Here is a 54,494-nt window from a genome sequence, read left to right as displayed (position 1 = left end):
ACCTAAAATACCGTCAAATAACAGACAGATATCGAGTTTTTTCTTACTGACGTCAATGCCAATCTGATACATGAGCATTCTCCTTTCACGAAAACCATCACGCCTATTTCTCTTGTACATGCAGAGTCAGAGCTCTTGGTAACCGTCCAATTTGAATGCTGGCGTGAAAGGTGAAACAGAGGGCCTTTACTTAAAAACAAGGTTGTCCCATGAGAGGCGCGGCAGGCTCACTCTGTTTCATGTGGGAGTCGCTAACCACCACGTAGATCAAGATACAAGAGGCGCGGCGATAGGCGCCTCTTTAGGCCAGTTTGGGTGGCAACCCAAGGTTTTGAACTTGACCTTGAAGCCAGTTTGGGTGGCAACCCAAGGTTGACAGTAAAAGCCGCCATTGCAGCGGCCTCTGCAAATTAACGCCGTAATTCCCCGGCTGCCTCCGGCTGATACAACAACTCCAGCACATTCACCACACTTTCACCGCCGCCGGGCATTTCCCACGTAATGCTGCCGCCGACGCGCAGGCCTAAAAGGGCAGCGCCGAGCGGGGCCATCACGGAAAGCTGTTCGTTGCTGTCTTTCAGCGCCGCCGGATAGACCAGCGTACGAATGTGCTCTTCGCCTTCTTTACCTTCCGTAAAGCGAACCTTGCTGTTCATCGTTACCACGTCGGCCGGGATTTGTTCGGGTGGCAAAATCTCTGCGCGATCTAACTCTTCATTCAGTGCGTCGGCCACCGGGCTGCTGGCAAAAGCCGGTTGTGCCAGCAGTGTATCCAGGCGTTCTGCGTCAAGTTCGCTGATGATCAGTGTCGGTTTACTCATAACATTCTCCATGGTTCCTTTTGCATCACCCGCTTCATGCGAGTGGGGTGCCGGTCGGCAAAAAACAACACCCCCGCGGGTGAGCGCGGGGGTGTCAGTGTTCTGCATGTGTTCTTTGATACTAGGCATTCTTTTCGATAAATGAAAGCGTTGTGAGGGAATTAATCCGCATTGCGAAAAATCCGATTACCAGTGAAATACGCTGCTACAGACGGTAATACTCAGTGATATGACGACTTAACTTTTCGTTTTGCGAATTAGATCTGCTCAGCTCACCGTATTTCCACTTCGAACTGGAAAAAGACCCACTACACAGGAAATCTCTCCAGGGTTAGGGTAAAGACAGACGAAATAAACGACTGAAAATAGAAAGTCAGGCAAGGAGAGAGGTAACCGCGAGTGAATAACGGAACCGCATCTGTGAAGGGTAACGGGCAGACAGAATTGGAAGATGCTCCTGCAATAACAGAGAAAGTATTAAAAGATATTCAGGCGATGCAAAGTGCGAAGAATATCTACACCACAGATGTTCAGTTGCAGATGTTAACGTCACACGTTAAAGCCATGGTATTACGCTCAATCACCGGCGAACCATTGCCTGAAGTCGAAAAAGATTTATTTGACGAAATTTCTGATGAGTCCATGAAAATGGCAGAAGAAGTGGTCAGCTGGTTCGGAAATTTACCGATTGAGGAAGCGTATTTGCTCTCGGTGCATTTTGAAGTCGCAAGAGACAACGAACCGAAATAATCCTGATTTTTGTTTTAATGAATTAACCAAACTGGAGAAGTAAATTATGGGACAAGTATTAGTTGTGATCGGCGACCGTTTAGGTAAAGGCCAGAAAGTGGCAGCAGGCGTGGAAGCGGCTGGCGGAAGAGCCATTGTTGTCCCAGGCATGGCAGCCGATATGAAACTCGGCGACGTGATGAAAGCAGAAGGCGCAACCTTTGGTATTTCCTTCTGCGGCAGCGGCGGCGCCGGTGCGATTACCGCACAAAACAAATACGGATATAAAGCCAAGTACGGAATGCGTTCAGTGGATGAAGGTGTGACGGCAATTAACGAAGGCTGTCTGGTATTAGGGTTCGGATTTATGGATAAAGAAGAACTGGGTCAGCGTCTGGTTGAAGCTTATAACAAGAAGTATGGTCAGGCGTAATGAAGCAACAATTAACCACGACAGTTCGGGTTGAAGGAAAGGGCGAAAATAAGGCTGCCGCCTTTTCTTCCGCACTGAGTCAGGTTCAGAGGACGGTTCTCAAATCTTCGGCCAATAATGTCTTACTGCGCATCGAACCGCAGGACGTCAAGGTTATTACGGCCGAGGAATCAGTAAAAAGAGAAAAGTTTCTGTTCTTTTTTCTGGCCAGGGAAAGAAAGAGTTATTACGTGGCGTTAGACATTACCGTCAACCTGACTGTTATTAATACGGAACAGGTAGTTTTTGTCACGAAATAAAAACGTTAGCTATAAATGACAAGGATATACTGATGTTTTTAATTATTTTATTTAAGTCGCTTATTATCGGCGGACTGGTTGGCGTGGGGGTAGGTGCAGGTGCTGCACGTATGTTCCACGCGCCTACCGTGCAAGGGATGGGGGCTTTTCGTACTCTTGGGGAATTAAATTCCTGTGAAGGCGATCCGGCTTCGCATTTCTCATTTGGTCTGGGCTTCTTCTTTAACGCCTGGGCTTCTTCCGTTGCGGCGGGTTCTTTCACACAGGACGTCGACCACCGCATCATCCCTCACTGGGCGACCGCTGCCCTGATGTTCAAAAACCGCAATGTGGCTGAAACCATGCATGACCCGCGCAAGATGGCGATTGCGGGCGGCATCATCGGCATGATTGTGGTGGCTTTCCTGAATACCACCGCGTCTGCGGTACCGGCGGCGTTGCAGGTGACGGCGATTAAAGTGCTGGTGCCTGCGGCCAACCTGCTGGTGAACACCGTGATGCCCGTAATTTTCTGGCTGGCGGCAATCGATGCAGGACGTCGTTCCGGTTTCTGGGCCACTATTTTCGGCGGTCTGGCGCAGATGATCATGGGTAACGCCGTGCCGGGTCTGGTGCTGGGTATTCTGATCGGGAAAGGCGTTGAAGAAAGCGGCTGGAACCGCGTCACCAAAGTGATGATGGCGGCGATTATCGCGCTGTTCGCACTCAGCGGCTTCTTCCGCGGTTTCGACGTCAAACTGTTGCAGTCTTTCATGCTGGATGTTCCCGCGTGGCTGAACGGCATTCACAACTCACTCAGCGGCAAGTAAGGGAGCATGACAATGGAAGAACAAGCCAAACGTGGTTTCTGGTACGCCGAGTGGTCGTTCCCGATCTTCGTCGGTCTGCTGTCCTCAGGCGTTTTCGCCGGGACGCACATGTATTACCTGTACGGCATTGGTGCTTTTAACGAAGTGGCGTTTGTTTCGATGCTGCGTTCAGGCATGGATACCGGCGTGTATGGCGCGGTTGCGGCCTTCGGTGCCAGTTTCCTGTTTGCCCGCATTATCGAAGGTTCGCTGGTCGGTATTCTGGATATCGGCGGCGCGATCCAGACCGGTATTGGTCTGGGCGTTCCGGCACTGTTGCTCGGCGCGGGGATTATCTTCCCGGTGGCGAACTTCGCCGCTTCGCTGGTGACTGGCCTGATCCTCGGTTTAGCCGTGGGATACATCATCATTCTGGCGCGTAAATTCACCATCAATCAGAGCAATTCCACCTACGGTGCGGATGTGATGATGGGTGCGGGTAACGCCTCCGGTCGTTTCCTCGGGCCGTTGATTATCCTCTCCGCGATGGCCGCGTCGATTCCAATCGGCCTGGGCTCGCTGCTTGGCGCGCTGGGCTTCTACCTGTGGCAGAAACCTATCACCGGCGGTGCCATTCTCGGTGCGATGGTGCTGGGCGCTATCTTCCCGGTATCACTGTAAGTACTTCAATAAGAAAGCAGTAATCAGGCGTCAGGTTTTCTCTGGCGCCTGAGATTATGGAGAACGTCGTATGTATGACTTAATCATCCGACAGGCAAAAAGCACAGACGGCAGCCTGACTGATATTGCAATTCAGGGCGGCAAGTTCGCCGCCATCGGCACGCTGGCACCCGACGCCACCGCCCGCCAGACACTCGACCTCCAAGGCAAGGTTTACGCCAGCGCCGGTTGGATCGACTCCCACGTTCACTGTTACCCAAAATCGCCGATTTATCATGACGACGCTGACCTGATCGGCGTGGCCTGCGGGGTCACCACCGTGGCCGATGCCGGAAGCACCGGCGCAAATGACGTCGACGATTTTTATAAGATTACCCGCGAGGCGAAAACCAACGTCTTTGCGTTTCTGAATATCGCCCGCACCGGCATTGTCACGCAGAACGAACTGGCCGATATGGCGCAGATCGACAAAGTGGGCGTGCGTGACGCCATTGCGCGCAACCCCGGTTTTATCATCGGGATCAAAGCGCGCATGAGCAGTAGCGTCGTCGGCCAGAACGGGATTAAGCCGCTGGTTCGCGCGAAAGAAATTCAGCAGGAAAATAATGATTTACCGCTGATGGTTCATATCGGGAACAACCCGCCGAACCTTGATGAAATCGCAGATTTGCTGACGTCCGGCGACATCATTACGCACTGCTATAACGGCAAACCGAACCGGATCCTGTCACCTGAAGGCGTGCTGCGCGATTCGATTAAACGCGCGCTGAGCCGTGGTGTGCTGCTCGACGTCGGGCACGGCACCGCCAGTTTCAGTTTTGAAGTGGCGGAACTCGCCATCAGACAGGGCATTTTGCCCCACACCATCAGCTCCGATATTTACTGCCGCAACCGCATGAACGGGCCGGTTCACCGCCTGGCGACGGTGATGTCCAAATTCTTTAGCGTGGGTATGACGCTGACGCAGGTGATTGATTGTGTCACCTCTCACGCCGCCGATGCTTTACGCCTGCCTGCAAAAGGGCGTCTCGAAGTGGGCGCTGACGCCGACCTGACGCTGTTTGAACAGCGTTTTGTGCCACAGGTATTTGTCGATTCCGAAGGTCAGTCCGCGAAGGGCGAAAGTTTGCTGGTACCTCTGGCCGCCGTGGTCGCGGGTGTCACTCTGTTAACCGAAGAAGGGAAATCTGCTCATGTCTTCTGAACAATCTCTGTATGAAAAATATCAGCTGAAACAGGTTATTAACGCGTCCGGTCGCATGACGGCGCTCGGGGTTTCCACGCCGCGCGAAGAAGTGGCGGCGGTGGTGAATACCGGCCTGAACCATTATTTCGAGATGAAGGATCTGGTGAACAAAACCGGTGCCTACATCGCTAAATTGCTGAATGTCGAAAACGCGGTGGTGGTGTCCTGTGCGTCTGCCGGGATTGCGCAGTCGGTCGCGGCGGTGATTGTGAAAGATGACGCCTGGCTGCTGGAAAACCTGCACGCGGCGCCGCTGGAAATCCCTCACGACATCGTGCTGCCAAAAGGCCACAACGTGAATTTCGGTGCCCCGGTAGGCACGATGGTGACGATGGGCGGCGGTAAAGTAGTGGAAGCCGGTTATGCCAACGAATGCTCTGCGGCGCAACTTGCAGCCTGCATTACGCCACGCACGGCGGCCATTCTGTACATCAAATCCCACCACTCTGTGCAGAAAAGCATTCTGTCCGTGGAAGAGGCGGCGCAGGTTGCCCGCGAACATAATCTGCCGCTGATTGTGGATGCGGCGGCGGAAGAAGACCTGACCTGTTATTACGAAATGGGCGCTGATCTGGTGATTTACAGCGGCGCGAAAGCCATCGAGGGCCCGACCAGCGGCCTGGTGCTGGGCAAAAAACAGGTTGTCGAATGGGTGAAACTGCAATCCGGCGGCATCGGCCGTGCGATGAAAGTCGGTAAAGAAGGCATTCTTGGCCTGACGCAGGCGATTGAAAGTTACATCACGCTGCCGAAAACCACCGGGCAGGAAATGGTCGACAAAATGACGCCATTTATCGCCAGCCTGAATGAAATCAATGGCGTGACCGGCCGCGTAGTCTGGGACAGCGCGGGGCGCGATATCGCCCGTACCGAAATTACCTTCGATGAAGCGGTTCTGGGCTGGAAAACCAAAGCCATCGTGGATGCCATGAAAAACGGCGATATCGCCATTTACTTCCGTGGCTACCGCGCCAACGAAGGCAAGATTGAAGTCGACGTGCGCAGCGTTACGCCGCAGCAGCTCGCCATTGTCTCCGACCGTTTCAAACAACTTTTCAGTGGAGAGAAAGCATGAAGCTGACCCCAAATTTCTTCCGTGACCGCGTCTGCCTGAACGTGCTGGCAGGGTCAAAAGACAACGCCCGGGATATCTACGAAGCCGCAGAAGGGCATGTGCTGGTCGGTGTGCTTTCCAAAAACTACGCGGATGTCGCAAGCGCCGTCGCCGACATGAAGGAATATGCCGCGCTTATCGAAAACGCGCTGTCCGTAGGCCTGGGCGCGGGCGATCCGCGTCAGTCGCTGATGGTCAGCCAGATTTCACAACACGTTCAGCCGCAGCATGTGAATCAGGTTTTCACCGGCGTCGGCACCAGCCGTGCGCTGCTTGGTCAAAACGACAGCGTGGTCAACGGCCTGATTTCGCCGACCGGCAAAGTCGGTTTCGTCAAAATTAACACCGGGCCGCTGAGCTCCGCGGCCAGTGACGCGATTGTGCCGGTGGAAACAGCGATTGCGCTGCTCAAAGACATGGGCGGCAGCTCGGTGAAATATTTCCCGATGGGCGGCCTGAAAACCCGTGAGGAATTTGCTGCCGTGGCGCGTGCCTGTGCTGAACAGGATTTCTGGCTTGAACCGACCGGCGGTATCGATCTGGAAAACTTCGAGCCGATTATGGAAATCGCATTGGCCGCTGGCGTGACCAAAATCATCCCGCATATCTACAGCTCTATTATCGACAGCGCGACCGGCAATACCCGTCCGGACGATGTGAAAACCCTGCTGGCCAGCGTCAAAAAGCTGATTGGCTGAATAATCTGACCTTTCCTGTGCGGTAAGCCGTCTGCGCGGTTAAACACTCAGCGCCCTTCATCCACTGAACGGGCGCTGAGCCTCTCGTTTGTCTGACAACCCAGGTTTGAGGAAATGTATGAGAAACTGGTTTCTGATTTCAGGTTTAACCTCCGCGATGCTGGCCGTTTCGGCCATGCCGCTCTACGCAGCAGAAAAAACAATGACTTCCACAACGCCACATTTCGCGTATGTCGGCACTTACAACCCCAACGGGGAAGGTGTCTACCGCTTTAAGTTCGATCCTAAAACCGGCGCGCTGAGCGATAAAACGCTCGCCAGCCAGCTGCCAAATCAGGCACAGATGGTGCTCAGCCATGACGGTAAAACGCTGTTTATTGGCAGTGAAATTGATAATTACAACGGCGGCAAACACGGCGCGGTAGCGGCTTACCGGATTTCGCCAGAAGACGGCAGCCTGACGCTGATCAATCAGGTGGATTCGCAGGGCGCGGGGCCGGTGCATTTGTCCCTGACGCCGAAAGGCGACCATCTGCTGGTGGCTAATTACATCAGCGGTTTGGTCGCGGTTTTCCCCGTGGATGCCAGCGGCAAGCTGAGCGATGCCAGCAACAGCCAGCAGGATTCCGGCCCGGCAGGTGCGGGTAAACCTGCGGCCGCGGCGGAAGGCAGTTTTGCCATCAGCGATCATAACGGCCCGCATGCGCACATGATCGCCACCGATCCTTCCGGCAAATTCGTGTTCTCCACCGATCTGGGGCTGGACCGGATTTATCAGTGGAAGCTCAACGGCGAAACGGGCGTGCTCGAAGCCAACGATCCGCCGTTCATTAAGGCCTCTTCGGAAGGCGCCGGACCGCGTCATTTCGTGTTTCATCCGAGCGGCAAAGTCGTTTTCCTGATTAACGAAGAAGCGTCGACGCTGACCAGCTATCGTTTTGACGCCGTAAAAGGCACGCTCAGCGAGCTGCACAGCTTGTCCACGCTGCCGGCCGGTTTCAAAGGCACGAACTTCGCCGCGGGCATTGTGCTGAGCAAAGACGGCAAACATCTGTACGTTGCCAATCGTCTGCACAACAGCATTGCGCAAATCAACGTGACCGATGAAGGCGCGATGACCTGGGGCGGGGAAACCTGGACCCGTGGCGATTATCCGCGCACGCTCACTTTGTCACCGGACGGCAAATATATTTACGCAATGAATCAACGAAGCGATAACATCACTACATTCAAGGTATCAGCGGAAAGCGGCAAGCTGACGTTTGTTGATGGCTATGTGGCCGTCGGCAGTCCGTCGCAGATGGTGATCGCGCCCTGAAAGGCCCGTGTAAAAGAACTAAACCCCGTTTCTATCTTTTCCTTATAAAGGCCGGAACGGGGCTACGTTGCAACGATATGGAAGAATAATGGTGAGATTTCCCAATCAACGGCTGGCGCAATTGTTCGATGCGCTCCAGACCGAAACCCTGCCTCAGGATGAGCTGGCAAAACGTCTGGCGGTATCGACAAGAACGGTGCGCGCTGACATCACGGCACTGAATGAAATCATTGCCGGTTACGGCGCGACGTTTGTCCACAGCCGGGGCAGCGGATACCAGCTGCGCATCGATGATGCGGCGCTGTTTTCGTCGTTACAGCAATCAACGCAACGCAAACCGAACCCGACGCCGCGCACCGCCGCCGGACGGGTGAATACGTTGCTGATCCGCTTTTTGACCTCAGCTTTTTCATTAAAGCTGGAAGATCTGGCCGATGAATGGTTTGTCAGCCGGGGAACCCTGCAAAATGATATGGCTGAGGTGAGGGAGCATCTGGCGCGCTATCACCTGAATATCGAAACCAAACCGCGATACGGTATGAAACTGTTCGGCGCCGAGCTGGCGATCCGCGCCTGTCTGACCGATTTGTTGTTTCAGCTGGATGCCGAGGAACAGACCAATCCGCTGCTGAAGGCCGAAAGCCTCGAGCCGGAAGCGTTAGTTCCGCTGACGCGTTTTATGCATCAGTTGCTGACGCAGTCTTCCATTCAGCTGACGGATGAAGGCGAGCAGTATCTGATCCTCTATTGCGCCGTGGCGATCAAACGCATTACCGGCGGTTATCCGCTGACGGATTTTGATGCCGAAGACGGTGATCCGGCGGTGAAGCAGGTTTCTGTGCGGCTGGCGGCGGAGCTGAAAAATCTGGTCGGTAAGGAAATCCCCGCTTCGGAAGAGGCGTATCTGCGGGTGAATATCGCCGCCCGCCGCGTCCAGCAGATTTTACCGACGGACATTAACGCCGACGACGATGAGTCGCTGGTCGATTACATTCTTTCGTACATCAACTCGCACTATAACTATGATTTGCAGGGCGATAAGCAGCTGCGAGCGGATCTGCTGACGCACATCAAAACCATGATTACGCGGGTGAAATACCAGATTAATATCCCCAATCCGCTGCTGAGCAATATCAAACAGCATTATCCGATGGCGTATGACGTCACGCTGGCGGCGGTCTCAAGCTGGGGGAAATACACGCCGTACACGCTGAGCGAGAATGAAATCGGCTTTCTGGTGCTGCATATTGGCGTCGGGCTGGAACGGCATTACAACATCGGCTACCAGCGTCATCCGCAGGTCATGCTGGTCTGCGATACCGGTAATTCGACCATCCGCATGATTCAGGCGCAGATTAGCCGCAAATATCCGCAACTGGTGATGAAGCAGATTGTGTCGCTGCGCGATTACGAGAAGCTGGAACACATCGACGAAGATTTTATTATCTCCAACGCCCGCATTACTGAGAAGAATAAACCGGTAGTGGTGCTGTCGCCGTTCCCGACGGAATACCAGATGGAGCAGCTCGGCAAGCTGGTGCTGGTCGACCGCACCCGGCCTTATATGCTGGAAAAATTCTTCGACGAAAAACACTTCATGATCGTCAATGAGCCGATGACGCAGGCGGAGCTTTTCCGACATGTCTGCTCGCAGCTTGAAGCAGAAGGATATGTCGATCAGGCGTTTTACCCGTCCGTGTGTGAGCGCGAGGAGATTGTCTCGACCATGCTGGGCGAAGGTATTGCGTTGCCGCACTCGCTGGGTTTGCTGGCGAAGAAAACCGTGGTGATCACGCTGCTATCACCGCAGGGCATTGCCTGGGGCGAAGGAGAAACGGCGCACGTGATTTTCCTGCTGGCGATCAGCAAGGCAGATTACGAAGAGGCGATGGCGATTTACGATTTGTTCGTGACGTTTGTGCGGGAGCGTTCGATGAGCCGGCTGCTGAGCAGTGAGAATTTTGAAAGCTTCAAGGCCATTGCGATCGACTGTCTTTCACGAATTTAGCCTGCGTCCTTGGCGCCGCAGCGGCGTTAGCGGCGTTCGCTCACCCGAATCACTGACTGATGTCAGCTCATCGGGACTCTCTCGCTTGCTGCCTTGCTGCAACGCCAATGACTTTGGCTAAGAGTGGGGAGTCTTAATCCTCGTCGAAACCGGAATTAATCAGGTTGACGACGGCGGTCAGCGCCTGTTCTTCGTCGGGGCCGGTGGCTTCGATTTCAATCTGCTGGCCTTTCGGGGAATCCAGCATCAGCAATGCAATCACGCTGCTGGCTTCCGCCTCAATGCCTGTGCCGTTGCGCAGCATCACTTCTGACTCGAAGCTCTGTACCAGTTCAAATAACTTCATCGCCGGACGGGCGTGCATCCCTAACCGGTTTTTGATTTCTACCGTTTGTTTAACCGTCATGATTTGCGTTTTTCCAGCGTGCGATGGCGGGACTGGACGTTCTTCCCACGGGAACGGAAATAGTCAGCCAGCTGTTCTGCGATATACACCGAACGGTGCTTACCGCCGGTACAGCCAATGGCGACGGTCAGATAACTGCGGTTGTTGGTTTCCAGCGCGGGCAGCCATTGTTCAAGGTAGCTGCGCGTCTGGTAGATAAAGTTATGGACTTCGGTATGACGGTCGAGGAACGCAGCGACCGGTTTGTCGAGACCGGTCATCGGACGCAGTTTCGGGTCCCAGTGCGGGTTTGGCAGGAAACGCACGTCGAAAACGTAATCCGCATCAATTGGAATACCGTGTTTGAAACCAAAGGATTCAAAGACCATGGTCAGTTCACGTTCGCGTTTGCCCAGCAGGCGCGTACGCAGCATTTCAGCCAGTTCGTGAACGGACATCTCGGAGGTGTCGATGATCAGATCCGCGGAAGAGCGCAAAGGCTCCAGCAAATCGGCTTCTTCATCGATTGCACTTTCAAGGGACAGGTTTTTGCTGGAAAGCGGGTGCAGACGACGGGTGTCGCTGTAACGGCGGATCAGGGTATTACGGTCAGCGTCGAGGAACAGCAGCTGTGGTGAAAAGCTTTCCGGCAGCTGTGACATCGCATGCTCATAAACTTCCGGTGTTTCTGGCATGTTGCGAACGTCAATGCTGACGGCCGCTGACGTATTGCGTTCAACAAGGGTCTGGGCGAGCTGCGGCAATAACACTACCGGCAGGTTATCCACACAGTAAAAACCCATGTCTTCCAATGCCCTTAGGGCAACCGACTTCCCGGAACCGGAACGGCCGCTGACAATCATCAGCACCATGGTGTCACTCCCCTGGCATTCAGTGTTCAGAATTCATTTTCCCGGCGCGCAACCGGGAATCAGTAATTTATTCGTTTTCAGTCATTATCTGGAACAGTTCTTCGTCACTTTGCGCTCCGCGCAGACGACGACACACCCCTTTATCCGCCAGTTTTTTGGCGACTAAAGACAAGGTATGTAAATGGGTTTTACATTGATCTGCCGGAACCAGCAAGGCAAAAAGCAAATCCACAGGCTGATTATCGATAGCGTCAAAAGCGATCGGTTGTTCAAGCTGAATGAACACCCCGACGGCACGTAAAGTGTCTTCTTCCAGCTTTCCGTGCGGAATGGCGATCCCGGCACCGATCCCGGTGCTGCCCATGCGTTCACGGGTCAAAATGGCGTCAAAAATCACCTGCGGCGATAAATTTAGCTGTTTGGCCGCCAGCTCACTGATGATTTCCAGTGCGCGTTTTTTGCTGGCGCAATGAACGCCGCTTTTGGTGCATTCGGCATTAAGCACCGACGTTAATTGCATTGCAGTATCGTTAATCATGTCATCTTCACTTTGGCGCTGTTTCACCCTTGAAGCTATATCGGCTCGTTTCCCGAAGGTCACAAGCCGATGCCCGAAGGTTTGTAGCACAGGGTTGGCTACATGAATGTCAGTGCTGTTTCAGTTTGTCTTTGTGCTTGTTCAGCTGGCGGGCCAGTTTATCAACCAGGCCGTCAATTGCCGCGTACATATCCTGATGCTCCGAGGTGGCATGCAACTCGCCTCCGTTCACATGCAAAGTGGCTTCCGCTACTTTTTGCACCTTTTCAACGCTCAACACCACATACACCTGATTTATCCGGTCGAAATACTGCTCAAGCTTGGCCAGCTTCGACGTGATGAATTCTCTCAGGGGATCCGTGATCTCAATGTGATGTCCGGTAATGTTGAGCTGCATAATGTCTTCCTTCTCTGTTGAGGTCAAACTAACTGTTTACGCTGGTTTGAGGGCGGGATGGACAAAGACTCTCGGTATTTGGCGACAGTCCGGCGCGCCACCATAATTCCCTGATCGGAAAGCAGGGTGGCTAACTTACTGTCACTGAGCGGTTTTACAGGATTCTCCGCTGCGATTAATTTCTTCACCAGCGCCCGGATCGCGGTTGACGATGCCTCGCCGCCGCTGTCTGTACTGACATGGCTGGAGAAAAAATACTTCAGTTCGAAAATGCCACGCGGGCTGTGCAGAAACTTCTGCGTCGTCACACGTGAAATCGTCGATTCATGCATTTCCACGGCGCTGGCGATATCTGCCAACACCATGGGTTTCATAAATTCTTCACCTAACTCAAAGAACGCCTGCTGCTGCTCAACGATGCAGCGCGTCACTTTCAGCAGCGTATCGTTGCGGCTTTCCAGGCTTTTGATCAGCCATTTGGCTTCCTGCAAATTGCTGCGGATGAACTGTCCGTCGCTGTCGCTGCGCGCGGAATTGCCCATCGCGGCGTATTGCTGGTTGATCTTCAAACGCGGAATGCTGTCGGAGTTCAGTTCTACCGTCCAGACACCGGACACTTTTCGCACCAGCACATCGGGGATCACATATTCGGATTCACCGGTGTTAATCGACTGGCCCGGACGCGGATCAAGAGACTGAATCAGAAGCATCGCTCCTTTCAGTGTATCTTCTTTTAGCCGGGTTGAACGCATAAGTGCGCGGAAATCATGGTTCGCCAGCAAATCCAGATGTTCGCTGATAATCAGGCGTGCTTCGGTGATGAAAGGCGTGTCTGTGGCGTACTGCGAAAGCTGGATCAGCAGGCAGTCACGCAGGTCACGCGCCGCCACACCGACCGGATCAAAACGCTGTACGCGTTTCAAAACGGCCTCGACTTCGTCCATGCTGACGTTGTCGTCACCGATGCTTTCGAGGATGTCGTCAAGGGAAACGGTCAGATAGCCGGTATCGTCTACCGCGTCGACAATGGACGTGGCAATCGCGGCATCGGTGTCGGAAAACGGCGTCAGCTCCACCTGCCACATCAGGTAATCCTGAAGCGTCTGCGTGGTTTCACCCTGATAAATTGGCAGCTCGTCGTCGCTGTAATCGTTGCCGGTGCCGGAAGGCGTGCCCGCGGTATAAATCTCGTCCCAGGTGGCATCCAGCGGCAGCTCTTCGGGCATGTCTTTCTGTTCGAGCGCTTCGCGTGTATCTAACGCTTCGTTGTCGGTGGCTTCTACCGAATCGATTTCATCATGAAGGTCGGTTTGTTCCAGCAGAGGGTTGCTCTCCAGCGCGAGTTGGATCTCCTGTTGGAGCTCAAGCGTGGACAGTTGCAACAGGCGGATTGCCTGTTGTAACTGAGGAGTCATTGCCAGTTGTTGGCTGAGTCTGAGTTGCAAACCTTGCTTCATATCTTGGTTTTATTTCCGTTGATTACAAACTGAGTAACTTCTGTCAGAGACCTCCCGTCAGACTTTACGTCGAAACGGGCACGGTTCCGGCGGCACAGATCACAGACGGAATTCTTCACCAAGATAAACGCGTTTAACCTGTTCATCAGCAAGAATGTCGGCTGGCGTGCCGTGGGCGATCAATTTCCCCTGACTGACGATATAGGCACGCTCACAAACGTCGAGAGTTTCGCGAACGTTGTGGTCAGTGATCAGCACGCCGAGGCCGCTGTCACGCAAATGCTCAATGATTTTTTTGATGTCGATGACGGAAATCGGGTCAACCCCGGCGAAAGGTTCATCCAGCAGGATAAACTTAGGATTCGCTGCCAGCGCGCGGGCAATCTCAACACGGCGACGTTCACCACCGGACAATGACTGACCGAGGTTATCGCGCAAATGGGAAATATGGAACTCTTCCATTAACTCATTGGCGCGGTCGTTACGCTGCTCTTTGGTCAGGTCGTCACGAATTTGCAACACGGCCATCAGGTTATCAAACACGCTGAGACGACGGAAGATGGAGGCTTCCTGCGGAAGATACCCAATGCCGCGACGGGCGCGGGTATGCAATGGCAAAAGGCTGATGTCTTCATCGTCAACGATAATACGGCCCGCATCACGTTGCACAATCCCGACGACCATGTAGAAGGTGGTGGTTTTACCCGCACCGTTTGGCCCCAGCAAGCCGACGATTTCTCCCGAATTGACATTCAGGCTGACATCTTCAACGACCTTGCGGCCTTTGTATGCCTTGGCCAGATTCTCTGCGATTAATTTTGCCATAAAATATCAGTTACTCTTTTTGGTCGGCTGGCCGCCCGCGGCAGGCGTTTTTTGTTGCAGCTGCGAAGGAACCAGAACGGTCGTCACACGGTTGCCTTTATCACTGAAGGCTTCCATTTGCTGTTTCTGCACCAGATAGGTAATACGGTCGCCTTTCACGTTGCTGTCGAGCTGTTCGAGGTACGCGTTACCGGTCAGGGTCACGAGATCGTTTTCCACTTCATAGCGGACTTTCTGCGCATGGCCTTTCACTGGCTTGCCGTTGTCCTGCATCTGGTAAAATGTCACCGGATTACCGTAACCTTCCACCACTTCTTTGCCGGAAACGCCCTGAGGACGGATAACGACCACTTTATCGGCTTTAACCTGAATGGTGCCCTGATTGACCACAACGTTACCGGTGAAGGTGGCCGTGTTGGTGTTCACATCCAGCGCCTGATTGGCGGAATCAATGGTGATCGGTTTCGTCGTGTCATCTTTTAAGGCGAAGGCCGGAATGCTCACGGCTAACAACGAGCTGACGATCAGGAGATCACGGATTTTATTTTTTGCTTTGAATTTCATAAGAGGTCGTTACCTTTTCGATCAGCTGTGCTGTCTTATCACGCAGATTACCGCGCATTTTCATGCCGTTAGATGTAAAACCTGTGCCATAAAGCGTTACTTCATCGTCTGAGGCAACGTCCTGTGTCGTCAGGTTAACCCGGGCATTATCCGTTTTGATTCTTTGAAGCTGTGACGTCTCAGGCGTCAGGCTATCGCCCTGCACATGCCCGTAAAGATAGAGCATCTTATCCTGAGTCAACTTGGCTTTATCAGAACGCAGCACCCAGGTTGGTGTTTTATTCTTGTCATACATTGTCGCGACCGGGTTGGTAAACCACGTCACCTGATCGGCGGCGTAGTATTTTACCTGGTCTGAAACCAGTTTATACGTCAGGCTGCCCGTCGGGTCATAGACCATCGTGACCGTGTGGGCGCTCTGATAAGTGGGATCCTGATCGTTAACCGCCTGCGGAGCGTCATCGCTGCTGTCAGACAATGACCAGCCCACCAGAATCAGAACGATGGCCGTCAGAACAAGGATAATCCAAAGTTTTGTTTTACTCATATCGACAGCCCTTTGGCGTCCTCCAGCTTGCCCTGCGCCAGCAGAATCAGGTCACACAATTCGCGTACGGCACCACGTCCGCCGGCGATACGGGTAACGTAATCGGCCTTCGGCAACAGGATCGGATGTGCATCCTGAACCGCTACGGAAAGACCGACTTCGGCCATAACCGGCCAGTCAATCAGGTCATCCCCGATATACGCTACTTCTTCAGCCCGCAGGGACAGTGTATCTAACAGTTCGCGGAAGGCCAAAAGCTTATCCGATTGCCCCTGATACAAGTGGCGGATACCGAGGGTTTTAGCGCGATCTTCCAGTAATTTCGCATTGCGGCCTGTAATAATCGCGACCTCAATGTCAGATGTCAGCAGGCAACGGATGCCATAACCGTCGCGAACGTTAAAACTTTTCAGCTCTTCGCCCTGATTTCCCATGTAGATCAGGCCGTCGGACATGACGCCGTCCACATCGCAAATCAGCAGGCGAACGGCTTTGGCGCGTTCCAGCACGTGGGCGCTGACCGGACCGTAGAAGGTCTCCACCAGGGCTGCGCTATTACTCATTCGGGCTATTCCTCAATTAAACTACGCCAGCGCGCAGCATATCGTGCATATGTAACACACCTAACAACTGGTCACTATCAGCAACCATTACGCAGGTAATGTGTTTTTCCTGCATCAGATTCAGTGCATCAACCGCCAGAAGCGAAGGGCGAACGCGGATCCCGCCGGTCGTCATCACATCGGCAATCGCCGCATTATTAATGTTCACGCCCATATCAAAGATGCGGCGTAAATCACCATCGGTAAAGATCCCTTCGATTTTCATCAAATCGTTGCAGATGACCGTCATGCCCAGATTTTTGCGGGTGATTTCCAGAAGAGCATCGCGCAAAGAAGCATCACGGCTGACGTGCGGGATTTCATCGCCGGTGTGCATGATATCGCTGACGCGCAATAAGAGCTTGCGACCCAGTGCTCCGCCGGGGTGTGACAGGGCGAAATCTTCAGGGGTAAATCCGCGGGCTTCAAGCAGCGCTACGGCGAGCGCGTCGCCCATGACCAAAACAGCGGTGGTGCTGCTGGTCGGCGCCAGCCCCAGCGGGCAGGCCTCTTTCGGCACACGGACGCAAAGATGCACATCGGCGGCTTTACCCATCGTGCTTTCCGGATTGGACGTCATGCAGATAAGCGTAATGCTCAGCCGTTTCAGGACCGGGATCAGCCCCAGAATTTCATGCGCCTCGCCGGAGTTGGAAATCAGGATAACGATGTCCTGCTTTGATACCATGCCCAGATCGCCGTGACTGGCTTCACCCGGGTGGACAAAAAATGCCGGAGTCCCGGTACTGGCGAATGTGGCGGCCATCTTGCGGCCAATATGACCGGATTTGCCCATACCCATCACGACGACTTTTCCGGTGCAACCGAAGATTTTTTCGCACGCACGGGTAAAGTCACCGTTAATGTATTGATCTAACTGCTCAAGTCCTTCACGTTCTGTTTTCAGCACATCACGCCCGACGGCCTGGAAATCAAAGTCGGAGGCGAAGGTAAAGTTAGCCATAGTCAATTCCTGACAGAGTTCAGAAGGCAATGCTGTCCGGTAACAGGAACAGCACCGCCATGTAGGCGATAAATCCGCACAGCAATAATGCGCCGGCCATATGCCCGATCCGGTGTTTGCGCATCAGGCACAAACCGGAAAGCACCACGCTGACCGCCAGCATCACCCAGTAGTCGCGGTGAAACGCATCCGGGTTGAACGAACCCGGTGCCACCAGTGCAGGTAATCCCAGCACCAGGCAGGTGTTAAAAATATTGGCGCCGATGATATTGCCCAGCGCGATATCATCTTCACCTTTAATTGCACCGGCGATAAACGTCGCCAGTTCCGGCAGGCTGGTGCCGATAGCGATGACCGTCAGCCCAATCACCAGTTCGCTCACGCCTAAATATCGTGCAATCACTGTACTGTTGTCGACAATCATGCCCGACGCCAGTGGCATGATGATAAAGCCCAATGCCAGCCACAGAAATGCCACGGTGTTGCTGCTGTCTTGCGGAAGTTCAGACATTTGCTCGTACGTCAGCGTGTCCAGCCCCTCTTTTTCAGCCGCGCGGGCGATTTTTATCACCAGCATCATAAACGCGGCGGCACTGGCCAGCAGTAAAACGCCATCGAACCGGCTGAGTTCGCCGTCGCTCAGCAGAAAACCGCACAGCGCTGTGACCAGTAACAATAGAGGGAGTTCGCGGCGTAATATATCAGAACGAACGGAAAGTGGATGAATCAGGGCGGCGCCGCCCAAAATCAGAAGAATATTAATGATATTCGAACCAATTGCGTTTCCAACGGCCAAATCCATTTGATCGTTGATGGCGGCGGTGGTGGAAACCACCAGTTCAGGCAGTGATATGCCCACGCCGACGACGGTCATGCCAATCACCAGTGGCGGCATGCCCAGCGAGCGTGCCAGCACAGCGGCTCCGTACACCAGACGATCGGCGGCGTAAACAAGCAGTAACAGGCCGACAATCATCAGTACGATAGCGAGAAGCATGAAACATCCTTTATTGGGTATAATGCGAGGTTCGTTGCCTTGAAAGGCAGGCGATTCCTTCGTCAACATGAGCTAAGGCAACATTTTGTCTGAAAACGTGGCCAGCAGGTTCCTGTATGTTAGACGATGAAGGCTTTTAATTTAAAATGGTAATTCGTTGATTTTGACCGTCTGTGACGGAAAAGTAAATCGATGGCAACTTTGGTAACGAAAGCGGGGTAAGTTTTTGTAAAAATACCAAAGTTATACGACGCCCCACCCGGGTCAGACGTATTCTTAGCGAAAGCATTCCGAAGGGATAAACTGAATGAGTCAAAGCGAATCGAATCTGGTTGAGATCAAAGGCATGAGTTTCGTGCGCGGCGATCGTCCCATTTTCGAAGAGATAAACATGACCGTGCCGAAAGGCAAAGTCACCGCCATTATGGGGCCTTCGGGGATCGGTAAAACGACGCTCCTGCGTCTTATCGGCGGCCAGCTTACGCCGGATAAAGGTGAAATCTGGTTTGACGGAGATAACATTCCTGCGCTGTCACGCCGAAAGCTTTACGAATCACGCAAAAAAATGAGCATGCTGTTTCAGTCCGGTGCATTGTTTACTGACCTCAATGTGTTCGAAAATGTCGCGTTCCCGCTGCGCGAGCACAGTAAATTGCCTGAGGCATTACTGCGCAGTACCGTGACCATGAAGCTTGAAGCCGTCGGGCTGCGCGGTGCCGGTGAACTGATGCCGGCGGAATTATCCGGCGGCATGGCGCGTCGTGTCGCGCTGGCGCGTGCCATTGCGCTTGATCCTGAACTCATCATGTTCGATGAGCCTTTCGTGGGGCAAGACCCGATCACGATGGGTGTGCTGGTCAAACTGATCGACGAGCTGAACCATGCGCTGGGCGTGACCTGTATTGTGGTTTCCCATGACGTTCCTGAAGTGCTGAGCATTGCGGATTACGCGTATATTGTTGCAGCACAACATGTTATTGCTGAAGGAACGCCTGAGGAGCTGCAAAATAATCCTGATCCGCGGGTTCGCCAGTTCCTTGATGGTATTGCCGATGGACCGGTTCCTTTCCGTTTCCCTGCCGGTGATTACAAAACCGAGCTGCTCGGATGATGGAGTACCCATGTTAATTAAGGCATTAGCCTCAGTCGGGCGCAGCGGGATAAACACCTGTGCGTCCTTTGGCCGTGCCGGTTTAATGCTCTTCCGGGCATTAGTCGGTAAGCCGCAATTTGCCAAACAATGGCCGCTGCTGATAAAGCAGCTCTACAGCGTTGGCGTGCTTTCTCTGTTAATCATTCTGGTTTCCGGGCTGTTCATCGGCATGGTTCTGGGGTTGCAGGGATACCTCATTTTGACCACGTACAGTGCCGAAGCCAGTCTGGGCATGATGGTGGCGTTGTCGCTGTTGCGTGAACTGGGCCCGGTCGTGACCGCGCTGCTGTTTGCCGGACGCGCGGGTTCTGCGTTAACCGCTGAACTGGGTCTGATGAAAGCCACTGAGCAAATCTCCAGCCTGGAAATGATGGCGATTGATCCGCTGCGCCGCGTTGTGGCGCCGCGCTTCTGGGCCGGTCTGATTTCCATGCCCCTGCTGACGGCGATTTTCGTTGCTGTCGGGATTTGGGGCGGTTCACTGGTTGGTGTGGACTGGAAGGGTATCGACAGCGGTTTCTTCTGGTCTGCGATGCAAACTGCCGTAGACTGGCGGACAGATCTGCTTAACTGCCTGATTAAAAGCCTTGTTTTCGCTATCACCGTGACCTGGATTGCGTTGTTCAATGGCTATGATGCGATCCCGACATCCGAAGGGATCAGCCGGGCAACGACACGTACTGTGGTGCATTCGTCACTGGCGGTGCTGGGATTGGATTTTGTGCTGACAGCACTGATGTTTGGAAATTAAACCATGCAAACGAAAAAGAGTGAGATTTGGGTTGGCGCATTTTTAATCATCGCATTGATCGCGGTGGTCTTTTTGTGCCTGAAAGTGGCTGACATCCGTTCTATCGGTTCGGATCCGACTTACCGTATTTCTGCGGACTTCGACAATATCGGCGGCCTGAAAAGCGGCTCTCCGGTGAAAGTTGGCGGCGTGGTGATCGGCCGCGTCAGCAGCATTACGCTGGATAAAAATTATTCTCCGCGTGTGGAAATGGATATCGACCAGAAATACAACCAGATCCCAAGCACCAGTACACTGGCTATCCGTACCTCGGGTTTACTGGGTGAACAATTCCTGGCACTGAACATTGGATTTGAGGACCCGGAGATGGGAACGACTATCCTTAAAAATGGTGGCGTCATTCAGGACACGAAATCCGCACTGGTTCTCGAAGACCTGATTGGCCAGTTCCTTTATAAGAGCGGCGACGGCAAGGCTGATCCTGATGCAACGGCTGCTCCGGCAGCACCTGAAGGGAATGCCGCACCTGCACCTGACGCTAATACGGCGCCACAGCCGGCTGCCCATTAAGAATTGCCATCACGGATTCTCCATAAAAGAGGAAAATAAGTATGTTTAAACGTTTAGTGATCGCTGCACTGCTGGTGGTTATGGCTCCGCTGGCCAACGCCGCTGTGGACAAAACCAACCCTTACAGCGTGATGAATGAAGCGGCGAACAAAACCTTCACCCGCCTGAAAACCGAACAGCCGAAAATCAAGCAGGATCCTAACTACCTGCGCCAGATTGTTCGTGATGAACTGCTGCCGTACGTGCAGATTAAATATGCCGGTGCGCTGGTATTAGGCCGCTATTACCAACAGGCAACGCCTGCACAACGTGACGCATACTTTGCAGCGTTCTCTGAATATTTGCAGCAGGCCTATGGTCAGGCGCTGGCGATGTACAACGGCCAGAGCTACACCGTGCAGCCAGAACAGTCTTATGCGGACAAAGATATCATCGCTATCCGCGTCACCATCACCGATCCCAATGGCCGTCCGCCAGTACGTCTGGATTTCCAGTGGCGTAAAAACAGCCGCACCGGTGAATGGCAGGCATATGACATGATCGCAGAAGGCGTGAGCATGATTTCGACCAAGCAGAACGAGTGGGCGGATATCCTGCGTCAGAAAGGTATTGATGGCCTGACTGCCCGTCTGAAACAAGCCGCTGCTCAGCCGATCACTCTGGATAAGCAATAATGAGTGAAGCTCTGCGCTGGGAATCGCAGCCGCCGCGACTGACCTTGCAGGGTGAGTTGGATCGCGAAACGCTGGTGGCTTTTTGGGATGCGCGTAAAAAACTGATGTCCGGCGTGACCACTCTGGATGTGTCGGGGCTGGAACGCGTGGATTCTTCGGGTCTGGCGCTGTTAGTACATCTTCGTGAAGAAGCTAGCCAGCAGGGTAGTTCGCTGACCATCGCGGGCATTACCGACCGGCTGCATACGCTGATTGCTTTGTATAATCTTCAGGACATTATCCCGACTGATTCACTGGCAAATAAGTGAACAGTTACGGGAGGTTAGGCGGCGTGATGTAAATCGTTGCCTTAATGTCCATAAAGCCCCTGTGCGAAACTCTTCCTCAGGGGCTTTTTCGTGGTTTAAGATTTGGTCCGATCCCTATAAGATATCGGGCTGTTATGATTCTTCAGAAGAATAGATCCCTATGGAAACGAGTGAAATTAAAGAAGTGCTGATGAACGCGTTGGCACTGGATGAAGCCCACATTACTGGCGATGGCAGTCATTTTCAGGCCATTGTCGTTGGTGCGATGTTTGATGGCATGAGCCGCGTGAAAAAACAGCAGACCGTTTACGCCCCGCTGATGGAATACATCGCCGACAATAGAATTCATGCGCTGTCTATTAAGGCTTATACCCCGGAAGAATGGGCGCGTGACCGTAAACTGAGCGGTTTATAAGACTGCCGGAGCGCCGGCAGCTTCCTCGTATTTAATCAGAGTTGAAATTTAAGAGAGCAGTCATAATGGATAAATTTCGTGTACAGGGTGGGACTCGTCTGAGTGGCGAAGTTACTATCTCTGGTGCAAAAAATGCCGCACTTCCTATTTTGTTTGCCGCACTGCTTGCTGAGGAACCTGTTGAACTCCAGAACGTTCCTCACCTGAAAGACATCGATACCACCATCAAATTACTGAGCCAGTTAGGCACCAAAATCGAACGCAACGGTTCTGTGTTCGTGGATGCCAGCGCGGTAAACGAGTTTTGCGCGCCTTATGATCTGGTGAAAACCATGCGTGCCTCCATCTGGGCTCTCGGTCCTCTGGTGGCGCGTTTTGGTCGTGGTGAAGTTTCCCTGCCGGGCGGCTGTGCGATTGGCGCGCGTCCTGTTGACCTGCACATTACCGGCCTGGAACAGCTCGGTGCGACTATCGTGCTGGAAGAAGGTTATGTAAAAGCGTCCGTTGATGGCCGTCTGAAAGGCGCGCATATCGTAATGGACAAAGTCAGCGTGGGCGCGACCGTGACCATCATGAGCGCAGCGACCCTGGCGGAAGGCACGACCATTATTGAAAACGCCGCGCGTGAGCCGGAAATTGTCGATACCGCTAATTTCCTTAACACGCTGGGTGCAAAAATCACCGGCGCGGGCACCGATAAGATCACCATCGAAGGCGTCGCACGTCTGGGTGGCGGTGTTTACCGTGTTGTTCCTGACCGCATCGAAACCGGGACTTTCCTGGTTGCAGCGGCCATTTCCGGTGGCAAAATTACCTGCCGTGAAGCCCGTCCTGACACGCTGGATGCCGTACTGGCAAAACTGCGTGAAGCCGGTGCCGATATCGAAGTGGGCGAAGACTGGATCAGTCTCGACATGCATGGCAAACGCGCTAAAGCAGTCAACTTCCGCACTGCGCCGCATCCGGGCTTCCCGACTGATATGCAGGCACAATTCAGCCTGCTGAATCTGGTGGCGGAAGGTACCGGTGTGATTACCGAAACTATCTTCGAAAACCGCTTCATGCACATCCCTGAGCTTATCCGTATGGGCGCGCATGCTGAAATCGAAGGCAGCACCCTGATTTGCCACGGCGTTGAGAAACTGTCTGGCGCGCAGGTAATGGCGACGGATTTACGCGCGTCTGCCAGCCTGGTCCTGGCCGGTTGTATCGCAGAAGGCGTGACCGTCGTTGACCGTATTTATCACATCGATCGTGGTTACGAGCGCATCGAAGATAAACTGCGTCAGCTCGGCGCTAAAATTGAGCGTTTTAAAGGCGAGTAAACTTTACGCCGCACACATTAAAAAAAGCCGGAAGGGGAAACCTTTCCGGCTTTTTCGTTATTTTTCAGCGGTTACGTCAATCAGTGTTCAGGATATTCCTGCACAGTGACCTGCAACGTCAGCTTCTGCCCGTTACGCATAATCTCAACCGGGATCACTGTGCCAGGACGGACTTCGGCCACCTGATCCATGGTTTCGATGGCGGAAATCGCAGGCTTATTATTCACGTTAACAATTACATCGCTGACCTGCATTCCCGCATTCGCCGCCGGGCCGTTGGCGGTTACTTCGTTCACCACAATTCCCTGAATATGATCCAGCCCGCTGTTCGGTCCGTGCAGTGGCGAAACTTCACGCCCGCTGATGCCGATATACCCGCGAATGACGCGACCATCGCGGATGAGCTTGCCCATCACCTTGGTCGCCAGCGCCGTCGGGATGGCAAAGCCAATGCCTTCCGGCGTCGCGCCGTCGTTGCTCTGGTCAAAGGACAGGGTATTGATGCCCATCAGCTCACCCAGTGAGTTGACCAGCGCACCGCCGGAGTTCCCCTGGTTGATTGAAGCATCGGTTTGAAGAAAATTCTGACGGCCTGAAGGGCTGAGACCGATACGACCGGTGGCACTGATAATGCCCTGTGTCACGGTCTGGCCGAGGTTGTAGGGGTTGCCGATCGCCATGACCACATCGCCAACGTGCGGCGTTCTGCGCGGGTTAATCGGAATTACCGGCAAGTTGCCGGCGTTGATTTTCAGAACGGCCAGATCGGTCAGGCTGTCTGAACCCACCAGCAGGGCTTCAAAAACGCGGCCATCCTGCAAGGCAACAATAATCTGGTCGGCATTATTCACCACATGTTTGTTGGTGAGGATATAGCCGTTGTCATTCATGATCACGCCGGAACCCAGCGTGCGGATCGCCAGCTCGTTTTGCGAACTGTTTCCCATATTGCGGTTGTAGACATTCACAACCGCAGGCGCCGCATGACGGACACCGCCGTTAAAGCTGACAGGCTGTTCGCTGTCCTGATTGAAATTACGGTTAAATATCGGTTCTGAGATGTTTTTACGCAACATAGGGACCGCCGCCAGCAAAATGCCAGCAACAATCAGGCCGATAACAGCAGATCTCAATAGCTTAACAAACATGGATATATGGGATGCGAGAGGAAAAGTGACTGAAGGATAGCATGAGTTAATCGGACGCAGCAGCATCTGCGTCCGATTTTCAGCGCATTACGGCATGAATAAATAGATATTTTGACCTTTACGCAAAATACTCAGCGCGATCAGATCGGGTTTGCTTTCGAGGATTTTGCGGAATGCCGCCAGATTCTCGAGAGGCTCACGGTTTACGCCGATAATGACATCGTCTTTCTCAAGGCCGATCTGATCCGCTGGCGTGCCTTTTTTCACGTCATCGACATGAACGCCTTTGGTGTTCTTATCGGTCGGGTCACTCAGCGTGACACCCTGAAGTGCCGGATTGAGTTTCTCAATGCTGACTTCCACCGCCGGGCTTTTATCCAGCGTGACGCTGACGGTCATTGGTTTGCCGTCGCGCAATAAACCGATTTGCATGGTGACGCCCGGCCCCGCGGTTCCGACTTTCGCCCGCAATTCAGCGAAACTGCTCAGGGTTTTTCCTTGTAACGTCACCAGCACGTCACCGGATTTAATACCCGCTTTCGACGCAGCAGAATCAGGCAGAACTTCGTTGACGAAAGCCCCGCGCTGGCTGTCCAGCTTAAATGCCTGAGCCAGTTCTGGTGTCATTTCGCTGCCACGGATACCCAGCAGACCGCGCTTCACTTCGCCGAATTCGATCAACTGATGGCTGAGATTTTTGGCCATGTTAACCGGAATGGCAAAACCGATACCGACGCTGCCGCCCTGCGAGGAAATAATGGCGGTGTTGATACCAATCAGTTCACCTTTTAGGTCAAGCAATGCGCCGCCCGAGTTACCGCGGTTAATCGAAGCATCGGTCTGGATAAAGTTTTCCAGCCCTTCAAGATTCAGACCACTGCGGCCCAGCGCCGAAACAATGCCGGATGTGACGGTCTGGCCGAGGCCAAACGGGTTACCCACGGCAATCGCAAAATCGCCGACGCGGAGGTTATCGGAATCTGCCATCGCTATTTGGGTCAGATTTTTGGCATCAATCAGCTGGATTACGGCAATGTCTGACTGATCGTCTTTGCCGATCAGTTTGGCTTTGTATTCGCGACCATCATTGAGCTGAACGCTGATTTTATCGGCGTTATTGACCACATGGTTGTTGGTGAGCACGTAGCCTTTTGCCGCATCAATAATCACGCCGGAACCCAGCCCTTCGAAAGGCTGCGGCCCGTTATTCGGCTCAGGATCTTGCTGGCCGAAGAAGAATTTATATTCCGGAGGAACGTCCGCACTCGGCGGTTGCGTGCCGGAAACCTGAACGCCAACCACCGCGGGCAGCACTTTTTCAAGCACCGGAGCCAGGCTGGGCAGGGGGTGTCCCTGAACTTCCGTAGGTAAAGCAGCATTCGCCATAGGCGCAGAAGCGAAAGTTAATCCAAGGCTAACAGCTAACACACTGAGCAAAAATGACTTTTTCTTCATCACGATAACTCTCTCGCTTTCTGTAATGGACGTCAGTTATGGACAATAGAACAGTGATTCACAGCACGGGAAGGATCAGGTCAGGAGAACGGCACATGCAGGAGACATGCGCCGTTATAAGCACCGGTGCAGTGGACCGCACCGGTTATTGACGTCTGTTATTTACGAACAGGACGTTCGCCGCGCAACAGACCTGATGCGCCGTCAGAATAATCGCGTGGCATCTGAACCGGAACCTGATCGTTATCGGCTTCAGACCCTGTCAGACGGTAGTTGAACGGATTATCCTGCTCAGGCATATCCGGCAGCAGGTTGTTAGAGCTTTTGGCCATATGCTGATAAAGCTGGCGGTAATCAGTCGCCATGTTATCCAGCAACTCGGCGCTGCGGGCAAAGTGGCCCACCAGTTCCTGACGATATTCATCGAGTTCTGCTTTGCTTTTCTCCAGCTCGTTTTTCATGACTTGTTGATCACGTAATTTACGATTACCAAAGCGCATCGCCACCGCACCAATCGCGATACCGACCACTAATCCAATGAGTGCATACTCCCAGGTCATAATGACTCCTATTTTGACTTCGTTGTCCCGCAGGGCTTTTTCACGTAACTTTTATGACTTAACTTTTTTGGACAATGGTTTTAACGTAATTGTCACACGAATTCGTCATGCAATAGCTCCACTATAACCGTTAACCTTGTCAGAGTGGAATCCTGCGGGGAAAATCACTGTCACCTGTCGTTTTTTTCATACACAGACAGCAGGGAAATGCGGCGAACCCACGGCAAAAAAGCGGCTAAACAACGTGAAAAACTTAAAATTTTTTTCTCAGGGACGTTAACTACGATGCAACCCAAATCACCCCTTACCCTTTATCAGAGTGCAGTTGATGCCGGTGAGTTCCAGCCGGATGCCGTTCAGAAGCAGGCCGTCGCGCAGCTGGATGTTATTTATCAGGCACTTTCCGCTCTGCCAGCGGCGGCGCCTGCCACGGCAGCACGCAGTAGCTTGCTGGGGCGCTTGTTCGGCAAAGCGCCGGTTAAAACGACCCAACGCCCGGTTCAGGGCCTTTATATGTGGGGCGGCGTCGGGCGCGGTAAAACCTGGCTGATGGATTTGTTTTTCCACAGTCTGCCCGGCGAACGCAAACTGCGCCTGCACTTCCACCGCTTTATGCTGCGTGTGCATGAAGAACTGACGCAGCTTCAGGGGCAGGAAGATCCGCTGGAAGTGATCGCGGATAAATTCAAAGCCGAAACTGATGTTCTGTGTTTCGACGAGTTTTTTGTTTCGGATATTACCGATGCGATGCTGCTGGCGACGCTGTTACAGGCGCTATTTGCGCGCGGTATCACGCTGATTGCGACGTCTAACATTCCCCCAGATCAGCTGTACCGAAACGGGTTGCAGCGCGCGCGTTTCCTGCCCGCCATCGATCTGATTAAAGAATACTGTGACGTGCTGAATGTGGATGCGGGCATTGATTATCGTCTGCGCACATTAACGCAGGCGAATTTGTGGCTGTCTCCGGCGGGCACGGAAGCGACGGTGGCGATGCAAAGCATGCTGGGGAAACTGACCGGCAATCACAGCGGAGATTCCGGTGCTAAACCGGTCATGCTGGAAGTGAATCACCGGCCGTTGCAGGCGCTCGCGGCGGTAGACGGCGTACTGGCGGTAGAATTCCATACATTATGTGAAGAGGCGCGCAGCCAGCTCGACTATATTGCGCTGTCGAAAATCTATCACAGCGTATTGCTGCATAACGTTCCGGTAATGGCTGCTGACAGCGAGAATGCGGCTAGGCGTTTTCTGGCGCTGGTCGATGAGTTCTATGAACGTCATGTGAAACTGGTGATTTCAGCGGCAGTGCCGATGTTTGAGATTTATCAGGGCGAACGCCTGAAGTTTGAATATCAGCGCTGTCTCTCGCGTCTTCAGGAGATGCAAAGCGAGGAATACCTCAAACGCCCACATCTGCCGTGATTTTAGGTTGATTATTATTTGTTCGATTTATGATATAAAAGCGTTTGTCATTTTTGCAAAGCGAACCCTTCGGGCGACTTGAGGGAAATCTTTCTTTTTGTCGAAAAAGGGTTCGATCTTTGCAGTGGACTTCTCTATAATCTTGCGACCCCACGTTACTACAAAGTTTTTTTCCCGAAACTTTATAAGTGCCAGCATTGGCTATTCGAAGGGGTAGGTTTGCTGGACGATGGTCGTGTGAACCTCAAATACTTATTTTATAAACAAGTAAGCGTTCGGGTGTTCGCCAACGTGTAACTTTAATTGGGTAAGCTTTTAATGAAAACTTTTACAGCTAAACCGGAAACCGTACAACGTGACTGGTTCGTAGTTGACGCTACCGGCAAGACCTTAGGTCGCCTGGCCACTGAACTGGCCCGCCGTCTGCGTGGCAAACATAAAGCGGAATACACTCCGCACGTTGATACTGGTGATTACATCATCGTTCTGAACGCAGAAAAAGTTGCTGTAACCGGCAACAAGCGTAACGACAAGATTTATTACCATCACACCGGCCACATCGGTGGTATCAAGCAAGCGACCTTTGAAGAGATGATCGCTCGCCGTCCTGAACGCGTGATCGAGCTCGCGGTTAAAGGCATGTTGCCAAAGGGCCCGTTGGGTCGTGCAATGTACCGTAAAATGAAAGTTTACGCGGGTAACGAGCACACTCATGCGGCGCAACAACCGCAAGTTCTTGACATTTAATTCGGGATTATAGGCAATGGCTGAAAATCAATACTACGGCACTGGTCGCCGCAAAAGCTCCGCCGCTCGTGTTTTCATCAAACCGGGTAGTGGTAACATCGTAATTAACCAGCGTAGCCTGGAACAGTACTTTGGTCGTGAAACTGCCCGCATGGTAGTTCGTCAACCACTGGAACTGGTCGACATGGTTGAGAAATTCGACCTGTACATCACCGTTAAAGGTGGTGGTATCTCCGGTCAAGCTGGTGCTATCCGTCACGGTATCACCCGTGCACTGATGGAATATGACGAAAATCTGCGTGGCGAACTGCGTAAAGCAGGCTTCGTAACTCGCGATGCTCGTCAGGTTGAACGTAAGAAAGTCGGTCTGCGTAAAGCACGTCGTCGTCCTCAGTTCTCCAAACGTTAATTTTCTGCTGCTTATGCAGCTCAGTGCTTCGGCACGAAAATCAGCGTCAAAAACCCGGTGTTTCACCGGGTTTTTTTATGCCCGCTATTCCGGTTTTTCGGAAGAAAAGATCTCCTGACACACAATTCACCATGAAATCGTCTCAGCGTCCCCCACAGCGTGCGTAAAATCTGGTAAACTATCACACACTTTTGTGCCTATTCGCCGAGCAGTTGACGTTGCCGCGCTTCCTGGCTGGGTTCGCCTTGCCAATGGTTGTCTATGAAACTACGGGACAAAAACTGCAGGCTGGCGATAACTCGCTGTAATATTCTAGATAAACTTGGAGGTTTTCATGGCTGTCGCTGCCAACAAACGTTCGGTAATGACGCTGTTTTCCGGCCCGACCGACATTTTTAGCCATCAAGTACGTATCGTACTGGCGGAGAAAGGTGTCAGTGTCGAGATCGAGCAGGTTGAGATGGATCACCTGCCGCAGGATCTTATTGACCTCAACCCTTATCGCACCGTGCCAACGCTGGTCGATCGTGAGCTGACGCTGTTCGAATCCCGCATCATCATGGAATATCTTGATGAGCGTTTCCCGCATCCACCACTGATGCCGGTTTACCCGGTTGCCCGTGGTGAGAGCCGTCTGATGATGCATCGCATCGAAAACGACTGGTATTCTCTGATGCGTCAAATCGAGCAAGGTTCTGCGACCGAAGCGGATGCCGCGCGTAAACAACTTCGCGAAGAGTTGCTGGCGATTGCGCCAATCTTCTCCTACATGCCTTACTTCAAAAGCGAAGAGTTCAGCCTGGTCGATTGTTACCTGGCTCCGCTGCTGTGGCGTTTGCCAGAACTGGGCATCGAGCTGTCAGGTGCCGGTTCTAAAGAGCTGAAAGGTTATATGACTCGCGTCTTTGAGCGTGATGCATTCCTGGCTTCCCTGACCGAACCCGAGCGCGAAATGCGTTTGCATACCCGAGGTTAAGGTATGGAGATGACCGACATGTCTCCGCGTCGCCCTTATCTGCTGCGGGCTTTTTATGACTGGTTGCTCGACAACCAGTTAACCCCGCATCTGGTGGTTGACGTGACAATGCCTGGCGTGATGGTGCCGATGGAGTTTGCGCGTGACGGACAAATTGTTCTGAACGTTGCGCCGCGCGCTGTCGGCAATCTCGAACTGGGCAACGACGATGTACGCTTCAATGCACGTTTTGGTGGCGTACCGCGTAACGTTTTTGTACCGATTGCCGCCGTTCTGGCAATTTATGCCCGTGAGAACGGAGCCGGTACCATGTTCGAGCCTGAACCTGCTTACGAAGCCGAAGGCGCCTTTGATGGCGATCTGAGTGTGGAAGAGCCCTCAGAGCCGACCATGTCAGTCATTGATGGCGATTTGCCCGATGTGGCTGAAGAAGATCCGGATGATGAACCGCCGGCTCCGCCACGCGGTGGTCGCCCGGCACTGCGCGTTGTGAAATAACACTGCGCTTGTCATGTTAGTCCGGCTAAAACCCTGCGTTGCAACGCGGGGTTTTTTATTGCCTGAATTTAGCGACGGGCATCACCGTACCCCATAAAAAAGGCCGCTTTCGCGGCCTTCGTGAAGGGCAAAATGAAATTACACTTCGAGGTAATTCATGATGCCTTCTGCGGCCTTACGGCCTTCGGCAATCGCCGTTACCACCAGATCAGATCCGCGAACCGCATCGCCACCGGCGAAGATTTTCGGGTTGCTGGTCTGGAAAGCGTTGTCGCTGCCTTCCGGTGCCACAATGCGTCCGGATGAATCGAGTTCTACGTCGTGCGACGCGAGCCATTCCATTTTGTGAGGGCGGAAACCAAACGCCATCACCACGGCATCAGCCTCCATCACATGCTCGGAACCGGCCACGATTTCTGCACGGCGACGGCCGGCAGCATCTGGCGCACCGAGTTCAGTGCGGGCCATCCGCACGCCACACACGCGGCCAGAATCGTTCAGTTCGATGCTCAGCGGTTGCAGGTTGAATTTGAAATCAACGCCTTCTTCGCGGGCATTCTTCACTTCACGGCGTGAGCCAGGCATGTTTTCTTCGTCACGGCGATACGCACAGGTCACATGCGTTGCACCTTGACGGATTGAAGTACGCACACAGTCCATCGCTGTGTCACCACCGCCCAGAACCACAACGCGTTTCTTATCCATCGTGACGTAAGGCTCTTCCTGGCTGTCGTCGTAGCCCATCAGCTGTTTGGTGTTAGCGATGAGGAATGGAAGGGCGTCGTAAACACCCGGCGCATCTTCGTTCTGTAAGCCACCGCGCATGGACTGATAAGTTCCGACGCCGAGGAAGACAGAATCATATTCTGCCAGCAGGGCTTCCATCGTGATGTCTTTGCCGACTTCCGTATTGAGCTGGAACTCGATACCCATCTCGGTGAAGATTTCACGACGCTTGGTCATCACTGATTTTTCCAGCTTGAAGGCCGGAATACCGAATGTCAGCAAGCCACCGATTTCCGGATGACGATCGTAAACCACCGCTTTCACGCCGTTACGGGTCAGCACGTCAGCACAGGCTAAGCCTGCCGGACCTGCGCCGATAATTGCCACGCGTTTACCGGTCGGGTGTACGTGAGACATATCCGGACGCCAGCCCATCTCGATCGCTTTATCGTTGATGTAGCGCTCGATGTTACCGATAGTCACCGCGCCGAATTCATCATTCAGCGTGCAGGAACCTTCGCAGAGCCGGTCCTGCGGACAAACGCGTCCGCAAACTTCCGGCAGGCTGTTGGTCTGATGCGCGAGATCTGCCGCTTCCATGATGCGGCCTTCGTTTGCCAGCTTCAGCCAGTTCGGAATGTAGTTATGTACCGGACATTTCCATTCGCAGTAAGGGTTGCCACAAGACAGGCAGCGGTCTGCCTGCGATGCAGCCTGAGTTGCTGAGAACGGCTCGTAAATTTCCACAAACTCAATTTTACGGATCTTCAGCGCTTTTTTAGGCGGATCAACACGCTGTAAGTCGACAAATTGATAAACGTTTTGACTCATCTTAACCTCTTACTGCGCTTGTACCCGCAGCTCAGCTGCGGAACGACTACGGTGACCCAACAATGCTTTGACATCACTGGACTTCGGTTTTACCAGGGCAAATTTAGGCGCCCATTCCGGCCAGTTCGCCAAAATCTCTTCACCACGGGTCGATGCGGTCAACTGTACGTGTTCGATGATCAAACCGCGCAGATGCTCTTCATGGATAGCCAGATCGGCCACTTCCAGGACTTCAACCAGTTCCGGGTTAACGCGTTTGCGGAATTCGCCATCTTCATCAAGAACGTAAGCGAAACCACCGGTCATACCTGCACCAAAGTTAACGCCGGTACGACCCAGAACACACACGATACCGCCGGTCATGTATTCACAACCGTTATCGCCGATGCCTTCAACCACGGTGATAGCACCGGAGTTACGCACGGCGAAACGCTCGCCTGCACGGCCAGCCGCGAACATCTTGCCGCCGGTTGCACCGTAAAGGCAGGTGTTACCGATGATGCTGGCTTCGTGGCTGCGGAACGCTGAACCGATTGGCGGACGAATCGCAATACGGCCACCGGCCATGCCTTTGCCCACGTAGTCGTTCGCGTCGCCGGTCAGCATTAAATCTACGCCGCCTGCGTTCCAGACGCCGAAGCTCTGACCTGCGGTGCCGTTGAAGTTAATACGCATCGGATCTGCCGCCATACCCTGATCGCCATGCTTTTCAGCAATCGCGCCGGACAATGTCGCACCGACGGAACGGTCAGTGTTGCGGATATCGAAGTAGAACGCTTTGCTCTGCTTAGAATCGATATGTGGCGCAGCCTGCTCCAGAATGTCTTTGTTCAGCTGGCCTTTGTCGAACGCCGGGTTGCCTTCAGTGCAGTACACCGCTTTGCCTTCGTGCGGCGTCGCGGTAGCCAGCATTGCAGACAGATCCAGATTGTTTTGTTTCGCCGTGAAGCCATCGAGTTCAGTGAGCAGATCGGTACGACCAATCAGATCCACCAACTGGCTGACACCCAGCTCGGCCATGATTTCACGAGTTTCCTGCGTGATGAACTTGAAGTAGTTCGTCACGCGCTCTGGCAGGCCGTGATAATGGTTACGACGCAGTTTGTCGTCCTGAGTTGCCACGCCCGTTGCGCAGTTATTCAGGTGACAAATACGCAGGTATTTACAACCCAGCGCGACCATCGGGCCGGTACCGAAACCGAAGCTTTCAGCGCCCAGGATTGCCGCTTTGATGATGTCCAGACCGGTTTTCAGGCCGCCATCCACTTGTAAACGAATCTTGTGACGCAGGCCGTTAGCCACCAGCGCCTGTTGTGTTTCCACCAGACCCAGTTCCCACGGACAGCCCGCGTATTTGACCGATGACAGCGGGCTTGCGCCGGTGCCGCCGTCGTAACCTGCGATGGTGATCAGGTCTGCATACGCTTTTGCCACGCCGACCGCGATGGTGCCCACGCCCGGTTCTGAAACCAGTTTCACCGAAATCATTGCTTTCGGGTTGACCTGTTTCAGGTCGAAAATCAGCTGTGCCAGATCTTCGATAGAATAAATATCGTGGTGCGGCGGTGGAGAAATCAGGGTCACGCCCGGCACGGAATAACGCAGCTTCGCGATGTACGGCGTCACTTTATCCCCCGGCAACTGGCCGCCTTCGCCTGGTTTTGCACCCTGCGCCACTTTGATCTGAATTACGTCAGCATTCACCAGATAGGCTGGCGTTACACCGAAACGACCCGATGCGACCTGCTTGATGCGTGACACTTTATTGGTGCCGTAACGCGCAGGATCTTCGCCGCCTTCGCCGGAGTTAGAACGTCCGCCGATGCTGTTCATCGCTTCGGCCAGAGACTCATGCGCTTCAGGGCTTAACGCACCGATAGACATTGCCGCGGTATCGAAACGGGTAAACAGACCTTCTGCCGGTTCTACCTGATCAACCGGAATCGGCTGGCCTTTCGGCGTGACTTTCAGCAAGTCGCGCAAGGTTGCTACCGGACGTTCGTTCACCAGTTTTGCATAGACTTTATAGTCGTCGTAATCGCCGCTATTCACTGCGGTTTGCAGCGTGGTGACGACGTCAGGGTTGTACGCGTGATATTCGCCGCCGTGGACAAATTTCAGCAGACCGCCCTGATCCAATGTTTTGCGTTTCAGCCAGGCGCGTTTGGACAGGTTCAGCAGATCCTGTTCAAAGTCGCTGTAACCGGCACCGCCGATGCGGCTGACCACGCCGTTGAAGCAGGTGTTGCACAAATCTTTCGCCAGGCCGACAGCTTCAAACAGTTTCGAACAACGGTAAGAGGCGACGGTGGAAATGCCCATTTTGGACATGATTTTGTACAGACCTTTGTTGATGCCGTTACGGTAGTTCAGCATCACTTCACGGTATTTTTTCTCAATGACCTGCGAATCCACCAGCTTGGCCAGCGTTTCGTAAGCCAGATATGGATAAACCGCGGTCGCACCGAAGCCGATCAGCACGGCAAAGTGGTGCGGGTCGCGTGCGCTGGCGGTTTCAACAATGATGTTGGCGTCGCAGCGCAGGCTTTTTTCAACCAGACGCAACTGCAACGCGCCGACGGCCATTGGCGCAGGCAGCGGCAAGCGGTTTGGTGCAATGTTGCGGTCAGACAGCACCAGCAGAACCGCGCCGTTACGCACTTTCTGTTCGCCTTCGTCACAGAGCTTCCGGACGAACTGCTCCATATTCTGCTCGGTCGGATCGTAAGTCAGATCCAGCGTTTCCGCGCGATAGTGTTTGCTGTCGAGCGTGGTGAGCTGTTTGAAATCAGACCACAGCAGGATTGGCGATTTGAAGCTCAGACGGTGCGCCTGACCTTCAGCTTCGCAAAATACGTTCATCTCGCGGCCAATGCTGGTCGCCAGAGACATCACGTGCGCTTCACGCAGCGGGTCGATTGGCGGGTTGGTCACCTGCGCAAACTGCTGGCGGAAGTAGTCATACACGATGCGCGGACGGCTGGAGAGCACGGCAAATGGCGTATCGTCGCCCATTGAACCGACGGCTTCCTGACCGTTCTCACCCAACACGCGGATGATCTGATCTAATTCTTCGCTGCTGTAGCCAAACTGTTTCTGGAAGGTTTCCAGCGTGCTGTCATCGAGCTCGCGGCTGCCGACCTGATCTTCTGCCAGATCTTCAAACGGCACCAGACGCTGAACGTTTTTCTCCATCCATTGCTTATAGGGGTGGCGGCCTTTCAGGTCGTTATCGGTTTCTGCCGAGTGGTGGATTTTACCGCTGCGGGTATCGATCACCATCAGTTCGCCCGGACCAACGCGGCCTTTCTCAACGACTTCATCAGGCTGGTAATCCCAGATCCCGACTTCTGACGCGCAGGTGATCAGCTTGTCTTTGGTGATGACATAACGCGCCGGACGCAAACCGTTACGGTCGAGGTTACAGGCGGCGTAGCGGCCATCTGACATCACGATACCGGCCGGGCCATCCCACGGCTCCATGTGCATGGAGTTAAAGTCAAAGAACGCGCGTAAATCGTCGTCCATATCCGGGTTTTGCTGCCAGGCTGGCGGAACCAGCAAGCGCATGGCGCGCAGCAAATCCATACCGCCGGCCAGGAACAGTTCCAGCATGTTGTCCAGCGAACTGGAGTCCGAGCCGGTTTCATTCACGAACGGTGAGGCATCTTGCAGATCGGGGATCAGCGGCGTTTTGAATTTATACGCACGGGCGCGGGCCCACTGGCGGTTACCGGTGATGGTGTTGATTTCGCCGTTGTGCGCCAGATAGCGGAAAGGCTGAGCCAGTTGCCAGCGCGGTACGGTGTTGGTCGAGAAACGCTGGTGGAACAGGCAAATTGCTGATTCCAGGCGCAGGTCGGCCAGATCTAAGTAGAAGCGTGGCAGATCCGCAGGCATACACAGGCCTTTGTAGATCGTAACCACGTTGGAGAAACTGCACACATAGAAGTCTTTATCCTGAATGCGTTTCTCAATACGGCGGCGCGCCATATACAGACGGCGTTCCATGTCACGCGGACGCCAGCCGGCGGGCGCGTTGACAAAAATTTGTTCGATGCGGGGCAGGGAGGAAAGCGCGATTTCACCGAGTACGTCCGGGTTAGTCGGAACGTCACGCCAGCCCACCACGGACAGCGTCTCGTTTTGCAACTCTTCTTCAACAATGCGGCGGCTCGCCTCAGCTTCTTTTTCATCTTTGCTGAGGAACAGCATGCCGACGGCATAGTTTTTCGCCAGGCGCCAGCCGCGCTCTTCGGCAATCATGCGGAAGAAGCGGTCAGGTTTTTGTAAATGCAGGCCGCAACCGTCGCCGGTCTTGCCGTCAGCAAGGATCGCGCCACGGTGTTGCATACGGGCCAGTGCGTGGATCGCGGTACGCACGACCTTATGGCTAGGTTCGCCTTCTATATGGGCGATCAGGCCGAAACCACAGTTGTCCCTCTCTTGGGATTTATCGTACAACATAACGTGAACCTCCCCAGGCTCTGCGAGACTCTCACACCAACCGCGAGCGGACTTATTCACAGAGCGGACCCGCAATTTCGCGCACTCTTGCGGTGCGTTAATTGCCCGGGCATCTCCGTCAAAGGCCTCTCGTGATGGTTCTCACAAGTGGTGGTTGACTTGTTTTAATGAGGGAGTCTTCAATTACTGCATAAATATGACGAGTTGCTCACCCGTCGAGATTGCTTCCAGCGGACTCCCAACTTAGCGAGAAAGCACAAGGAGGTCAAATGGCGAATTAACTTATATTAAAAGTGATATAAAGACATTTAATTATTTGAAATATAAATGATTTATGGTGTTTTTAATGGCGTAATGTCGGTGGGGTAATGCGTGTAAAGTGTGAGCTGACTCACTATGGGAAAAGCTTCATATCTCCGAACCGTGCTGGCAGGCCCGTAATTCCCAGTATTTTATACTGGAAAACACTGCGGGCATGCGGTTTGTCACTGTTTTTAACCTGACAGTAATAATGTACTAATCGGCTCTTCGTAATAAGAATTATTTATACTGGCGTGAATGATTTTATTTGCAGTAATAATGAATATTTATGCCTGCGCGGAGTGCGCCGACTGAGAGTGAATTCGGAGAGTATAAGGAAAAGATGTTTGCTGCGCGGCAGTTGGCAAAGCCTGTGACGAAATTAAGCCGGCCGATATTAATAATATCACGGCGTGAATTAGTCAATAACTCTGCCCTTATTTCCTGCATTGCACCATGCCAAGCCCCCGCAAGGTGCATCTCACAAACTTCACGCTCAATCTTGCCCGCAGACTCACCACAGCGAGGTTTTGCGGTATGATTCAGGCGACTTCGTTTTAAGGGAACCGTTATGAAGCAAATCCGGGTTTTAGCGCAGTATTATGTCGATCTGATGGTCAAGCTGGGGCTGGTGAGATTCTCGCTGCTGCTGGCGTCCGCGCTGGTGGTGCTGGCGATGATTGTCCAGATGGCGGTGACCATGCTCCTGCGCGGGCAGGTTGAAAGTATCGACGTGGTTCGCTCCATCTTCTTTGGTTTGCTGATTACGCCCTGGGCGGTGTATTTCCTGTCGGTGGTCGTGGAGCAGCTTGAGGAATCGCGCCAGCGTTTAGCGCGTCTGGTGGATAAGCTCGAAGAAATGCGCCACCGCGATCTCGAACTGAACCAGCAGCTTAAGGACAATATCACGCAGCTGAATCAGGAAATCGCCGACCGCGTGAAAGCTGAAGAGGCGCGTCTTGCGGTGGTCGACAAGCTGAAGCTTGAAATGCATCACCGCGAACAGGCGCAAATCGAACTCAGCCAGCAATCGGCGCTGTTGCGCTCATTCCTCGATGCTTCGCCGGATCTGGTTTACTACCGCAATGAAGATAAAGAATTTTCGGGCTGTAACCGTGCGATGGAATTACTGACCGGTAAAAGCGAAAAACAGCTGATCGGCCTCACGCCAAATGATGTGTATACCCCGGACATCGCCGAAAAAGTGGTGGAAACCGATGAGAAAGTCTTCCGCCACAACGTTTCCCTGACTTACGAACAATGGCTGGTCTATCCGGACGGGCGTAAAGCCTGCTTCGAACTGCGCAAAGTGCCGTTCTACGATCGCATTGGCAAACGGCATGGTCTGATGGGCTTTGGCCGCGATATCACCGAGCGTAAGCGTTATCAGGACGCGTTAGAGAACGCCAGCAGGGAAAAGACCACTTTCATCTCTACGATCAGCCACGAGCTGCGTACGCCGCTTAACGGCATCGTCGGGCTGAGCCGCATTCTGCTGGACACCGAACTCGACAAAGAACAGCACAGTTATCTGAAAACCATTCACGTCAGCGCGATCACGCTCGGGAATATCTTCAACGACATTATCGAAATGGACAAAATCGAGCGCCGCAAAGTGCAGCTCGACAATCAGCCGGTGGATTTCACCGAGTTCCTGTCCGATCTCGAAAACCTCTCCGGCCTTCTGGCACAACCGAAAGGCCTGAAATTCGTCATGGATCCGGATTTACCGCTGCCGCGCAGTATTACGACGGACGGCACGCGTTTACGCCAAATCCTGTGGAACCTGATTGGTAACGCCGTCAAATTCACCCGCGAAGGTGAGATTGTGCTGAGCGTCCATTACGAAGCCAACGACATGCTGCGTTTTGTCGTCCGCGATTCCGGCATGGGCATCCCGCAGGACGAGCAGGACAAAATTTTCGCCATGTATTATCAGGTGAAAGATCAGAACGGCGGCAAACCGGCGACAGGAACCGGTATCGGGCTGGCCGTTTCAAAACGTCTGGCGCAAACCATGGGCGGCGATATCACCGTCAGCAGCGAACCGGGTAAGGGTTCCTGCTTCACGCTGACCGTACGCGCGCCAACGCTCGATGCGCCGGTCGCCGAAGTGGATGAAGAAGAGGATATGCCGCTGCCCGCGCTGCACGTGCTGCTGGTGGAAGATATCGAGCTGAACGTGATTGTGGCGCGTTCGGTGCTGGAGAAACTCGGGAACAGCGTGGAAGTGGCGATGAACGGTCACGACGCGCTGGAGATGTTCGACCCGGACGAATTTGACCTTGTCCTGCTCGATATCCAGCTGCCGGACATGACCGGGCTGGATATCGCCCGCAAACTGCGTACCGACTACACCGGCAAACATCTGCCGCCGCTGATTGCGCTGACCGCTAACGTTCTCAAAGATAAGAAAGAGTATCTCGATGCCGGAATGGACGATGTGCTGAGTAAGCCGCTGTCCGTCTCTGCGCTGACCGCCATGATCCAGCAGTTCTGGGATCACCAGCCTGAAGTTTCAGTAATGGAAAAGGAACCTATCGAAATGAAAAACAGCGAAACGTTGCTTGATACCGCCATGCTTGAACAGTACATCGATCTGGTCGGGCCGAAACTGATTTATCAGAGCGCTGATATGTTCGAAAAAATGATGCCGGGATATCTCGCGGTGCTGGATTCCAACATGACCGCGCGCGATCAGAAAGGGATTGCGGAAGAAGGCCACAAAATCAAAGGCGCGGCGGGTTCCGTAGGGCTTAAGCACCTGCAACAACTGGCGCAACAAATTCAGACGCCGACGTTGCCTGCGTGGTGGGATAACGTTCAGGAATGGATTGATGAGCTGAAAGCGGAATGGCGCCATGACATACAGGTGTTACGTGACTGGACGGCAAACGCTGAAAAAAAATAACCCCAGCCGAAGCCGGGGTGCGCGAATACTGCGCCAACACCAGGGAAAGAGGTAACCCACGATAGTTTTAAGGGTTCGGTTTTCGCAGGTCTTGGAATTCAGTCTTAAAGTCTAATACATCCTGTAGCAATCAACATAACAAATATAAGCAGGACTGTTACAACATTCATTAAAAACTGTGATGTAGATTAGTCTTTGTCTATACAAAACATCAAGTCTTTATCGCAGGATTTTTGACAGAATACAAATGAAGCCTGTTGATGTTGTACCGGTGTCATGCAATTTTGCTTATGGAAGTGAACAATGTCATGCCATTTTGCTGCTTGTTTCGCCGTTAATTTAACCTGAAAACCGGCGTTGGAATGGCTGTGTTCACTGTCAAGTACCTGTTATTCATCATTTATACGGTTATTGCGTTGTCTTCAGTATTTTGATTTCGACTCATTTTTAAGAATTGTGATGAGTGAAAAAATTTCACTTAGGATGATCAGGTTTTTATCGGGTTAAGTCGCCAGTCTGCAGGCAGTTTTCTGCCATTTTTTACTGTGCGATTTGACTTAGTCAGCGCCACGGCAAACCGCTAAATGGTGAAAATTCGTTCACTTTTGGTATTTTAATTCATTAGCATTGTTAATGTTTATTTATTGAATTTATTCACAAGTAATTTACATGCTGTCTTTAAATGCCCGATGAATGAAAAACTGGAAATGCCAACTACAATGACGGAACCCCTTGATGCCAGTGATCAAAACGCAATTTTGAAATGGAGTTTTTAAGGATGAGTTACGCTTTTTCGCACAATTGTTAGCAGGATTGTGGAGCATTTCGCTAGCCCGCATTATCGGGTGTCCGTTGGGATTGATTAGATGGTCAGATGTGTTGTGGAAACCGCAGAATGAAGAAATTTGCTGGAAAGGGCATTTGGGGAAAACCGGTATTATGGCTGAAACGTGCCGTAATACTGTTGCTTGGCTTATGGGTTGCGGGCATCGTACTTTTTGCTTTTTTACCCGTTCCTTTCTCCGCCGTGATGGTCGAACGTCAGGTTTCCGCCTGGCTCACCGGTGATTTCGGGTATGTGGCGCATTCCGACTGGGTGCCGATGAGCGAAATTTCTGCGCCAATGGCGCTGGCGGTAATGGCCGCGGAAGATCAAAAATTCCCCGAGCATTGGGGCTTTGATGTGGATGCCATTCAGTCGGTTCTGGATAAAGACGGCGGAAAAATGCGCGGAGCATCTACGCTTTCCCAGCAGACGGCTAAAAATCTCTTTCTGTGGGATGGCCGCAGTTGGGTGAGAAAAGGGCTGGAAGCGGGTCTGACCGTGGGGATTGAAACGGTCTGGACGAAACGCCGGATCCTGACGGTTTACCTGAACATTGTTGAGTTTGGCGACGGTGTGTTTGGCGTCGAGCAGGCCTCACAGCATTTCTTCCATAAACCCGCCAGCCGCCTGACGGCTTCGCAGGCCGCATTGCTGGCCGCCGTATTGCCGAATCCTCACCTGTTTAAAGTCAACGCACCGTCGGCCTACGTGCTGCGTCGTCAGCAGTGGATCCTGAGGCAAATGAGCCAGCTCGGTGGGGAATCTTTCCTGCAAGAGCATAAGCTGCATTAATTCATGCGGTTTCAGGACGTAAAAAAGGACAGCCTGGGCTGTCCTTTTTGCTTTAACCGACTGAATTATTTAACGTAAGTAAACGCTGTCGTCACGTGTTTCACGCCACTGACACCGGCAGCAATCCCCGCCGCAGATTTACCTTCTTCCTGTGTGACCAGGCCGAGCAGGAACACTTCGCCATTCTCGGTCGTCACTTTGACGTTGGAAGATTTAACGGAATCGCTGGTCAGCAACTGAGAGCGAACTTTCGTGGTGATCCACGTATCCACAGAGGCGGTGCCCATGCTGACCGGTTTGCCGGTGCGGATCTCGTTATACACTTCCGTTGCGCCCTCTACGCCCATCGCAATTTGTTTTGCGCGGGAAGCCATATCAGCAGACGGCGCCTGACCGGTTAACAGGACTTTGCCCTGATACGCGGTGGCGACAATGCGGGCTTCATCTTTCAGTTGTTTATCTTTGCTTATCGCGTTGGAAACACGGGCTTCCAGCGTGCTGTCGTCAACCTGAGTGCCCACAGTGCGCGGGTCAGTAGTGGTTTTGGTTGCGACACCGGCTGCACCAACAACCGCAGCAGCAACACAGCCTTGTAACAGAAGGGCGCTTAACAATACAGCTAAGAGAGGGCTCGCCTTCATTGGATCTCCTTAATCGTCCTGGTGTGGGAACAGCGTATTATCTATCAGGTCACAGAGGCAGTTTACTGTGAGCATATGCATTTCCTGAATGCGGGCGCTGCGATGGGAGGGAATACGGATCTCAACATCGTGAGGCCCCAGTAAACCCGCCAGTTCGCCGCCGTCATAACCCGTCAATGCGACAATCGTCATATCGCGGGTGACCGCTGCTTCAACGGCTTTGACAATATCACGGCTGTTGCCGCGGGTAGAAATCGCCAGCAAAACATCGCCAGCCTGACCTAAAGCGCGCACCTGTTTGGCATAGATTTCTTCGTGCAGACGGTCATTAGCAATCGCCGTCAGAACAATATTGTCTGCACATAGTGAGATTGCAGGAAGGCTCGGACGTTCAGTTTCAAAACGATTAATCAGACTAGCGGAAAAATGCTGCGCATTTGCCGCAGAGGTGCCGTTACCGCAGCACAGGATCTTGTTGCCGTTGAGCAGCGATTGCACCAGCGTCATCGCGGCACGTGAAATCGCGTCAGGCAAGGCTTCAGCCGCTGCAATCTGGGTTTGGATACTTTCGGTAAAGCAGACTTTGATTCTATCCAGCACGGGTTTTCGTCCAGTCAGTCGTCGTAATATTTATTCCGCATTGAACGCATCGGGCAGCCATTCTAACTGGCTGCCGGTGATGGCTAAAACATCAAAACGGCAAGGTGATGTGTCAAAGCTTGCGTTGTGGCTTGCAAGCCAGAAAGATGCCGCGCGTAACAAGCGCTGTTGTTTTTGACGCGTTACGCTGGCCGCAGCGCCGCCAAAATTTGCATTGCGCCGGTAGCGAACTTCAACAAACACCCAGGTTTGCTGGTCACGCATGATCAGGTCAATTTCACCTGCGCGACAGGCCACATTGGCCGCCACAAAGGTTAATCCGGCTCTTTCAAGATAGCGTCGCGCGTAAGCTTCGTATTCGGCTCCGCACGACCGCGTTTTTGACAAAAATTTTATCATCAGTACGTCCTTGTACTTATTTCGTGCGGAGAATTCCGGTTTCTCTGCGCAAGTGAACCGCGTTTCTTATGAAGAAACCGGAACCAGCGAACCCTGACGGTATTGCAGCCACGGCAGTTTGCGATGGATCACGCAGTTTTCATTGGCACTTAAATCACCGGTACTGCCGGAGACCTGGAAGCCAGGCAGCGTCCGCATTTGCGAGAAGTGATTTGCCAGACTCCAGGCATCAATCCCCATCGCATACAGACGAACCAGCGAGTAATCGTTGCCGAACTTCGCTGCGGCCTGCTGCATCAGCGCAGGGTTGGAACCCGCCAGTAAAGGAATGTCGCTAAATTCCACGCCTTCCATTTCCAGACGATAGTCCGGGCCCGCTCCCGCCTGATAGCTGCGTGAACTTGCGTAGACAGACGGATGAGAACGGCCACTCACCGCCAGATCCAGCATCGGTTTAATCAGCGTGAGTTCGCTCTGAGTCGCTACGACGTAAACGGAATCCACCGCACCGCCAGTGCTGCCTTGCGTAATCTGCGCATCGGTTGGCGGAGCCGGAATGGTAATACCGCCAATCGTGACACCCTGCGCTTGCGCCGGAACTGCACTGTCGCTTGCGGTAACCGGCGTACCGGTCAGGCGGATGCCGCTGCCAATAGATGAACGTAATTCACCGGCAGAGCCCAGCCCTTGTTTCAGGACAGTTTGTCCGCCCAGTTTCTGCCATTCATTGGCAAATGCCTGTGCAATACGGTCACCGAAGGCACCGCGTGGGACCAGCAACAGTGGCGAACGTTTCTGTTCTGCCCACATGTGGCGAGCGGCGTCCTGCGCTTCGTCTTCCGGCGAGAGCGCAAAGTAACAGATATTCGCACTGTTTTTCTCAGTTTCTGGCTGATTGAGCGCTAAAACATTCAGAGGCGTCTGGGTGTTACCCAGCTCATTCACCTGATCTTTCAGCAATGGCCCGACCACCAGCGTGGCGCCATCCTGCTGTGCCTGCGTCAGTAACGATGCCAGAGGCTGACCGTTGGTATCATAAACTTTTACCTGCGCATTGCTGCTGGCAACCGGCGCAACGTCAGGCGTTGGCGCAGGCTGTACTGGTGCGGTTTGTGGCTGCGCAGTGGCATCCGGAGCGGACGTGCTGACCGCCGCATTCGGATCAACCGGCGTTGTCTGCGCTTGTGCGTTAGGATCGGCTGGCGTTGCCGGTTGTGGTGCGGCCTGGCTGACCTGGCCGTTCATCGCCGCATTGAAGCCCTGCTGAATAGCATTGCCGTAAACCTGCGCAGGCCCGCTCATTGGCAGGAACAGCGCGATTTTACCGGTAGACGCAGGCTGGAAAGTCAGCACGTTATTCAGTTGTGTCGGCAGGGTTTTGGCCGCCGGATTGACCGGATAACGGCGCTGCCAGTCTTTGATACCGGCTTTCAGTAAATCAGGATCCTGTTTGTTGCTCTGCCAGACACTCAGCAAATCCAGCCAGCCTTGCAGGGTATTTTCATCCGCGTTAATCACGATGCTGTTAACGTCCTGCGCAGACATTTGCGTCAGCGCGGTCCAGGTTTCATCAATGTTCGTCTGATGAAGCTGGCCCTGCAACAGCGGTTCCTGCGCGATGTAAGCACGGATCAGCCCCAGACTGGTACGGCCCTGGCTGGCATCGATTTGCGCCTGATAGTAACGGGCTTTCTGGTCATTGTTCAGTTTGGCCGGGTCGACCTGGCTCAGACTGGTTGCCGCTGCCGGATAATTCTTCTGGGCAACCTGAACTTCTGCACTGGTCAGCTGCTGTTCAACTGTTTGTGCTGCGGTCAGATTTTGCGGCACTTTGGCGAGTTGTTCGGCGGCCTGAGGCACTTTGCCTTCACGTATCAGGGCACGGACTGCAAGCAATTGCCAGTCAGCCTTGTTATCATCACCGCTTTGTTGTGCCTGCTGCAGATAATAATCAGAGCTGCCGGACGCTGCACCCTGGACACTTTCAGTCGGTGCCTGCGGCGCCTGACCGGAACAGCTGGCGAGAAGCATAGCCACGATGATGGCAGGGAGTAAACGTCCCGAACGGGTACGAAAAGTCATTGAGGAAGGCATTCAGTTTCCAGTGATGTTTTTTCAAGATGCTCAATATTAAATCGGCAATCCGGATGAAACAATGAATCAAGACGATCAAGCAGATATTTCTGCCTCAACGCTGTATATCGTACCGACGCCAATTGGCAATTTAGGGGATATTACCCAACGCGCGCTGGCCGTACTCAACAGTGTAGATTTGATTGCCGCAGAAGACACCCGCCATACCGGATTGCTGCTGCAACACTTCGCGATCAGTGCCAAAATGTTCCCGCTGCATGACCACAACGAACAGCAGAAAGCCGAGCATTTACTGGCGAAATTGCAGGAAGGCCAGACTATCGCGCTGGTTTCTGATGCCGGTACGCCGCTGATTAACGATCCGGGTTATCACCTCGTGCGCCGCTGTCGTGAAGCGGGTATCCGTGTCGTGCCTTTGCCGGGGGCATGTGCTGCTATTACCGCGTTGTGCGCCGCCGGTTTGCCCTCTGACCGTTTCTGTTACGAGGGGTTTCTGCCTGCCAAAACCAAATCCCGTAAAGACACTTTACTGGCGCTGATCGAAGAGCCGCGCACGCTGATCTTCTATGAATCCACGCATCGTCTGATCGACAGTTTGCAGGATATGGTCGAAGTCTGGGGGCCGCAGCGTTATGTGGTGCTGGCGCGCGAACTGACCAAAACCTGGGAAAACATTCACGGCGCGCCGGTCGGCGAACTGCTGGCATGGGTGCAGGAAGTGGAAACCCGCCGTCGTGGCGAAATGGTGCTGATTGTGGAAGGCCATAAAGTCGATGTGGAAGCGTTGCCCGCTGAGGCACTGCGTACGCTGGCGCTGCTGCAAAAAGAGTTACCGTTGAAAAAGGCCGCCGCGCTGGCCGCAGAAATCCACGGCGTGAAGAAGAACGCGTTGTATAAATACGCGCTTGATGAGCAAGAGGGTGACAAATAGGGCGTAATACCCTATTATCCGCCGCGGAGTTGACCAGACAGTCGCCGCTTCACTGCCGTCCCTTTCGGGGGAGACAGGTGGAGGGGAGGAAAGTCCGGGCTCCATAGGGCAGGGTGCCAGGTAACGCCTGGGAAGCGCGAGCTTACGACAAGTGCAACAGAGAGCAAACCGCCGATGGCCCACGCAAGTGGGATCAGGTAAGGGTGAAAGGGTGCGGTAAGAGCGCACCGCGCGGCTGGCAACAGTTCGTGGCAAGGTAAACTCCACCCGGAGCAAGGCCAAATAGGGGTTCACATGGTACGGCCCGTACTGAACCCGGGTAGGCTGCTTGAGCCAGTGAGCGATTGCTGGCCTAGACGAATGACTGTCCACGACAGAACCCGGCTTAACGGTCAACTCCCTCGTCAAAAGAAAGCCCGCGCAGGTTACTGCGCGGGCTTTCGCCTTTCTGTTATCCGTAAAATCCGTTAACCGCGAATGTTAAACCGGCATGTCGATCAGCAAAGCGCGTAACGGCGTGCTGGCAGAAACAGTCAGGCTGTTTTCCTGATGAATAAACGCCCCGTCGCCGCAGGCCAGTTTTTGTGATTCGTGGCTGACCGCGCCCAGCGCATCAACTTGTCCGTGAATCGATTGCAGATACGCCCGCGGGCCGCGAATTGGCAGGGAAATCTGTTCACCCGGTTTTAAATCCAGATGATGTATCCAGACATTTTGCCGCAATTGCAGGCTGCCGTTTTCGCCGTCCGGTGATGCCAGCAGGAAATGTTTTGCATCCGGCAGCGTCATTTTCTGGGTTAGCGGATTTTCATGCTCGGGGCAGGCATCCAGCCATAACTGCATGCGCGTCAGCGGCTGGTTCGCGCGGGTATTCAGCTCGCTGTAACTGACGTTTGCCTGCGTGGAAAGCAGCGCCGCTTCACCGGCTTCGACCCGCACGCTGTTACCTTCGCTGTCGCGGTATTCCGCCGAGCCCTGTAAAACCAGATTCAGAACATCAACGCGCGGATAAGTCCGTGGCTGGAAACTCGCACCCGGCGCCAGCACTTCCTGATTCAGGACGCGCAGCGACGCATAGCCCATCAGCTTCGGATCAAAGTAATGTCCAAAGGAGAAAGTGTAACGTGCCTGCAGCCAACCAAAGTCAGCGGTGCCGCACTCTTTTGCCGTTCTGCTGGTGATCATGGCGGTCGCCTCTCTTAAAAATTTCGATGTATAAATGGTAAGCGTCTGGACGTGTGATTGTTAGCCAGTTAATCTGGTCGCTATATTCAAATTTCCTGACAGAGAAAAGAATGGCTAAGGATCGCGCACTCACACTGGAAGCATTACGGGTCATGGATGCGATTGACCGCAGAGGAAGTTTTGCCGCCGCCGCTGATGAGCTGGGCCGCGTCCCGTCTGCATTGAGCTACACCATGCAAAAGCTGGAGGAAGAGCTGGACGTGGTGTTGTTTGACCGTTCAGGTCATCGGACAAAATTCACCAATGTGGGCCGGATGCTGCTTGAGCGTGGCCGTGTGCTGCTCGAAGCCGCCGACAAACTGACCGTCGATGCCGAAGCGCTGGCACGTGGCTGGGAAACTCACATCACGATCGTTTGCGAAGCCTTATCCCCGGCTGCGCAGTTATTCCCGCTGATTGAAAAGCTGGCGCTGAAAGCTAACACGCAGGTTTCGCTGATTACCGAAGTGCTGGCGGGGGCGTGGGAGCGTCTTGAGCAGGGGCGTGCGGATATTGTCATCGCGCCCGATATGCATTTCCGTTCCTCGACAGAAATTAACAGCCGCAAACTTTACAAGCTGGTCAGCGTTTACGTGGCTGCGCCGGATCATCCGATTCATCTGGAAGCCGAGCCGCTTTCTGAAGTCAGCCGTGTGAAATATCGCGGGATTGCGGTGGCGGATACGGCGCGTGAGCGCCCGGTGCTCACCGTGCAGTTGCTCGATAAGCAACAACGTCTGACGGTCAGTACCATCGAAGAAAAACGCAAAGCGCTGCTGGCCGGATTGGGCGTCGCGACGATGCCTTATCCGATGGTTGAACAGGATATTGCCGAAGGGCGTTTGCGGGTGGTCAGTGCGGAATATAACCGTGAAACCGACATCATTATGGCGTGGCGTCGCGACAGCATGGGCGAGGCAAAAGCCTGGTTCCTGCGCGAAATTCCACGGTTGCTGGCGACGCGCGAAGCGAAGTGAATCAACGTGACGGGCATTCTTCCCCTTTCAGAAAGGAAGAATGCCCGAGCGATTAGCTGAAGCGGGTATCGCGGCCGTGCGGTGAATCTAAATCCTGCGCCGGCCCGGTAGAGATAATTCCGTAAGGGTTAATCGTGGCGTGGCTGCGGTAATAGTGATTGCGGATATGCGCAAAATCCACGGTTTCACGAATTCCCGGCATCTGGTAAATATCGCGCAGGAAACCGTAAAGATTCGGATAATCGCTGATGCGGTGACGGTCGCATTTGAAATGCGTGACGTAGACCGGATCAAAGCGAACCAGCGTGGTCCACAGACGAAGATCGGCTTCGGTGAGCTTATTGCCTGTCAGATAACGGTGTTTACCCAGTAATTCCTCAGCGCGCTCCAGCGCATCAAATACGCCATTCACTGCTTCGTCGTATGCGTCCTGAGAGGTCGCAAAACCGGCTTTATACACGCCGTTGTTAATCTGCGGATAGATCCATTCATTAATCGCGTCGATCTCAGTGCGCAGGTTTTGCGGGTAATAATCGCCCGCTTTCGCGCCAGTTGCATCAAAAGCACTGTTGAACATACGGATGATGTCTGAAGATTCGTTGCTGACAATCGTCTGCTGCTTTTTGTCCCACAGGATCGGCACGGTCACGCGGCCTGTGTAATCATTCTGCGCACGCAGATAAATTTCATACGCATAATTCAGGTGATACAAATCATCGCCGGTAGCGGCCGGGAAATCGGTTCCGAACGTCCAGCCGTGTTCCAGCATCAGCGGATGTACGACGGAAACAGGGATAATGTCTTCGAGCCCTTTCAGGGCGCGCATCAGCAGTGTCCGGTGTGCCCACGGACAGGCCAGTGAAACATAAAGATGATAGCGGTCGCGCTCAGCGGTAAAACCGCCGACGCCGTGCTCGCCCGGTGCGCCATCGGGTGTGATCCAGTTACGGAACTGCGCCGCAGAACGTTTGAAATGACCGCCGGTAGATTTGGTGTCATACCAGGTGTCCTGCCATTTGCCTTCGACCAGTTGTCCCATGATATTTTCCTTACTGTCAGTGATCTTTCAGAATTAAAAAGGGCGAGGTGATTAATCACATCGCCCTGCAGGTGCTTTTTATTGTCTTATTTAATTATAGCCTGGTTACAGCGCCCTGGTGCCGGAGCAGCGATTACCAGTTTTTCTTGATCAGACGGTCGATGCTGAATGCGCCCGGGCCTGAAGCGAACAGGACGAAGAAACCGCCAGCGATGGACAGGTTTTTCATGAACATCATCTGGTTCACGCCCTGTGCAAAATCAGTGTGGAAGATCAGCGCCGTCAGGATGGTGAAGATGGCTGTGATCAGCGCAGTAGTACGGGTGAAGAAACCGAACAGGATTGCCAGACCGCCGCCAAATTCCAACAGGATAGTTAGTGGCAGGAAGAAGCTTGGAACGCCCATGGACGTCATGTAACCCGCAGTTGCGGTGTAACCGTTAATTTTTCCCCAACCGGCAACGATGAACAGAATTGGCATCAGGATACGGGCTACCAGTAAAGCTGTGTCTTGTAACTTAGTCATTTTCTTCTCCAAAACGTAGTGTGCTCAAATTGAGCTTAAAGTGTTACCGGTCCGGTCAGAAAATGTTTCTCGCCGTTACCGCATCAGTTGATGACGAGATAATAAGTCGAACGATTACGCTTTGTTAGCAAGTAAAACTGTTGGAATGATTCAAATAAATTGAACGGCGGAAGGATTGTTATTCAAAAAGAAAAGGGTCGGATGAATAATCACCCGACCCTTTGATGTGAATGTCGCTAAGCTTATTTGCTGGCGAAAGTCTTGCGGAACAGCCGGACGGTGCCCCAGATGCCAAATGCCCGCCGTGACCAGCGCACAATGCTGCTGGGATGGCGGATGCCGTAGACGGCAATCAGGCTGGAACCCACGACCAGATACTTACGCATATCCACGATTTTCACCCAGCCGCGATCAATTTTCGCTGTGGCATCCAGCCAGTCAGAACCCGCCTCAGAAAGCTCGGCGCGCTGGCGCTCAATCTGGCGCAGAAGTCTGACTTTTTCGATAGCGCGGTTTGGGATACTCATAGATTGTCATCCTTTTCCAGCAACGCCCGGTCGATATCCAGCTGTTTGCGGGTGAGGCTCAAAAGCGTTGAACGTTTGGCTTTTGCCAGCGTCATCGCGCCTAAAACCACAGCAAGGAACAGCAGAACACCGGTCGCCGTGCCGATCGCAATCAGGCGATATGCAGGGTCAATCGCCCAGAAAAGGAGAACCAGCAAACTCATAAGACCAAAGGCGGTGAAAATCAGGGTAATGCCAGCCATGAGCAGCAATTGGAAAATATTGGCCTTTTCCTCTTCCAGCTCAACAACCACCAGCCTGACACGCGTTTCAACCATGCCCACCACCACGGTGGCGATGCGTGAAACGATGTCAAAAAGCCCTTTACCCGGTCCTTGTGGTGCCGGTTTTATCGGTTCAGACATAATCAGCGACGGGCTAACAGAACGCCAATCACAACACCGACAGCGGCACCAATACCGACGCCTGTCCACGGTTTTTCATGTACGTAATCATCGGCTTTACCGGCGATTTCTTTGGTCTGAGTGGCAATCTTATCGCCCGTATTGCTCAGACGTTCGCGGGTGTCTTTCAGCAGGGATTCTGCTTTGCCGCGTAACTTATCGAGTTCAGCTTTCGGCTTATCGGTAGAGGTCTGAAGAACTTCTTCCAGCGTATCTGCCAATGACTTTAATTCAGCGCGCAGTTGTTCTGATGTATTACTAGCCATGTGTAAGTCACTCCATACGTTAACTGATTCGAACTTTTAACATAGCGGATATTCAGGTGATCGCAAATGCGAATTGTCTGTTTTAAAAAGCAAGATCCCGCATTAAAGCGCCCACCGGGCGCTTTAAGAAAGGGGATTACAGACCCTGAGCCTGTTTAAGTTCAGACTGTGCTTCTTCCAGTTTTTGCTGCTTTTTGGCGATTTTTTCGTGATTGCCATTCGCCTGAGCTTCTTTCAGTTCCTGCTCACGTTCGCGGACTTTCTCACGTTTTTCTTCGACACGTTTCTGGTTTTCAGCTTTAAGCCCTGCATCGGTGCAGTGCGCTTTATTCTCGCGCAGTGCTTTTTCCAAACCGTCGACGCGGTTCTCGTTTTTGTGCAGGCGGGCTTCGTCGATCTGTTTCTGAATTTCGTGCTGTTTGGTCACGCAGCTTTCTGGCTGAGGCGCAGCAAAGCTTGCGGTAGTGAATAACATTGCAGGGGCTAAAACGAGTGCAGATAAAGTGATTTTCATCGTCGGGCTTCCTTTTGATGGTTAAGTGATTGTGGCACTTATTTCCGTGAGTATAGATTTTTTGAATAACTAGCCTTGAAAGCATATCACCGACAAATGGGTAGCGATATCAGACAAATCCGCTGTCAGTTATCCAAACTTTAAACGATCACGATCCAGCTTGGTCAGCCAGGCTTTGGTATGAGGCGGTTCACAATACTGAATCACAAAGCCTGCGGGCAAAATGGTTTGCAACACGTCCTCTGCCATTTTGCGCTGAGCAGCGGAATCGAGCTGAACGACCAGACCATCTTCCAGCGGCGTAATACTTTTGATGTGAATGCCGCGCTGGGTCAGGCTCTGGTAAACATAAAAACCATCGGGCAGGGCCACGCCAGAACGTGCCGGGCGGATTTGCAGCGCGCTGGCCGGTGCGGGAAGGCGCGATATCGCCAGCCCGATCATGGCCGCGGCGGCCAGCAGAATAAACAGCGCTGGCCATATAAATGAGTGTTTTCTCAACAGGCGATTCATTATGCGCTTTTGCCTTTGTTCTGGCGGTCAGCGTGCTTTTTACGCCAGAGAACGACGATGGAACCGACCAGCCCGCCAATCAGCAAAAGCACCGGCAGCAGCATCAGGCAATTCATCACCAGATCTTCGTATTTCAGGAACAGCGGCGTTTTGCCGAGGAAATAACCTAACGAGGTCAGGATCAGGATCCAGAGCAGACCGCTCACCCAGTTGAAAAACTGGAAACGGCTGTTGCTCAGGCCCGATAAACCGGCAATTGTGGGTAGCAGGGTGCGGACAAAGGCCAGAAAACGGCCTACCAGCAGCGCGGAAAGCCCGTGTTTATGAAACAAGGCGTGCGCGCGTTCGTGATATTGCACCGGCAAATGGGCCAGCCAGCTTTGGACTATCCGGTTATTCCCAAGCCATTTTCCCTGCGCGTAACTGAGCCAGCAGCCAAGGCTGGCGGCGGTCGTCAGCAGGAAAATTGTCAGCGGGAAATTCATGGCACCTTTGGCAATCAGTACGCCCACGAGGATCAGAAGGCTGTCGCCGGGTAAAAAAGCTGCAGGCAGTAAACCGTTTTCCAGAAAGATGATCATGAATAAAATCAGGTACAACGCCCAAACCAGAGAAGGGTTGGCGAGGGTGACATAATCTTGTTGCCAGAGGGCATCGATAAGCGAGCTGATAATTTCCATCTGTCGTGTAAAACTCCATCATTTTCAGTGGGTCAGCATTGACATCAGCGGAGAATATGTCTCGACGCGGCCTGTAAGCTGATAAGGTCGCCATTTCCCTGGCGGGCTATCTGGTTTTGAATTCATCGGGGATTTACACGTTTAAAGCGCTGTTTCATGCCTCGTAAACGCGTAAAAAAACGGGTCTAACTGTAACAAAATAACAATAACTCAGACAGGTAAATATAGCGCGTTGAGACCGATCATTTAAGTCCGGCGCACGTAATGGAAAGGGGTTTTACATTGGCTGACACTACTCGACAGTGTCTGACAGGATAATGCGAAATCACGCAGAAGTGGAGAAAAGGCCGGTTGGGGGAAATTTCCGGCCTAAAGGGGAATTTATTTAGTATTCAGCAGCGGAGGATCCAGATGTACAACCGGGTTTTCTGAATAGAGATAACGGTCTACGTTAAATTCGAAATCATCACTGGTGGCGCGGAAAAGCATTTGTTTGGTGTTTTCCAGATGCTGCCACATGGCAAGTTTCGATGCATGCGGATCACGGCGAATCAGTGCTTTAAGGATCAGGTCGTGATCTTCGCACCAGCTTTCAATTGATTTCTCATCGATGTGCTCGTGCAGCTTACGCCAGTAAGGGTTATGCAACCGCTGGCTCCACATTTTTTCAACGATAGTTGAAAGCGCATTATTCTGCGTGGCCTGTGCTACCTGCACGTGGAATTTCAAATCCCATTCTGAATCACGGAAACGATCTTCCTGGCGCGCGTGCTCCTGAATTTCCATCAGGCGCATGATGTCCTGTTTGGTCACCTGCGTGGCGGCGAACTCTGCGATATTGCTTTCAATCAGCTGACGCGCCTGAAGCAGCTCGAACGGACCGGCGGTACCAAACTCGATGCCATTATCAGGCACCACCAGATGGCGCTGCTGATTTGACATCACATGAATGCCCGAACCTTTACGGACTTCCACATAACCTTCAACTTCCAGCATGATGATCGCTTCGCGCACCACGGTGCGGCTGACGTCCATCTCATCTGAAATGAGACGTTCAGCAGGTAACTTCTCGCCAACCGGATACACACCCGTTTCGATTCGTTCCTTGAGCGTGGCAGCCAGTTGTTGGTACAGGCGTCTGGTGTCTGTGGATTCCATATGAGTGCTCTTTAAAAGTAGTGAAACCTGCAAGATGCGAGTGTCGGACAGACCTGCAAACCTATTATACAACTACCAGTATACGATTTACGAAAGGTTGATGCACCGTGCATCGGCCACAAAGGCACTGGAGAAATGTGAGAAAGAGACAAACCCGGCAAAGAATTTTACCGGGTTTGTGATTGGCGGATCAGGCTTTCGCGGTTTTCAGCGGGGCCGGTACAGCTTCTACTGCGGAACGGTTCTGCAGTACGGTCCAGATAATGATGGCGCCGAGCAGGTCGAAGACGGCAAGAGCGGCAAACAGCGGGCTGAAACCGATGGTATCAGCCAGCGCACCCACCACCAGAGCAAACATGGTACTTGCCATCCACGCCGCCATCCCGGTCAGACCGTTGGCTGTCGCCACTTC

At 53.2% G+C, this 54,494-nt stretch carries 58 protein-coding genes and 1 other RNA gene (1 of these 59 cut by a window edge); 27 read left to right on the top strand and 32 right to left on the bottom strand.

Annotated elements, in window-relative coordinates; all coding sequences use genetic code 11:
* Positions 1–410 precede the first annotated feature (410 nt).
* On the bottom strand, positions 411–821 hold the full coding sequence (rnk, locus tag KWG64_RS11120; RefSeq protein WP_218521910.1) for a nucleoside diphosphate kinase regulator: 411 nt from the start codon (positions 819–821) through the stop codon (positions 411–413).
* 399 nt (positions 822–1,220) lie between these two features.
* Between rnk and KWG64_RS11115 the strand changes: the two genes are divergently transcribed.
* The 10 genes from KWG64_RS11115 (at position 1,221) to KWG64_RS11070 (ending at position 10,135) form a co-directional block, all read left to right on the top strand.
* Positions 1,221–1,571, top strand: coding sequence for a PRD domain-containing protein (locus tag KWG64_RS11115; protein ID WP_152327347.1), 351 nt, complete (start codon positions 1,221–1,223; stop codon positions 1,569–1,571).
* Positions 1,572–1,617: 46 nt separating this feature from the next.
* Positions 1,618–1,983, top strand: a complete 366-nt coding sequence (locus KWG64_RS11110; protein ID WP_195815534.1) for an SFCGS family glycine-rich protein — start codon at positions 1,618–1,620, stop codon at positions 1,981–1,983.
* A complete protein-coding gene (locus KWG64_RS11105) occupies positions 1,983–2,282 on the top strand; it encodes a DUF4312 family protein (RefSeq protein ID WP_101074953.1) in 300 nt (99 codons plus the stop codon). The genes KWG64_RS11110 and KWG64_RS11105 overlap by 1 nt, the downstream gene beginning before the upstream one ends.
* Before the next feature lie 32 nt (positions 2,283–2,314).
* Complete coding sequence (locus KWG64_RS11100) at positions 2,315–3,091, top strand: DUF4311 domain-containing protein (RefSeq protein ID WP_101074954.1); 777 nt, start codon at positions 2,315–2,317, stop codon at positions 3,089–3,091.
* Between the two features lie 12 nt (positions 3,092–3,103).
* Positions 3,104–3,751, top strand: a complete 648-nt coding sequence (locus tag KWG64_RS11095) for a DUF4310 family protein (protein WP_101074955.1) — start codon at positions 3,104–3,106, stop codon at positions 3,749–3,751.
* Between the two features lie 70 nt (positions 3,752–3,821).
* On the top strand, positions 3,822–4,955 hold the full coding sequence (locus tag KWG64_RS11090) for an amidohydrolase/deacetylase family metallohydrolase (protein ID WP_218521909.1): 1,134 nt from the start codon (positions 3,822–3,824) through the stop codon (positions 4,953–4,955).
* Positions 4,945–6,072, top strand: coding sequence for a DgaE family pyridoxal phosphate-dependent ammonia lyase (locus KWG64_RS11085; protein ID WP_218521908.1), 1,128 nt, complete (start codon positions 4,945–4,947; stop codon positions 6,070–6,072). The genes KWG64_RS11090 and KWG64_RS11085 overlap by 11 nt, the downstream gene beginning before the upstream one ends.
* Entirely contained in the window at positions 6,069–6,809 is a 741-nt protein-coding gene (locus KWG64_RS11080; protein WP_218521907.1) for a KDGP aldolase family protein, read from the top strand. Before KWG64_RS11085 ends, KWG64_RS11080 begins: the two co-directional genes overlap by 4 nt.
* Positions 6,810–6,927: 118 nt before the next feature.
* Positions 6,928–8,127 carry a lactonase family protein gene (locus KWG64_RS11075; protein ID WP_218521906.1) on the top strand — a complete coding sequence of 400 codons (1,200 nt, stop codon included), beginning with the start codon at positions 6,928–6,930 and terminating at the stop codon, positions 8,125–8,127.
* Positions 8,128–8,215: 88 nt separating this feature from the next.
* A complete protein-coding gene (locus tag KWG64_RS11070; protein WP_195815540.1) occupies positions 8,216–10,135 on the top strand; it encodes a transcription antiterminator in 1,920 nt (639 codons plus the stop codon).
* A 133-nt stretch (positions 10,136–10,268) separates the two neighbouring features.
* Here KWG64_RS11070 and npr read toward each other — a convergent pair whose 3' ends face one another.
* The 11 genes from npr to KWG64_RS11015 all read right to left on the bottom strand — a co-directional run bounded on the left by npr (position 10,269) and on the right by KWG64_RS11015 (position 18,283).
* Positions 10,269–10,541, bottom strand: coding sequence for a PTS phosphocarrier protein NPr (gene npr / locus KWG64_RS11065; protein ID WP_056776243.1), 273 nt, complete (start codon positions 10,539–10,541; stop codon positions 10,269–10,271).
* Positions 10,538–11,392, bottom strand: a complete 855-nt coding sequence (gene rapZ / locus KWG64_RS11060; protein ID WP_101074959.1) for an RNase adapter RapZ — start codon at positions 11,390–11,392, stop codon at positions 10,538–10,540. Before rapZ ends, npr begins: the two co-directional genes overlap by 4 nt.
* A gap of 67 nt (positions 11,393–11,459) precedes the next feature.
* Positions 11,460–11,930 carry a PTS IIA-like nitrogen regulatory protein PtsN gene (gene ptsN, locus KWG64_RS11055; protein ID WP_152327340.1) on the bottom strand — a complete coding sequence of 157 codons (471 nt, stop codon included), beginning with the start codon at positions 11,928–11,930 and terminating at the stop codon, positions 11,460–11,462.
* A gap of 109 nt (positions 11,931–12,039) precedes the next feature.
* The gene (gene hpf, locus KWG64_RS11050; RefSeq protein WP_013577259.1) at positions 12,040–12,327 is read right to left on the bottom strand and encodes a ribosome hibernation promoting factor; all 288 of its coding nucleotides are present in this window, start codon (positions 12,325–12,327) and stop codon (positions 12,040–12,042) included.
* 23 nt (positions 12,328–12,350) lie between these two features.
* Entirely contained in the window at positions 12,351–13,784 is a 1,434-nt protein-coding gene (gene rpoN, locus KWG64_RS11045) for an RNA polymerase factor sigma-54 (protein WP_195815541.1), read from the bottom strand.
* A gap of 99 nt (positions 13,785–13,883) precedes the next feature.
* A complete protein-coding gene (gene lptB, locus KWG64_RS11040) occupies positions 13,884–14,609 on the bottom strand; it encodes an LPS export ABC transporter ATP-binding protein (protein WP_195815542.1) in 726 nt (241 codons plus the stop codon).
* 6 nt (positions 14,610–14,615) lie between these two features.
* Complete coding sequence (lptA, locus tag KWG64_RS11035) at positions 14,616–15,173, bottom strand: lipopolysaccharide ABC transporter substrate-binding protein LptA (protein ID WP_152327338.1); 558 nt, start codon at positions 15,171–15,173, stop codon at positions 14,616–14,618.
* Positions 15,151–15,720, bottom strand: a complete 570-nt coding sequence (lptC, locus tag KWG64_RS11030; RefSeq protein WP_195825214.1) for an LPS export ABC transporter periplasmic protein LptC — start codon at positions 15,718–15,720, stop codon at positions 15,151–15,153. The genes lptA and lptC overlap by 23 nt, the downstream gene beginning before the upstream one ends.
* Positions 15,717–16,283: a 3-deoxy-manno-octulosonate-8-phosphatase KdsC gene (gene kdsC / locus KWG64_RS11025; protein ID WP_218521905.1), complete on the bottom strand. Its 567-nt coding sequence runs from the start codon at positions 16,281–16,283 to the stop codon at positions 15,717–15,719. Before kdsC ends, lptC begins: the two co-directional genes overlap by 4 nt.
* A gap of 16 nt (positions 16,284–16,299) precedes the next feature.
* Positions 16,300–17,286, bottom strand: coding sequence for an arabinose-5-phosphate isomerase KdsD (kdsD, locus tag KWG64_RS11020; RefSeq protein WP_218521904.1), 987 nt, complete (start codon positions 17,284–17,286; stop codon positions 16,300–16,302).
* Positions 17,287–17,305: 19 nt separating this feature from the next.
* Positions 17,306–18,283 carry a calcium/sodium antiporter gene (locus tag KWG64_RS11015; RefSeq protein WP_218521903.1) on the bottom strand — a complete coding sequence of 326 codons (978 nt, stop codon included), beginning with the start codon at positions 18,281–18,283 and terminating at the stop codon, positions 17,306–17,308.
* A gap of 307 nt (positions 18,284–18,590) precedes the next feature.
* Between KWG64_RS11015 and mlaF the strand changes: the two genes are divergently transcribed.
* The 7 genes from mlaF to murA all read left to right on the top strand — a co-directional run bounded on the left by mlaF (position 18,591) and on the right by murA (position 23,479).
* Positions 18,591–19,394 carry a phospholipid ABC transporter ATP-binding protein MlaF gene (gene mlaF, locus KWG64_RS11010; protein ID WP_195815547.1) on the top strand — a complete coding sequence of 268 codons (804 nt, stop codon included), beginning with the start codon at positions 18,591–18,593 and terminating at the stop codon, positions 19,392–19,394.
* A gap of 10 nt (positions 19,395–19,404) precedes the next feature.
* Complete coding sequence (mlaE, locus tag KWG64_RS11005; protein ID WP_152327332.1) at positions 19,405–20,187, top strand: lipid asymmetry maintenance ABC transporter permease subunit MlaE; 783 nt, start codon at positions 19,405–19,407, stop codon at positions 20,185–20,187.
* 3 nt (positions 20,188–20,190) lie between these two features.
* Entirely contained in the window at positions 20,191–20,757 is a 567-nt protein-coding gene (mlaD, locus tag KWG64_RS11000) for an outer membrane lipid asymmetry maintenance protein MlaD (RefSeq protein ID WP_195815548.1), read from the top strand.
* A gap of 41 nt (positions 20,758–20,798) precedes the next feature.
* Positions 20,799–21,431 carry a phospholipid-binding protein MlaC gene (gene mlaC, locus KWG64_RS10995; RefSeq protein ID WP_152327330.1) on the top strand — a complete coding sequence of 211 codons (633 nt, stop codon included), beginning with the start codon at positions 20,799–20,801 and terminating at the stop codon, positions 21,429–21,431.
* On the top strand, positions 21,431–21,739 hold the full coding sequence (mlaB, locus tag KWG64_RS10990; RefSeq protein ID WP_195815549.1) for a lipid asymmetry maintenance protein MlaB: 309 nt from the start codon (positions 21,431–21,433) through the stop codon (positions 21,737–21,739). The genes mlaC and mlaB overlap by 1 nt, the downstream gene beginning before the upstream one ends.
* A 160-nt stretch (positions 21,740–21,899) precedes the next feature.
* Positions 21,900–22,154: a BolA family iron metabolism protein IbaG gene (gene ibaG / locus KWG64_RS10985; protein ID WP_152327328.1), complete on the top strand. Its 255-nt coding sequence runs from the start codon at positions 21,900–21,902 to the stop codon at positions 22,152–22,154.
* Between the two features lie 65 nt (positions 22,155–22,219).
* Positions 22,220–23,479 (top strand): UDP-N-acetylglucosamine 1-carboxyvinyltransferase, encoded by a 1,260-nt coding sequence (murA, locus tag KWG64_RS10980; RefSeq protein WP_195815550.1) that lies wholly within the window; start codon positions 22,220–22,222, stop codon positions 23,477–23,479.
* A gap of 80 nt (positions 23,480–23,559) precedes the next feature.
* Here the strand turns inward: murA and degS are convergent, their stop codons facing one another.
* The 3 genes from degS to zapG form a co-directional block, all read right to left on the bottom strand.
* Positions 23,560–24,627 (bottom strand): outer membrane-stress sensor serine endopeptidase DegS, encoded by a 1,068-nt coding sequence (gene degS / locus KWG64_RS10975; protein WP_195815551.1) that lies wholly within the window; start codon positions 24,625–24,627, stop codon positions 23,560–23,562.
* Positions 24,628–24,714: 87 nt separating this feature from the next.
* Entirely contained in the window at positions 24,715–26,082 is a 1,368-nt protein-coding gene (degQ, locus tag KWG64_RS10970) for a serine endoprotease DegQ (protein WP_218521921.1), read from the bottom strand.
* A gap of 158 nt (positions 26,083–26,240) precedes the next feature.
* A complete protein-coding gene (gene zapG / locus KWG64_RS10965; RefSeq protein WP_013577242.1) occupies positions 26,241–26,642 on the bottom strand; it encodes a Z-ring associated protein ZapG in 402 nt (133 codons plus the stop codon).
* A gap of 285 nt (positions 26,643–26,927) precedes the next feature.
* On the opposite strand from zapG, the gene zapE reads away from it, so the two are divergent.
* The 5 genes from zapE (at position 26,928) to sspB (ending at position 30,697) form a co-directional block, all read left to right on the top strand.
* Complete coding sequence (zapE, locus tag KWG64_RS10960) at positions 26,928–28,067, top strand: cell division protein ZapE (protein ID WP_218521902.1); 1,140 nt, start codon at positions 26,928–26,930, stop codon at positions 28,065–28,067.
* A 318-nt stretch (positions 28,068–28,385) separates the two neighbouring features.
* Entirely contained in the window at positions 28,386–28,814 is a 429-nt protein-coding gene (gene rplM / locus KWG64_RS10955) for a 50S ribosomal protein L13 (RefSeq protein ID WP_013577239.1), read from the top strand.
* A gap of 16 nt (positions 28,815–28,830) precedes the next feature.
* Complete coding sequence (gene rpsI, locus KWG64_RS10950) at positions 28,831–29,223, top strand: 30S ribosomal protein S9 (protein ID WP_013577238.1); 393 nt, start codon at positions 28,831–28,833, stop codon at positions 29,221–29,223.
* Positions 29,224–29,557: 334 nt separating this feature from the next.
* Positions 29,558–30,199 (top strand): stringent starvation protein SspA, encoded by a 642-nt coding sequence (gene sspA / locus KWG64_RS10945; protein ID WP_104924272.1) that lies wholly within the window; start codon positions 29,558–29,560, stop codon positions 30,197–30,199.
* 3 nt (positions 30,200–30,202) lie between these two features.
* Complete coding sequence (gene sspB / locus KWG64_RS10940; RefSeq protein WP_218521901.1) at positions 30,203–30,697, top strand: ClpXP protease specificity-enhancing factor; 495 nt, start codon at positions 30,203–30,205, stop codon at positions 30,695–30,697.
* 138 nt (positions 30,698–30,835) lie between these two features.
* Here sspB and KWG64_RS10935 read toward each other — a convergent pair whose 3' ends face one another.
* Together KWG64_RS10935 and gltB are read right to left on the bottom strand one after the other, a co-directional pair.
* Complete coding sequence (locus KWG64_RS10935) at positions 30,836–32,254, bottom strand: glutamate synthase small subunit (RefSeq protein ID WP_195815554.1); 1,419 nt, start codon at positions 32,252–32,254, stop codon at positions 30,836–30,838.
* 9 nt (positions 32,255–32,263) lie between these two features.
* Positions 32,264–36,721, bottom strand: coding sequence for a glutamate synthase large subunit (gltB, locus tag KWG64_RS10930; RefSeq protein WP_218521900.1), 4,458 nt, complete (start codon positions 36,719–36,721; stop codon positions 32,264–32,266).
* 871 nt (positions 36,722–37,592) lie between these two features.
* Here gltB and arcB point away from each other — a divergent pair.
* Entirely contained in the window at positions 37,593–39,932 is a 2,340-nt protein-coding gene (gene arcB / locus KWG64_RS10925; protein ID WP_218521899.1) for an aerobic respiration two-component sensor histidine kinase ArcB, read from the top strand.
* 895 nt (positions 39,933–40,827) lie between these two features.
* A complete protein-coding gene (mtgA, locus tag KWG64_RS10920) occupies positions 40,828–41,550 on the top strand; it encodes a monofunctional biosynthetic peptidoglycan transglycosylase (RefSeq protein ID WP_195825206.1) in 723 nt (240 codons plus the stop codon).
* A 65-nt stretch (positions 41,551–41,615) separates the two neighbouring features.
* On the opposite strand, the gene dolP is transcribed toward mtgA, so the two are convergent.
* From dolP to KWG64_RS10900, 4 genes are all read right to left on the bottom strand, one after another.
* Positions 41,616–42,191 carry a division/outer membrane stress-associated lipid-binding lipoprotein gene (dolP, locus tag KWG64_RS10915; protein ID WP_152327318.1) on the bottom strand — a complete coding sequence of 192 codons (576 nt, stop codon included), beginning with the start codon at positions 42,189–42,191 and terminating at the stop codon, positions 41,616–41,618.
* 9 nt (positions 42,192–42,200) lie between these two features.
* Positions 42,201–42,791 carry a DnaA initiator-associating protein DiaA gene (gene diaA / locus KWG64_RS10910; RefSeq protein ID WP_013577230.1) on the bottom strand — a complete coding sequence of 197 codons (591 nt, stop codon included), beginning with the start codon at positions 42,789–42,791 and terminating at the stop codon, positions 42,201–42,203.
* Positions 42,792–42,821: 30 nt separating this feature from the next.
* Positions 42,822–43,190, bottom strand: coding sequence for a YraN family protein (locus KWG64_RS10905; RefSeq protein ID WP_195815560.1), 369 nt, complete (start codon positions 43,188–43,190; stop codon positions 42,822–42,824).
* A gap of 66 nt (positions 43,191–43,256) precedes the next feature.
* Positions 43,257–45,284: a penicillin-binding protein activator gene (locus KWG64_RS10900; protein WP_218521898.1), complete on the bottom strand. Its 2,028-nt coding sequence runs from the start codon at positions 45,282–45,284 to the stop codon at positions 43,257–43,259.
* Between the two features lie 61 nt (positions 45,285–45,345).
* Here KWG64_RS10900 and rsmI point away from each other — a divergent pair, with 61 nt between their 5' ends.
* Together rsmI and rnpB are read left to right on the top strand one after the other, a co-directional pair.
* Positions 45,346–46,215 (top strand): 16S rRNA (cytidine(1402)-2'-O)-methyltransferase, encoded by an 870-nt coding sequence (rsmI, locus tag KWG64_RS10895; RefSeq protein WP_152327315.1) that lies wholly within the window; start codon positions 45,346–45,348, stop codon positions 46,213–46,215.
* 25 nt (positions 46,216–46,240) lie between these two features.
* Positions 46,241–46,619: RNase P RNA component class A (gene rnpB, locus KWG64_RS10890), an RNA gene on the top strand.
* A 76-nt stretch (positions 46,620–46,695) separates the two neighbouring features.
* Here the strand turns inward: rnpB and KWG64_RS10885 are convergent.
* The gene (locus KWG64_RS10885; RefSeq protein WP_195815562.1) at positions 46,696–47,400 is read right to left on the bottom strand and encodes a pirin family protein; all 705 of its coding nucleotides are present in this window, start codon (positions 47,398–47,400) and stop codon (positions 46,696–46,698) included.
* Positions 47,401–47,510: 110 nt separating this feature from the next.
* On the opposite strand from KWG64_RS10885, the gene KWG64_RS10880 reads away from it, so the two are divergent.
* Complete coding sequence (locus tag KWG64_RS10880; RefSeq protein WP_195825202.1) at positions 47,511–48,416, top strand: LysR family transcriptional regulator; 906 nt, start codon at positions 47,511–47,513, stop codon at positions 48,414–48,416.
* Positions 48,417–48,468: 52 nt separating this feature from the next.
* On the opposite strand, the gene KWG64_RS10875 is transcribed toward KWG64_RS10880, so the two are convergent.
* From KWG64_RS10875 to KWG64_RS10830, 10 genes are all read right to left on the bottom strand, one after another.
* Positions 48,469–49,455 (bottom strand): glutathione S-transferase family protein, encoded by a 987-nt coding sequence (locus KWG64_RS10875; RefSeq protein WP_218521897.1) that lies wholly within the window; start codon positions 49,453–49,455, stop codon positions 48,469–48,471.
* A gap of 133 nt (positions 49,456–49,588) precedes the next feature.
* Positions 49,589–49,981, bottom strand: a complete 393-nt coding sequence (locus KWG64_RS10870) for a DoxX family protein (RefSeq protein ID WP_101074992.1) — start codon at positions 49,979–49,981, stop codon at positions 49,589–49,591.
* 242 nt (positions 49,982–50,223) lie between these two features.
* Complete coding sequence (locus tag KWG64_RS10865; RefSeq protein WP_152327310.1) at positions 50,224–50,508, bottom strand: YqjK-like family protein; 285 nt, start codon at positions 50,506–50,508, stop codon at positions 50,224–50,226.
* Entirely contained in the window at positions 50,505–50,912 is a 408-nt protein-coding gene (locus KWG64_RS10860; protein ID WP_152327309.1) for a phage holin family protein, read from the bottom strand. Before KWG64_RS10860 ends, KWG64_RS10865 begins: the two co-directional genes overlap by 4 nt.
* A gap of 2 nt (positions 50,913–50,914) precedes the next feature.
* Positions 50,915–51,217 (bottom strand): YqjD family protein, encoded by a 303-nt coding sequence (locus tag KWG64_RS10855; RefSeq protein WP_218521896.1) that lies wholly within the window; start codon positions 51,215–51,217, stop codon positions 50,915–50,917.
* Between the two features lie 136 nt (positions 51,218–51,353).
* A complete protein-coding gene (locus tag KWG64_RS10850; protein ID WP_152327307.1) occupies positions 51,354–51,731 on the bottom strand; it encodes a DUF1090 domain-containing protein in 378 nt (125 codons plus the stop codon).
* A 129-nt stretch (positions 51,732–51,860) separates the two neighbouring features.
* On the bottom strand, positions 51,861–52,232 hold the full coding sequence (gene mzrA / locus KWG64_RS10845; RefSeq protein ID WP_255562154.1) for an EnvZ/OmpR regulon moderator MzrA: 372 nt from the start codon (positions 52,230–52,232) through the stop codon (positions 51,861–51,863).
* Between the two features lie 11 nt (positions 52,233–52,243).
* Entirely contained in the window at positions 52,244–52,924 is a 681-nt protein-coding gene (locus KWG64_RS10840; RefSeq protein WP_195815567.1) for a DedA family protein, read from the bottom strand.
* A 381-nt stretch (positions 52,925–53,305) separates the two neighbouring features.
* Positions 53,306–54,082 (bottom strand): transcriptional regulator ExuR, encoded by a 777-nt coding sequence (exuR, locus tag KWG64_RS10835; protein WP_152327304.1) that lies wholly within the window; start codon positions 54,080–54,082, stop codon positions 53,306–53,308.
* A 190-nt stretch (positions 54,083–54,272) separates the two neighbouring features.
* A protein-coding gene (locus tag KWG64_RS10830) for an MFS transporter (protein ID WP_195815568.1) crosses the window boundary here: on the bottom strand, positions 54,273–54,494 show its final stretch. 1,071 nt of this gene lie beyond the right edge of the window; 222 of the gene's 1,293 nt are visible here — the last part of the coding sequence; the start codon falls outside the window, past its right edge; the stop codon is at positions 54,273–54,275.

It is taken from the genome of Rahnella sp. PD12R, assembly GCF_019200965.1.
Taxonomy (GTDB): Bacteria; Pseudomonadota; Gammaproteobacteria; order Enterobacterales; family Enterobacteriaceae; genus Rahnella; species Rahnella laticis.
This window is presented reverse-complemented; position numbering and strand designations above follow the sequence as displayed.

What these genes read in the sequence shown, in the direction of transcription:
- KWG64_RS10935 (WP_195815554.1), bottom strand. Translation starts at nt 32,254, where the DNA reads ATGAGTCAAAACGTTTATCAATTTGTCGACTTACAGCGTGTTGATCCG.
- KWG64_RS11085 (WP_218521908.1), top strand. Translation starts at nt 4,945, where the DNA reads ATGTCTTCTGAACAATCTCTGTATGAAAAATATCAGCTGAAACAGGTT.
- mlaB (WP_195815549.1), top strand. Translation starts at nt 21,431, where the DNA reads ATGAGTGAAGCTCTGCGCTGGGAATCGCAGCCGCCGCGACTGACCTTG.
- npr (WP_056776243.1), bottom strand. Translation starts at nt 10,541, where the DNA reads ATGACGGTTAAACAAACGGTAGAAATCAAAAACCGGTTAGGGATGCAC.
- KWG64_RS11110 (WP_195815534.1), top strand. Translation starts at nt 1,618, where the DNA reads ATGGGACAAGTATTAGTTGTGATCGGCGACCGTTTAGGTAAAGGCCAG.
- degQ (WP_218521921.1), bottom strand. Translation starts at nt 26,082, where the DNA reads ATGAAGAAAAAGTCATTTTTGCTCAGTGTGTTAGCTGTTAGCCTTGGA.
- gltB (WP_218521900.1), bottom strand. Translation starts at nt 36,721, where the DNA reads ATGTTGTACGATAAATCCCAAGAGAGGGACAACTGTGGTTTCGGCCTG.
- rpoN (WP_195815541.1), bottom strand. Translation starts at nt 13,784, where the DNA reads ATGAAGCAAGGTTTGCAACTCAGACTCAGCCAACAACTGGCAATGACT.
- KWG64_RS11015 (WP_218521903.1), bottom strand. Translation starts at nt 18,283, where the DNA reads ATGCTTCTCGCTATCGTACTGATGATTGTCGGCCTGTTACTGCTTGTT.
- KWG64_RS10885 (WP_195815562.1), bottom strand. Translation starts at nt 47,400, where the DNA reads ATGATCACCAGCAGAACGGCAAAAGAGTGCGGCACCGCTGACTTTGGT.
- arcB (WP_218521899.1), top strand. Translation starts at nt 37,593, where the DNA reads ATGAAGCAAATCCGGGTTTTAGCGCAGTATTATGTCGATCTGATGGTC.
- mtgA (WP_195825206.1), top strand. Translation starts at nt 40,828, where the DNA reads ATGAAGAAATTTGCTGGAAAGGGCATTTGGGGAAAACCGGTATTATGG.
- KWG64_RS10840 (WP_195815567.1), bottom strand. Translation starts at nt 52,924, where the DNA reads ATGGAAATTATCAGCTCGCTTATCGATGCCCTCTGGCAACAAGATTAT.
- kdsD (WP_218521904.1), bottom strand. Translation starts at nt 17,286, where the DNA reads ATGGCTAACTTTACCTTCGCCTCCGACTTTGATTTCCAGGCCGTCGGG.
- rnk (WP_218521910.1), bottom strand. Translation starts at nt 821, where the DNA reads ATGAGTAAACCGACACTGATCATCAGCGAACTTGACGCAGAACGCCTG.
- rapZ (WP_101074959.1), bottom strand. Translation starts at nt 11,392, where the DNA reads ATGGTGCTGATGATTGTCAGCGGCCGTTCCGGTTCCGGGAAGTCGGTT.
- lptA (WP_152327338.1), bottom strand. Translation starts at nt 15,173, where the DNA reads ATGAAATTCAAAGCAAAAAATAAAATCCGTGATCTCCTGATCGTCAGC.
- KWG64_RS10860 (WP_152327309.1), bottom strand. Translation starts at nt 50,912, where the DNA reads ATGTCTGAACCGATAAAACCGGCACCACAAGGACCGGGTAAAGGGCTT.
- sspA (WP_104924272.1), top strand. Translation starts at nt 29,558, where the DNA reads ATGGCTGTCGCTGCCAACAAACGTTCGGTAATGACGCTGTTTTCCGGC.
- ptsN (WP_152327340.1), bottom strand. Translation starts at nt 11,930, where the DNA reads ATGATTAACGATACTGCAATGCAATTAACGTCGGTGCTTAATGCCGAA.
- KWG64_RS10875 (WP_218521897.1), bottom strand. Translation starts at nt 49,455, where the DNA reads ATGGGACAACTGGTCGAAGGCAAATGGCAGGACACCTGGTATGACACC.
- KWG64_RS11075 (WP_218521906.1), top strand. Translation starts at nt 6,928, where the DNA reads ATGAGAAACTGGTTTCTGATTTCAGGTTTAACCTCCGCGATGCTGGCC.
- degS (WP_195815551.1), bottom strand. Translation starts at nt 24,627, where the DNA reads ATGTTTGTTAAGCTATTGAGATCTGCTGTTATCGGCCTGATTGTTGCT.
- KWG64_RS11105 (WP_101074953.1), top strand. Translation starts at nt 1,983, where the DNA reads ATGAAGCAACAATTAACCACGACAGTTCGGGTTGAAGGAAAGGGCGAA.
- dolP (WP_152327318.1), bottom strand. Translation starts at nt 42,191, where the DNA reads ATGAAGGCGAGCCCTCTCTTAGCTGTATTGTTAAGCGCCCTTCTGTTA.
- KWG64_RS11070 (WP_195815540.1), top strand. Translation starts at nt 8,216, where the DNA reads ATGGTGAGATTTCCCAATCAACGGCTGGCGCAATTGTTCGATGCGCTC.
- zapE (WP_218521902.1), top strand. Translation starts at nt 26,928, where the DNA reads ATGCAACCCAAATCACCCCTTACCCTTTATCAGAGTGCAGTTGATGCC.
- rsmI (WP_152327315.1), top strand. Translation starts at nt 45,346, where the DNA reads ATGAATCAAGACGATCAAGCAGATATTTCTGCCTCAACGCTGTATATC.
- KWG64_RS10880 (WP_195825202.1), top strand. Translation starts at nt 47,511, where the DNA reads ATGGCTAAGGATCGCGCACTCACACTGGAAGCATTACGGGTCATGGAT.
- KWG64_RS11100 (WP_101074954.1), top strand. Translation starts at nt 2,315, where the DNA reads ATGTTTTTAATTATTTTATTTAAGTCGCTTATTATCGGCGGACTGGTT.
- zapG (WP_013577242.1), bottom strand. Translation starts at nt 26,642, where the DNA reads ATGACCTGGGAGTATGCACTCATTGGATTAGTGGTCGGTATCGCGATT.
- KWG64_RS10850 (WP_152327307.1), bottom strand. Translation starts at nt 51,731, where the DNA reads ATGAAAATCACTTTATCTGCACTCGTTTTAGCCCCTGCAATGTTATTC.
- KWG64_RS11090 (WP_218521909.1), top strand. Translation starts at nt 3,822, where the DNA reads ATGTATGACTTAATCATCCGACAGGCAAAAAGCACAGACGGCAGCCTG.
- KWG64_RS10870 (WP_101074992.1), bottom strand. Translation starts at nt 49,981, where the DNA reads ATGACTAAGTTACAAGACACAGCTTTACTGGTAGCCCGTATCCTGATG.
- KWG64_RS11095 (WP_101074955.1), top strand. Translation starts at nt 3,104, where the DNA reads ATGGAAGAACAAGCCAAACGTGGTTTCTGGTACGCCGAGTGGTCGTTC.
- sspB (WP_218521901.1), top strand. Translation starts at nt 30,203, where the DNA reads ATGGAGATGACCGACATGTCTCCGCGTCGCCCTTATCTGCTGCGGGCT.
- mlaF (WP_195815547.1), top strand. Translation starts at nt 18,591, where the DNA reads ATGAGTCAAAGCGAATCGAATCTGGTTGAGATCAAAGGCATGAGTTTC.
- ibaG (WP_152327328.1), top strand. Translation starts at nt 21,900, where the DNA reads ATGGAAACGAGTGAAATTAAAGAAGTGCTGATGAACGCGTTGGCACTG.
- mlaD (WP_195815548.1), top strand. Translation starts at nt 20,191, where the DNA reads ATGCAAACGAAAAAGAGTGAGATTTGGGTTGGCGCATTTTTAATCATC.
- KWG64_RS10855 (WP_218521896.1), bottom strand. Translation starts at nt 51,217, where the DNA reads ATGGCTAGTAATACATCAGAACAACTGCGCGCTGAATTAAAGTCATTG.
- mlaC (WP_152327330.1), top strand. Translation starts at nt 20,799, where the DNA reads ATGTTTAAACGTTTAGTGATCGCTGCACTGCTGGTGGTTATGGCTCCG.
- kdsC (WP_218521905.1), bottom strand. Translation starts at nt 16,283, where the DNA reads ATGAGTAATAGCGCAGCCCTGGTGGAGACCTTCTACGGTCCGGTCAGC.
- KWG64_RS11080 (WP_218521907.1), top strand. Translation starts at nt 6,069, where the DNA reads ATGAAGCTGACCCCAAATTTCTTCCGTGACCGCGTCTGCCTGAACGTG.
- KWG64_RS10900 (WP_218521898.1), bottom strand. Translation starts at nt 45,284, where the DNA reads ATGCCTTCCTCAATGACTTTTCGTACCCGTTCGGGACGTTTACTCCCT.
- rplM (WP_013577239.1), top strand. Translation starts at nt 28,386, where the DNA reads ATGAAAACTTTTACAGCTAAACCGGAAACCGTACAACGTGACTGGTTC.
- rpsI (WP_013577238.1), top strand. Translation starts at nt 28,831, where the DNA reads ATGGCTGAAAATCAATACTACGGCACTGGTCGCCGCAAAAGCTCCGCC.
- hpf (WP_013577259.1), bottom strand. Translation starts at nt 12,327, where the DNA reads ATGCAGCTCAACATTACCGGACATCACATTGAGATCACGGATCCCCTG.
- KWG64_RS10905 (WP_195815560.1), bottom strand. Translation starts at nt 43,190, where the DNA reads ATGATAAAATTTTTGTCAAAAACGCGGTCGTGCGGAGCCGAATACGAA.
- KWG64_RS10865 (WP_152327310.1), bottom strand. Translation starts at nt 50,508, where the DNA reads ATGAGTATCCCAAACCGCGCTATCGAAAAAGTCAGACTTCTGCGCCAG.
- lptB (WP_195815542.1), bottom strand. Translation starts at nt 14,609, where the DNA reads ATGGCAAAATTAATCGCAGAGAATCTGGCCAAGGCATACAAAGGCCGC.
- mlaE (WP_152327332.1), top strand. Translation starts at nt 19,405, where the DNA reads ATGTTAATTAAGGCATTAGCCTCAGTCGGGCGCAGCGGGATAAACACC.
- lptC (WP_195825214.1), bottom strand. Translation starts at nt 15,720, where the DNA reads ATGAGTAAAACAAAACTTTGGATTATCCTTGTTCTGACGGCCATCGTT.
- exuR (WP_152327304.1), bottom strand. Translation starts at nt 54,082, where the DNA reads ATGGAATCCACAGACACCAGACGCCTGTACCAACAACTGGCTGCCACG.
- murA (WP_195815550.1), top strand. Translation starts at nt 22,220, where the DNA reads ATGGATAAATTTCGTGTACAGGGTGGGACTCGTCTGAGTGGCGAAGTT.